Source organism: Nakamurella sp. GG22, from assembly GCF_052976845.2.
The window spans coordinates 170,035-217,507 of record NZ_JBRIIO020000007.1; the positions used below are offsets into that span (position 1 = coordinate 170,035).

At 68.6% G+C, this 47,473-nt stretch carries 44 protein-coding genes, 1 tRNA gene and 1 other RNA gene (1 of these 46 cut by a window edge); 17 read left to right on the forward strand and 29 right to left on the reverse strand.

The annotated features are described in order from the left end of the window. The 7 genes from ACVBEQ_RS10335 to ACVBEQ_RS10365 form a co-directional block, all read right to left on the reverse strand. Positions 1 to 565, reverse strand: partial view of a rhomboid family intramembrane serine protease gene (locus ACVBEQ_RS10335; RefSeq protein WP_447153039.1) — the 5' portion only. The gene continues 188 nt to the left of window position 1, outside the view; only the first 565 of its 753 coding nucleotides appear in the window; its start codon is at positions 563 to 565; the stop codon falls past the left edge of the window. Between the two features lie 76 nt (positions 566 to 641). Beyond that, on the reverse strand, positions 642 to 1,595 hold the full coding sequence (locus ACVBEQ_RS10340; protein WP_447153040.1) for a PLP-dependent cysteine synthase family protein: 954 nt from the start codon (positions 1,593 to 1,595) through the stop codon (positions 642 to 644). Between the two features lie 6 nt (positions 1,596 to 1,601). Next, complete coding sequence (locus tag ACVBEQ_RS10345) at positions 1,602 to 1,895, reverse strand: MoaD/ThiS family protein (RefSeq protein WP_447153041.1); 294 nt, start codon at positions 1,893 to 1,895, stop codon at positions 1,602 to 1,604. 115 nt (positions 1,896 to 2,010) lie between these two features. Beyond that, complete coding sequence (locus ACVBEQ_RS10350) at positions 2,011 to 2,454, reverse strand: M67 family metallopeptidase (protein WP_447153042.1); 444 nt, start codon at positions 2,452 to 2,454, stop codon at positions 2,011 to 2,013. A gap of 71 nt (positions 2,455 to 2,525) precedes the next feature. Beyond that, the gene (locus ACVBEQ_RS10355; protein ID WP_447153043.1) at positions 2,526 to 3,068 is read right to left on the reverse strand and encodes a DUF2017 domain-containing protein; all 543 of its coding nucleotides are present in this window, start codon (positions 3,066 to 3,068) and stop codon (positions 2,526 to 2,528) included. Positions 3,069 to 3,071: 3 nt separating this feature from the next. Continuing rightward, on the reverse strand, positions 3,072 to 3,359 hold the full coding sequence (clpS, locus tag ACVBEQ_RS10360; protein ID WP_447153044.1) for an ATP-dependent Clp protease adapter ClpS: 288 nt from the start codon (positions 3,357 to 3,359) through the stop codon (positions 3,072 to 3,074). Positions 3,360 to 3,502: 143 nt separating this feature from the next. Beyond that, positions 3,503 to 4,894: a CapA family protein gene (locus ACVBEQ_RS10365; RefSeq protein WP_447153045.1), complete on the reverse strand. Its 1,392-nt coding sequence runs from the start codon at positions 4,892 to 4,894 to the stop codon at positions 3,503 to 3,505. 170 nt (positions 4,895 to 5,064) lie between these two features. Here ACVBEQ_RS10365 and ACVBEQ_RS10370 point away from each other — a divergent pair, with 170 nt between their 5' ends. Both ACVBEQ_RS10370 and ACVBEQ_RS10375 read left to right on the forward strand, forming a co-directional pair. Next, the gene (locus ACVBEQ_RS10370; RefSeq protein ID WP_447153046.1) at positions 5,065 to 6,375 is read left to right on the forward strand and encodes a nicotinate phosphoribosyltransferase; all 1,311 of its coding nucleotides are present in this window, start codon (positions 5,065 to 5,067) and stop codon (positions 6,373 to 6,375) included. After that, the gene (locus ACVBEQ_RS10375; protein ID WP_447153047.1) at positions 6,372 to 6,989 is read left to right on the forward strand and encodes an isochorismatase family protein; all 618 of its coding nucleotides are present in this window, start codon (positions 6,372 to 6,374) and stop codon (positions 6,987 to 6,989) included. Before ACVBEQ_RS10370 ends, ACVBEQ_RS10375 begins: the two co-directional genes overlap by 4 nt. On the opposite strand, the gene ACVBEQ_RS10380 is transcribed toward ACVBEQ_RS10375, so the two are convergent. Next, entirely contained in the window at positions 6,943 to 8,007 is a 1,065-nt protein-coding gene (locus tag ACVBEQ_RS10380) for a LacI family DNA-binding transcriptional regulator (RefSeq protein WP_447153048.1), read from the reverse strand. The genes ACVBEQ_RS10375 and ACVBEQ_RS10380 overlap by 47 nt on opposite strands. 126 nt (positions 8,008 to 8,133) lie before the next feature. On the opposite strand from ACVBEQ_RS10380, the gene ACVBEQ_RS10385 reads away from it, so the two are divergent. After that, positions 8,134 to 10,065: an alpha-amylase family protein gene (locus ACVBEQ_RS10385; protein WP_447153049.1), complete on the forward strand. Its 1,932-nt coding sequence runs from the start codon at positions 8,134 to 8,136 to the stop codon at positions 10,063 to 10,065. 5 nt (positions 10,066 to 10,070) lie between these two features. On the opposite strand, the gene ACVBEQ_RS10390 is transcribed toward ACVBEQ_RS10385, so the two are convergent. From ACVBEQ_RS10390 to ACVBEQ_RS10420, 7 genes are all read right to left on the reverse strand, one after another. After that, positions 10,071 to 10,892 carry an aminoacyl-tRNA hydrolase gene (locus ACVBEQ_RS10390; RefSeq protein ID WP_447153050.1) on the reverse strand — a complete coding sequence of 274 codons (822 nt, stop codon included), beginning with the start codon at positions 10,890 to 10,892 and terminating at the stop codon, positions 10,071 to 10,073. Next, positions 10,885 to 12,084 carry a phosphoserine phosphatase SerB gene (gene serB / locus ACVBEQ_RS10395; RefSeq protein WP_447153051.1) on the reverse strand — a complete coding sequence of 400 codons (1,200 nt, stop codon included), beginning with the start codon at positions 12,082 to 12,084 and terminating at the stop codon, positions 10,885 to 10,887. The genes ACVBEQ_RS10390 and serB overlap by 8 nt, the downstream gene beginning before the upstream one ends. 100 nt (positions 12,085 to 12,184) lie before the next feature. Further along, positions 12,185 to 13,954: an aa3-type cytochrome oxidase subunit I gene (gene ctaD / locus ACVBEQ_RS10400; RefSeq protein WP_447153052.1), complete on the reverse strand. Its 1,770-nt coding sequence runs from the start codon at positions 13,952 to 13,954 to the stop codon at positions 12,185 to 12,187. Between the two features lie 260 nt (positions 13,955 to 14,214). Continuing rightward, positions 14,215 to 14,287, reverse strand: a tRNA-Ala gene (locus ACVBEQ_RS10405). A gap of 58 nt (positions 14,288 to 14,345) precedes the next feature. After that, positions 14,346 to 15,233: a DsbA family protein gene (locus tag ACVBEQ_RS10410; protein ID WP_447153053.1), complete on the reverse strand. Its 888-nt coding sequence runs from the start codon at positions 15,231 to 15,233 to the stop codon at positions 14,346 to 14,348. Positions 15,234 to 15,306: 73 nt separating this feature from the next. Next, positions 15,307 to 15,849: a MauE/DoxX family redox-associated membrane protein gene (locus ACVBEQ_RS10415; protein WP_447153054.1), complete on the reverse strand. Its 543-nt coding sequence runs from the start codon at positions 15,847 to 15,849 to the stop codon at positions 15,307 to 15,309. Positions 15,850 to 15,865: 16 nt separating this feature from the next. After that, entirely contained in the window at positions 15,866 to 17,002 is a 1,137-nt protein-coding gene (locus ACVBEQ_RS10420) for an FKBP-type peptidyl-prolyl cis-trans isomerase (protein WP_447153055.1), read from the reverse strand. A 143-nt stretch (positions 17,003 to 17,145) separates the two neighbouring features. Here ACVBEQ_RS10420 and ACVBEQ_RS10425 point away from each other — a divergent pair, with 143 nt between their 5' ends. Both ACVBEQ_RS10425 and ACVBEQ_RS10430 read left to right on the forward strand, forming a co-directional pair. Then, positions 17,146 to 18,468, forward strand: coding sequence for a magnesium transporter MgtE N-terminal domain-containing protein (locus ACVBEQ_RS10425; RefSeq protein WP_447153056.1), 1,323 nt, complete (start codon positions 17,146 to 17,148; stop codon positions 18,466 to 18,468). Then, positions 18,461 to 19,105, forward strand: a complete 645-nt coding sequence (locus ACVBEQ_RS10430) for a DUF1003 domain-containing protein (protein ID WP_447153057.1) — start codon at positions 18,461 to 18,463, stop codon at positions 19,103 to 19,105. Before ACVBEQ_RS10425 ends, ACVBEQ_RS10430 begins: the two co-directional genes overlap by 8 nt. Before the next feature lie 92 nt (positions 19,106 to 19,197). On the opposite strand, the gene ssrA is transcribed toward ACVBEQ_RS10430, so the two are convergent. The 7 genes from ssrA to ACVBEQ_RS10465 all read right to left on the reverse strand — a co-directional run bounded on the left by ssrA (position 19,198) and on the right by ACVBEQ_RS10465 (position 24,736). Further along, positions 19,198 to 19,570: a transfer-messenger RNA gene (ssrA, locus tag ACVBEQ_RS10435) on the reverse strand. A 75-nt stretch (positions 19,571 to 19,645) separates the two neighbouring features. Next, positions 19,646 to 20,515: a hypothetical protein gene (locus tag ACVBEQ_RS10440; protein ID WP_447153058.1), complete on the reverse strand. Its 870-nt coding sequence runs from the start codon at positions 20,513 to 20,515 to the stop codon at positions 19,646 to 19,648. Positions 20,516 to 20,565: 50 nt separating this feature from the next. Further along, entirely contained in the window at positions 20,566 to 21,093 is a 528-nt protein-coding gene (gene smpB, locus ACVBEQ_RS10445) for an SsrA-binding protein SmpB (protein WP_447153059.1), read from the reverse strand. 61 nt (positions 21,094 to 21,154) lie between these two features. Then, a complete protein-coding gene (ftsX, locus tag ACVBEQ_RS10450; protein ID WP_447153060.1) occupies positions 21,155 to 22,057 on the reverse strand; it encodes a permease-like cell division protein FtsX in 903 nt (300 codons plus the stop codon). Positions 22,058 to 22,106: 49 nt separating this feature from the next. Further along, positions 22,107 to 22,796 (reverse strand): cell division ATP-binding protein FtsE, encoded by a 690-nt coding sequence (ftsE, locus tag ACVBEQ_RS10455; protein ID WP_447153061.1) that lies wholly within the window; start codon positions 22,794 to 22,796, stop codon positions 22,107 to 22,109. A gap of 130 nt (positions 22,797 to 22,926) precedes the next feature. After that, positions 22,927 to 23,787, reverse strand: coding sequence for a histidinol-phosphatase (hisN, locus tag ACVBEQ_RS10460; RefSeq protein ID WP_447153062.1), 861 nt, complete (start codon positions 23,785 to 23,787; stop codon positions 22,927 to 22,929). A 49-nt stretch (positions 23,788 to 23,836) separates the two neighbouring features. Then, positions 23,837 to 24,736 (reverse strand): alpha/beta fold hydrolase, encoded by a 900-nt coding sequence (locus ACVBEQ_RS10465; protein WP_447153063.1) that lies wholly within the window; start codon positions 24,734 to 24,736, stop codon positions 23,837 to 23,839. Between the two features lie 428 nt (positions 24,737 to 25,164). On the opposite strand from ACVBEQ_RS10465, the gene ACVBEQ_RS10470 reads away from it, so the two are divergent. The 3 genes from ACVBEQ_RS10470 (at position 25,165) to ACVBEQ_RS10480 (ending at position 28,550) form a co-directional block, all read left to right on the forward strand. Beyond that, entirely contained in the window at positions 25,165 to 26,430 is a 1,266-nt protein-coding gene (locus ACVBEQ_RS10470; protein ID WP_447153064.1) for a CpaF family protein, read from the forward strand. A gap of 364 nt (positions 26,431 to 26,794) precedes the next feature. Further along, positions 26,795 to 27,472, forward strand: a complete 678-nt coding sequence (locus ACVBEQ_RS10475; RefSeq protein WP_447153065.1) for a response regulator transcription factor — start codon at positions 26,795 to 26,797, stop codon at positions 27,470 to 27,472. Beyond that, entirely contained in the window at positions 27,447 to 28,550 is a 1,104-nt protein-coding gene (locus ACVBEQ_RS10480) for a sensor histidine kinase (protein ID WP_447153066.1), read from the forward strand. Before ACVBEQ_RS10475 ends, ACVBEQ_RS10480 begins: the two co-directional genes overlap by 26 nt. A gap of 73 nt (positions 28,551 to 28,623) precedes the next feature. Here ACVBEQ_RS10480 and ACVBEQ_RS10485 read toward each other — a convergent pair whose 3' ends face one another. The 7 genes from ACVBEQ_RS10485 to ddaH all read right to left on the reverse strand — a co-directional run bounded on the left by ACVBEQ_RS10485 (position 28,624) and on the right by ddaH (position 40,363). Next, positions 28,624 to 30,366 (reverse strand): copper resistance CopC/CopD family protein, encoded by a 1,743-nt coding sequence (locus ACVBEQ_RS10485; RefSeq protein ID WP_447153067.1) that lies wholly within the window; start codon positions 30,364 to 30,366, stop codon positions 28,624 to 28,626. 94 nt (positions 30,367 to 30,460) lie between these two features. Beyond that, a complete protein-coding gene (locus ACVBEQ_RS10490) occupies positions 30,461 to 36,100 on the reverse strand; it encodes an Ig-like domain-containing protein (RefSeq protein WP_447153068.1) in 5,640 nt (1,879 codons plus the stop codon). Between the two features lie 392 nt (positions 36,101 to 36,492). Further along, the gene (locus ACVBEQ_RS10495) at positions 36,493 to 37,179 is read right to left on the reverse strand and encodes a hypothetical protein (protein WP_447153069.1); all 687 of its coding nucleotides are present in this window, start codon (positions 37,177 to 37,179) and stop codon (positions 36,493 to 36,495) included. Between the two features lie 93 nt (positions 37,180 to 37,272). Further along, positions 37,273 to 37,686 carry a dihydroxyacetone kinase phosphoryl donor subunit DhaM gene (gene dhaM, locus ACVBEQ_RS10500; protein ID WP_447153070.1) on the reverse strand — a complete coding sequence of 138 codons (414 nt, stop codon included), beginning with the start codon at positions 37,684 to 37,686 and terminating at the stop codon, positions 37,273 to 37,275. Between the two features lie 87 nt (positions 37,687 to 37,773). After that, positions 37,774 to 38,406, reverse strand: a complete 633-nt coding sequence (dhaL, locus tag ACVBEQ_RS10505) for a dihydroxyacetone kinase subunit DhaL (RefSeq protein ID WP_447153071.1) — start codon at positions 38,404 to 38,406, stop codon at positions 37,774 to 37,776. Between the two features lie 3 nt (positions 38,407 to 38,409). Beyond that, positions 38,410 to 39,411 (reverse strand): dihydroxyacetone kinase subunit DhaK, encoded by a 1,002-nt coding sequence (dhaK, locus tag ACVBEQ_RS10510; protein WP_447153072.1) that lies wholly within the window; start codon positions 39,409 to 39,411, stop codon positions 38,410 to 38,412. Positions 39,412 to 39,580: 169 nt separating this feature from the next. Further along, positions 39,581 to 40,363 (reverse strand): dimethylargininase, encoded by a 783-nt coding sequence (gene ddaH, locus ACVBEQ_RS10515; RefSeq protein WP_447153073.1) that lies wholly within the window; start codon positions 40,361 to 40,363, stop codon positions 39,581 to 39,583. Positions 40,364 to 40,500: 137 nt separating this feature from the next. Between ddaH and ACVBEQ_RS10520 the strand changes: the two genes are divergently transcribed. The 9 genes from ACVBEQ_RS10520 to ACVBEQ_RS10560 form a co-directional block, all read left to right on the forward strand. Continuing rightward, entirely contained in the window at positions 40,501 to 41,370 is an 870-nt protein-coding gene (locus ACVBEQ_RS10520; protein ID WP_447153074.1) for a helix-turn-helix domain-containing protein, read from the forward strand. A 62-nt stretch (positions 41,371 to 41,432) separates the two neighbouring features. Then, positions 41,433 to 41,846: a VOC family protein gene (locus tag ACVBEQ_RS10525; protein ID WP_447153075.1), complete on the forward strand. Its 414-nt coding sequence runs from the start codon at positions 41,433 to 41,435 to the stop codon at positions 41,844 to 41,846. 50 nt (positions 41,847 to 41,896) lie between these two features. Then, entirely contained in the window at positions 41,897 to 43,105 is a 1,209-nt protein-coding gene (gene dinB, locus ACVBEQ_RS10530; protein WP_447153076.1) for a DNA polymerase IV, read from the forward strand. A gap of 47 nt (positions 43,106 to 43,152) precedes the next feature. Continuing rightward, entirely contained in the window at positions 43,153 to 43,989 is an 837-nt protein-coding gene (locus ACVBEQ_RS10535; RefSeq protein ID WP_447153077.1) for an LLM class flavin-dependent oxidoreductase, read from the forward strand. A 446-nt stretch (positions 43,990 to 44,435) separates the two neighbouring features. After that, entirely contained in the window at positions 44,436 to 45,290 is an 855-nt protein-coding gene (locus tag ACVBEQ_RS10540) for a type II secretion system F family protein (RefSeq protein WP_447153078.1), read from the forward strand. Then, positions 45,287 to 46,225, forward strand: coding sequence for a type II secretion system F family protein (locus ACVBEQ_RS10545; protein WP_447153079.1), 939 nt, complete (start codon positions 45,287 to 45,289; stop codon positions 46,223 to 46,225). Before ACVBEQ_RS10540 ends, ACVBEQ_RS10545 begins: the two co-directional genes overlap by 4 nt. Before the next feature lie 108 nt (positions 46,226 to 46,333). Next, on the forward strand, positions 46,334 to 46,579 hold the full coding sequence (locus tag ACVBEQ_RS10550; RefSeq protein ID WP_447153080.1) for a hypothetical protein: 246 nt from the start codon (positions 46,334 to 46,336) through the stop codon (positions 46,577 to 46,579). A 35-nt stretch (positions 46,580 to 46,614) separates the two neighbouring features. Then, complete coding sequence (locus ACVBEQ_RS10555; RefSeq protein ID WP_447153089.1) at positions 46,615 to 47,010, forward strand: TadE/TadG family type IV pilus assembly protein; 396 nt, start codon at positions 46,615 to 46,617, stop codon at positions 47,008 to 47,010. After that, positions 47,007 to 47,473 (forward strand): hypothetical protein (locus ACVBEQ_RS10560; protein ID WP_447153081.1); only part of this gene is annotated, 467 nt, incomplete at its 3' end. The genes ACVBEQ_RS10555 and ACVBEQ_RS10560, both read left to right, overlap by 4 nt.

The window sequence follows — 47,473 nt, forward strand, 5'->3', positions numbered from 1 at the left end:
GCAACACCAGTCCCAGCAGGATGTGCTGCCACGTGCGGGTCCAGATGCCGCGGGCGATCAGGAACGCCAACCAGCCGAACACGATGCCGGAGGCGCCCACTGTGATGCTCCCGGCGGGCGCGATCAGCCAGACGCCCAGCCCGGACACCAACCAGACCAGGACGGTCACCGCGACGAACTGCCGGACGCCGCCCAGCATGATCAGCACGCCCATGATCACCAGCGGGACGAGGTTCGACCACAGGTGCGCCCAGGAGCCGTGCAGCAGCGGCGCCGCAAGCACGCCCCACAGTCCGGACCAGTCACGCGGCTCGATGCCGTAGGCGGTGAGCCGGTAGCTCATCGCCCAGTTGACCAGTTGGACGATGATCAGCAGCGCCGCGAACGCGCCGACCGTGATCAGCGCCGGCTTGACTCGTTCGGGCAGCAGCGCGGAGCCGCGTTTGCGCGCCGGAGGGGTCGACGGTGTCGGCGCCGCCCCGAAACCACCGGCCGGCGGCGTGTAGGCCGTGGGTGTGTAAGGGCGCGAAGGGTCGAACGGCTGCGATGACGACGGCGTGGTCATGATTCCCAGGCTACCGACGGAGCCAGTGCCCGGTATCGGGGTGAACCCCCATCCCGAGGGGGTCCAGGCCCCATTCTCAGGCCCAGAGCTGGCCTTCCAGGCCGGACGCCGCGATGGCGTCGTCGCCGGCCTCGTAAACACCGGTCGACAGGTACTTCCAGCCGCCGTCGCACACCACGAAGGCGATGTCCGCCTCCACACCGTCGCGAACCGCCTTCGCGGCGATCCCCAGAGCGGCGTGCAGAATCGCGCCGGTGGAGATACCGGCGAAGATGCCCTCCACCTCGAGGAGCTCCCGGGTGCGGCGAACCGCGTCATCCGGCCCGACCGAGAACCGCGACGTGAGCACGGAGGCGTCGTACAGCTCGGGGACGAAACCCTCGTCGAGATTCCGCAGCCCGTAGACCAGCTCGCCGTAGCGAGGTTCGGCCGCGACGACGGCGATGTCCGGCACCTTCTCGCGCAGGTACCGACCGGCGCCCATCAGCGTGCCGGTCGTACCCAGTCCGGCCACGAAATGGGTGATGGTCGGCAGGTCGGCCAGCAACTCGGGACCCGTTGTCGCGTAATGCGACTGGGCATTCTCCGGGTTGCCGTACTGGTAGAGCATGACCCAGTCGGGATGGTCGGCGGCCAGCTCCTTGGCCATCGCGACGGCGGCGTTGGAGCCGCCCGCCGCGGGCGAGGAGATGATCTGCGCGCCGTAGGCCCGCAGCAGCAGCCGGCGCTCCTCCGAGGTGTTCTCCGGCATGACGCAGATCAGCCGGTACCCCTTGACCCGGCACACCATCGCCAGCGAAATGCCGGTGTTGCCGCTCGTCGGCTCGATCACCGTGCAGCCGGGGCGGAGCAGTCCGTCGGCTTCGGCCCTGGCCACCATCGCCAACGCCGGCCGATCCTTGATCGACCCGGTCGGATTGCGATCCTCGAGCTTCGCCCACAACCGCACCTTGGGGGACGGCGAGAGCCGCGGCAGGCCCACCAGGGGCGTGCCGCCGACCGCGTCGATCAGACTGCTGTACCGGGCCACGAAGAATCAGACTCCGGCGACCGGTGCCGCACCGCCGGCGACTGCCGGCAGGATCGTCACGTTGTCGCCCTCGGCGACCGTCGTCTCCAGGCCGCCGGTGAAGCGCACATCCTCGTCGTTGACGTAGATGTTCACGAAGCGGTGCAGTGCACCGTTCTTGATCAGCCGGTCACCCAGCCCGCTGTAGCGGCTGTCCAGGTCGGTGATCACCTCGGCGAGGGTGCCGCCCTCGGCGGACACGGTCTTCTCCCCCTTCGTGACCGGTCGCAGGATGGTCGGCACGGACACCGAAACGCTCATCAGGTTCTCCTCGTGATTCTGCTGGGCGCTCACCGCACACCGGTGGCGCACTGTCACTCGTCTGCTTCATTGTCGCTGACCACGAACACCGTGCCGGGCCTCGGCCGGGCACCACTCAGTCAGCGCTTCCCGCTGGTGCAACGTCGGGAGCGGCCGAGAAGATTTCCACGTCCTCCTCCGTCACATTCCCGTCGACGATCCGGTAGGACCGGAACTCGTGGCTGTCCGGTTCCCTGGTGGACACCAGCACGTAGTGCGCCTGCGGCTCGCCCGCATAGGAGATGTCGGTGCGGCTGGGGTAGGCCTCGGTGGCCGTGTGCGAGTGGTAGACCACGACGACCTCCTCGTCGGCGGTGTCCAGCTCCCGGTACAGCCGCAATTGCTCCCCGGAGTCGAACCGGTAGAACGTCGGCGACCGCTCGGCGTTCGTCATCGGGATCAGTCGGGTCGGGGTGTCCGAGCCCTCCGGTCCGGCGATGATCCCGCAGGCCTCGTCGGGGTGGTCGGCTCTGGCGTGCGCGACGATGGCGTCGACCATCTCGGCCGGGATGCGTAACACCCGGCGAGCTTATCCGCAGCGGACCGGCCGACCGGACACCCGATCAGACACCAGGTCGGTCCGGGGGCCGATCAGTCCAGCAGTGCCGTGACCAGCGAATCCTGGACCGCGGAGAGCCAGCGGTAGGTGGCGAACATCGCAGCCTCCGCGCTCTCCGGGTCGTCGACGCCCGGCGGCAGGGCGTCGTCGTCGGTGATCTCCAGGCGGACGCCCAGCGCCAACCGGACGTCGTTGAGCGCGGCGATCCAGCTCCCCGCCGTGTCCTCGTCGAGCCGTACCTGCCCGCCGCCCCGTGGCAGCGAGTCGAGCAGCGCGACGGCGGCGGCATCCTTGGCGGCGATCAGGTCGGGTTCGTGCAGGACCCGCAGGCCGGCGGACAGTTCGGCGTCATCCGCATGAAAATCGGGCAGCAGCCTGGCCACCGCCGGATCCAGCGGGGGCGTGGTCGGCCCGACGGTCATCCCGGTGAGCTCGGCGAGCGGGTCGGCCGGTGTCTCGGTGCGGCGGGCGGCGAGCAACTGCCGAACCTGGTCGACCAGGTCGGCGATCAGCGAGGCCTCGGCCGGTTCGAGCCATCCGACGTACCGGCCGAACCTGCGGTGGAACGGACGCACGTGTCAGCTGTCCTTGGCCATCGTCGCCCACAGGCCGGCGCCCTGGAGCTTGGCGACGTCGGCCTCCATCTTCTCGCGCGGACCGGCGGAGACTGTGGCCCTGCCCTTGTGGTGGACGTCCAGCATCAACGCCTCCGCCTTCGGCCGCGGATGCCCGAGCAACTTCTGGAAGACGAGGGTGACGTAGGACATCAGATTGACCGGGTCGTTCCAGACGATCGTCACCCACGGGGTGTCGGCGGCGGCGGCCGGATCGACGAGCTCGGTCTTCTCCGGCGCCGGGGCCGTCATCACGACCGGGATCACTGCGACGCGGTTCACTACGACGCGGTTCACTACGACGGGGGTCGCGCCGATGGCAGTCGCCGCCGAATGCCTGATGCCCACCACAGCACCATTTTCGCACCTGAGCGCCCGCACGGGAAACCGGCGCGTCACATCCGGCGGGCGCCGTCGGCGTCTGCACCCCACATGGTGACGGCCGACGTCGTCCGCTCGAGGCTGGCCGCGTCCTCCTCCGGCGAGGCGCACCCCGATCCCGCGGTCAGCGGGCACCAGCGGTACGGCGATTCGACGTCCTGCAGGGACGGCAGCCACGCGACGTCGCTGGTGGTCCAGCGACCGTCGGCGCTCTTGCTGAACTGCACCCGGACGAGGAGGCCGTCCCGGGTACCGACGTTCCTGCTGCCCTGGGCGGCGATGGTGTTACCGAGCCCGTAGACGGCCCACTTGCCGTTGATCTTCTCCATGGGCTGCACGACATGGGCGTGGTGCCCGTAGACCAGGTCGATGTTCGGGTCCGCCAGCAGCGCCTTCGCGGCGTTCTTCTGCTGCAGGTTCGGCATCGTCTCGTACTCCTCGCCGGCATGCATGGCGACCACCACCAGGTCCGCGCCGGCGGCCCTGGCCTTCTTCGCCCGGGCGATGATGTCCGCGGTGTCGATCAGGTTGGCCTGCCACGGCTCGTCCAGGGTCAGGCCGTTCCAGTCGTAGGCCACCGAGATCAGGCCCACCCGTCCGTTGGCGGTGTTGATCACGACCGGCGTCTGCGAGTCGCGTTCCGTCCGGTAGGACCCGTCATGCGGGATCCCGGCCGCATCCAACTGGTCCAGCGTGCGGTCCAGTCCGTCGGTGCCCCGGTCGAAGGTGTGGTTGCTGGCGGTGCTGCAGGCGTCGTAGCCGGTGCGCTTGACCGCATCGAGCACCTGCGGCGGGACCGAGAACGACGGGTAGCCGGAGAACGGGCCGTCGGGAGGCGCCAACGGGGTTTCCAGGTGGCAAATACCGATGTCGGCGCCCTGGATGTAGGGCTGCTGGGCGGCCAGCAGGGGGAAGAAGTCCAGCTCTCCGTTGCCGTCCTGCCGGGCCTGCTCGACGAGCTCCGGGTGCAGCAGGATGTCGCCCGTCACGGCGATCGACACGCAGGCGACACCGGGGCACGACGGTGAACCGGCGGTCGGCCCGCCCGCCGGCGGCACCAGCTGGCCGGCCGCGGGGGTCGGGGTGGGTGCGGGTCTCGGCGCAGGTTTAGGCGTGGGCTTCGGGCGGGGCGTCGGGCTGGGCCTCGCCTCGGGTCTCGGCGTTGGCTTCGGGCTCGACTCGGGGCTGGGCGTGGTTGTCGCGGTGGTGGTCCGGGTCGTCCGCGCCGAGCTGGGCGGGATGTACTGCGGCGCAACGACTCTGGACGATGACGTGCTCGCCGGCACACCCGCTTCGGCACCCGTCGTACCCTGCACTGCGGTGCCGCTCAGCGCTCCCCCGGCACAGCCGCTCAGCACGGCGACCCAGACCAGCGCCGCAATCGACAGCCGGACCGATCGGCTCATCCCGGTGATGTTGCGCTGCCGCCGCATGAGTGCCCCCGTCCCCGCAAACAGTGCCGCATCGCTACCGTTCGCGACCAACGGTAACCGGGTCGGCCCGGCGGACCGGGTCATTGGTCCGGCGCGTCACCCTGAGACCCGGTGCGCAGGCGGATCCGCCTACGCTCTCGCAGATGACGACCGCGTCGACCGCGCTGTTCACCGACCACTACGAGCTGACGATGCTGGAGGCGGCGATCGCCAGCGGAACAGCCGATCGCGACTGCGTTTTCGAAGTTTTCGCCCGGCGGCTGCCGGCCGGCCGCCGGTACGGCGTCGTCGCCGGTACTGGCCGGCTGGCCGAGGCCATCACCCGTTTCACCTTCGGCGACGCGGAGCTCGGTGCCCTGCGCGGGGTCCTCGATGCGCCGACCCTCGAGTACCTGGCCGGCTACCACTTCGACGGCGACGTCGACGGGTACCCCGAGGGGGAGCTGTACTTCCCGAATTCGCCGGTACTCACGGTGCGCGGGTCGTTCGCCGCGGCCGTCATCCTGGAGACGCTGACCCTGTCGATCCTGAACCACGACTGCGCGATCGCATCCGCCGCCGCGCGGATGGCATCCGCGGCCGGTGACCGGCAGTTGATCGAGATGGGGACCCGGCGCACCCACGAGGAATCCGCCGTCGCGGCCGCAAGGGCGGCGTACCTCGCCGGGTTCACCGCAACGTCCAACCTGGAGGCGGGCCGCCGCTACGGCATCCCGACCGCCGGAACCGCGGCGCACGCGTTCACCCTGCTGCACGACAGCGAGGAGGCGGCCTTCGCAGCGCAGGTCGCCGCGCTCGGCGTCGGCACCACGTTGCTGGTCGACACCTACGACATCACCGCGGGTATCGAGACCGCGGTGAAGGTCGCCGGCCCGCAACTGGGCGCGATCCGCATCGACTCCGGCGACCTGGGGGTACTGACCCGCGCCGCGCGCCGGCAACTCGATGCGCTCGGCGCCGTCGACACCAGGATCGTGCTGTCCGGCGACCTCGACGAGTACGCCATCGCGGCGCTCCGCGCCGACCCGGTGGATGTGTACGGCGTCGGCACCTCCCTGGTCACCGGGTCCGGGTCACCGACCGCCGGGATGGTCTACAAACTCGTCGCGGTCGACGGCCGGCCGGTCGAGAAACGCAGTGCCGACAAACAATCCCGCGGCGGACGGAAGTCGGCGTTGCGGCGGCACAAGGCCAGTGGAACTGCCACCGAGGAAATCGTGTTCCCGGCGACGGACGCCCCCATCCAACCGGCACCCACCGACCGGCTGCTCCCCGTACCGATCATGCGGGCCGGGCGCACCGTCGATCTGCCCTCGCTGAGCGAATCCCGCGAGCACCTGCGCCGGTCGATGGTCGGCCTGCCCTGGGAGGGGCTCACCGTGTCGGCCGGCGAGCCGGCGATCCCCACCACCGTCATGGCGTCCGCGCCAGTGCCCTCCGGAGACTCGAGATGACCGACAGCAGCAGCACTTTCGCGGTGCCCACGGGGCGGGACCACGCCCTGATCGTGGTCGACATGCAGCACGACTTCGGCCATCCCGACGGGTCGCTGTACGTGCGCGGGGCCGAGGACATCGTCGAGCCCATCACCGCGGCCATCGAGGCGACGAAGGCTGCCGGTGGGCTGGTCGTCTACACCCAGGACTGGCACCCCGAGCAGACGCCGCACTTCGCCGAACACGGCGGCCTGTGGCCGGCGCACTGCGTGATCGACTCACCCGGTGCCGACATGTTGCCGGGGGTGCCGGTGCACGGCCCCGTCGTGCGCAAGGGTTCCGGACCCGAGGACGGGTACAGCGGTTTCTCGGTGCTGCACCTGCCGACCGGGGAGAACCGGGAGACCGAATTGTCGGCCATCCTCGACGAGAACGGCATCATGGCGATCACAGTGGTGGGGCTGGCGGGCGACTGGTGCGTCCGGTCGACCGCGATCGACGGTGTTCGGCTCGGCTACCGGGTGACGGTCCCGCTCGCCCTGACCCGGTTCGTGGAACTGGAAGCGGGGCATACGGAGTCGGCGATCAGCGAGATGCGTGCAGCCGGGGTGACGCTTCTCGAAGCGAGCTGAACGGCCCCGGAACCTCCCCCGATCCGCGGGCCACCAGGCGCACCGGCACCACCACGTCCTTGCTCGGCATGGCGCCACCGAGCCAGCTGAAGACCTCGCCCGCGGCGATCCGGCCGATCGCCTCCGGATCGTGGTCGATGACGGTCAACGGCGGGTCGAGCACGGTGGCCAGATCGAGGTCGTCGAAGCCGACCACGGCGACCCGCTTCAGCCGCTTGCGCCGGCGCAGCGCCATCAGCACACCAACGGCGACCAGGTTGTTCCCGGCGAAGACCGCCGTCGGCGGGTCGGGCAGCGCGAGCATCCGGGACATGGCCTCGTCGGCCTGCTCGATGTCCGCCGGTCCACGCCACTGGATGTCGGAGTCGGGCGTCAACCCGGCGGCCCGCATCGCGCGCAGGTACCCGCGCTGCCGTTCATCGGCGGTATAGAGGCCGGGCCGGTCGCCGAGGAACGCGATACGCCGGTGCCCGTGGGCGATCAGGTGCTCGGTGGCGTCCGCCGCTCCCCTGCTGTTGGCGACCCGCACCGTCGGGCACGCCAGATGACGCGGGGGCCGGTCCACGAAGACGATGGGCACCCCCCGGTCCAGTTCGGGCTGCAGGTAGGAATGATCGCGCCCGCAGGACATCACCAGCAGGGCATCGACCGCCCTGGCCAGCAACCGGTCGATCAGGTGCTGCTCGCGCTCCGGATCGGCGTTGGTGCTGACCGCCAGGACGAGGCTGCCCTGGGCGCCGGCCACCCGCTCGACCGACCGGTTCAGCATGGCGGCGAAGGGATTGCCGATGTCCTCCAGGACCAGCCCGATGGAGGCGGAACGCCCGTCCGCGCGGCGCAGCGCGTGAGCCGCGTCGTTGCGCCGGTACCCGAGGTCGGCCGCGGCGGCGAGGACTTTGCGGCGCGTCTCGGGTGACGCGCCGATCTCGTCGTTGACCACCCGGGACACCGATTTGAGGCTCACCCCCGCTGCGCTCGCCACGTCATTCATGGTCGGACGACGCAACCTGTCGGTCATCGCGATTCCTTCCCCCGGAACACTCCCAGGGTGAGCTTCCCACCCCTGGCAAGGCGTGACCTCCGGGGCGCGAATCCTGAGCCGACCGGGTGTCGCGGGTCACACCGGTTGAGGCACAATCGCGCCATGCAATCGGCGCCGGCCCACATTCACACAGCGGCCGACGAGGAGTTGCTCGACGAACCCGACCATCAACGCCAGCTCTTCGGACTCCGGCTCGACCGCTGGTGGAGCGACCTGCACGACGGGCTCGCCGCCGTGTACCGACCGGATCAGGCCGCCCACCTCGAGCGCCGGTTGGTCCGCGCGGCAGCGGCGGCGTTCCGTGACCGGGACCCGGACCTGGCCCGGCTGGACATGCGGCGCACCCTTGACCCGTCGTGGTTCCAGGACGAATCCATGCTCGGGTACGCCGCGTACGCCGAGCGGTTCGCCGGCGAGCTCGGTGGGATCGCCGACCGCATCGGGTACCTCGAGGAACTGGGAGTCACCTACCTGCACCTGATGCCGTTGCTGCAGCCGCGCGAGGGCGACAGCGACGGCGGGTACGCGGTTGCCGACTACCGCAGGGTCCGCCGTGACCTCGGCTCGATGGAGGACCTCCGGAAGCTGGCCGCGGACCTGCGCCGCAGCGGGATCAGCCTGGTGATGGACCTGGTCCTCAACCACGTCGCCGCCGAACACGCCTGGGCGCAGGCGGCGCAGGCGGGCGACCAGCACTACCGCGACTACTTCTACGTGTTCCCGGACCGCACCGAACCGGACCGGTACGAGGCGACGCTGCCGGAGGTGTTCCCCGACTTCGCACCCGGCAGTTTCAGCTATTCCGAGGAGCTCGGCGGCTGGGTCTGGACGACGTTCAACACCTGGCAGTGGGACGTCAACTGGGCCAATCCCGACGTGTTCGCCGAATACGCGGACATCATCCTGTTCCTGGCCAATGCGGGTGTCGAAGTGCTCCGGCTCGATGCCATCGCCTTCGTCTGGAAGCGGGTCGGCACCAATTGCCAGAACCAGCCGGAGGTGCACGCGATCACTCAGGCGCTGCGCGCCGTCGCCCGGATCGCCTGTCCCGCAGTTCTTTTCAAGGCGGAGGCAATCGTTGCGCCGCAGGACCTGGTGCACTATCTCGGTCAGGGCTCGCACCACGGCAAGGTCAGCGACATCGCCTACCACAACAGCCTGATGGTGCAGATCTGGTCGATGCTGGCGTCCCGGGACGCGACGCTGGCCGCGCACGCACTCAGGGCCATCCCTCCGGTGCCCTCGACGACCACCTGGGTGACCTATTTGCGATGCCATGACGACATCGGCTGGGCGATCGACTCCGCCGACGCCGCAGCTGTCGGCCTGAACGGGTACTGGCACCAGTCGTTCCTGTCGGACTACTACTCGGGCAGCTATCCCGGTTCGCCGGCCCGCGGCCTGGTGTTCCAGGCGAATCCCGAAACGGGCGACCGCCGGATCAGCGGATCCGCCGCCAGCCTGGTCGGTCTGGAGACGGCGCTGGAGAACGAGGACGCCGCGGCACTCGACGCCGTGGTCGGCCGGCTCTACCTCGCGCACGCCATCGTCCTTGGCTGGGGCGGCATCCCGGTGATCTGGATGGGCGACGAGATCGCCATGGTGAACGATCCGGACTGGGCTCTGGAGCCGGGCCACGAGTCCGACAACCGGTGGGCCCACCGGCCGCGGATGGACTGGTCCCGCGCGGAGCGCCGCCATGAGTTGCACACGGTGGAGGGTCGGGTCTATCTCGGCATCAGGCACCTGGCGCAGACGCGGGCCGCTCTGCCGCACCTGGAGTCCTCGGTCGCCGCGGAGGTGCCCCTGCTGTCCGACCCCGGGGTCTTCCCGGTGCTCCGGCGTCACCCGCTGGGGCCGTTGCTGGAGCTGTACAACGTGACCGACGACTGGCGGCCGTTCCCGGGTTGGCGGCTGGCCGAACTCGGGCTGAGCGGCGCACGGGATGCGTTGAGCGGCAACATCATCGACGCCGGCCCGGACGGCAACGTCTGGCTGCACCCTTACGCGGTGCTGTGGTTGGTCAGTACCTGACCCGGTCAGCTCCCGGTCGGTGCCCTGCCGATGACCGTGACGGTTCCGGGAGCGACCTCCGTGAAGCCTGCGTCACGGACCGCCAGCAGCCGCCCCGATCGCCAGGCCGTCGCTTCATCGGCCAGGGACGAACTCAACTCCGACCAGTTCCCGGAGTCGGCCCGGAGGGCAACAGCGGAGAAGCCGGCATCCCGCCATGTCTGCAGGGCCGGTTGGTCATCCCCTGCGAGCAGGGCTCCCGCGATCATCCCGGCGTGCCCGGCCTGGGCCATCGCTTTCCCGAGCGTCATCGAGGTGCCGGCGGACAGCCACACCGTCAAAGCGTGGGGCGGCACGGGCCCGGTCGGTGGATCGTCGACCTGCACATCGGTGCCGCCGACCTGCAGCCGGCTGATCCGTGGGTCCAACTCGGTCACCCTGCCCGGGACGAGTGCCCGCAGCTGGGTGCCGTCGACGTCGATGGTGATCCCCGGCAGCTCCTGCGCCGCGGCCCAGTGCGCACCGCGGGCCCGCCGGGTCACCTTGCGGATGTGGCCGAGACAGTAGTCGCGGATCGCATCGTGCCACTCCCCACCGGGTTCGCTGCGCTCGTCCAGGCAGAGTGCAGCGGCGGCGGTTGCCGCGCCGGCCAGTGCGCGATGCCACGACGGCGGATCGGCTCGTTCCATCCGCAGGACCAGTTGCATCGCGCGGATGTCCTGCGCGGCCTCGTCCCGGTCGGCGAGTACCTGCTCTGGGTCCAACCGGAGCCAGTGCAGGTAGCGATTTCGCAGCGGGGCCAACGCCGTGCCGAGCGGCGTCGGACCGCTGTCGGCAGGCTCAGTCAAGGGGAACCCTGCGCAGCGTTCCGTCCTCGGCGTCCGCCGCTTCGATCTCCTCGCGCGAAATGCCCAGGATGAACAGCACTGGGTCGAGGAATGGTTGGTTCAAGGTGGTGTCGGCGAACCCGGCGACCACCGGTTTGGCATTGAAGGCGATGCCCAACCCTGCCGCGGACAGCATGTCGATGTCGTTCGCGCCGTCGCCGACGGCGACCGTCTGGTTGAGTGCAACGCCGGATTCCATCGCGAACCTGGCCAGCGCACGGGCCTTGCCCGGCCGGTCGACGATGTCGCCGACCACCTTGCCGGTCAGCCGGCCGTCCACCACCTCGAGGGTGTTGGCGGCGGCAAAGTCCAGGTCCAGCTCCTCCACGAGATGACGAGTCACCTGGGTGAAGCCGCCCGACACGATCCCGCACCGGTACCCGAGCCGCTTCAGCGTGCGCACCGTTGTCCGGGCACCGGGGGTCAGGACGAGGGAGGCACCGACCTGATCGAGCACGGCGGCGTCCAGGCCCTCCAGCATCGCGACCCTGGCGCGGAGCGAATCGGCGAAGTCGAGCTGGCCGTGCATGGCGGCAGCGGTGATCTTCTCGACCTGCTCGCGGGTGCCGGTGTGGTCGGCGAGCATCTCGATCACCTCGCCGGTGATCAACGTCGAGTCCACGTCGAACACGATCAGCCGTTTGGCGCGGCGGGAGATGCCCACGCGCTCGACAGCGATGTCGACGCCCGCATCCGCACCCACTTCGACCACGGCGGACCGCAGCAGTTCGTCGTCGGGCGCCCGGACGGTCAGTTCCAGGCCGGTGACGGGATAGTCGGCGATCCGTTTGATCGCCTCGATGTTGACCCCGAGCTGGCCGAACCGCAGCGCCAGTTGCCCGATCGCCCTGGCCTGCAACGGCCTCCCGAGCACGACCACAGCGTGCGTCGGCGAGAGCCGCCGGTCGTCACCGGGCTGGTTGATCGCGACCCGGACGCCCATGCCGAGCGCGCTCATCGCCTGCTCGACATCCTCCTGCAGCGCCTCGGGGTCCTCGGCCGTGCCGACCAGCACACCGAGCGTCAGCTGCTTGCGGATCACCGCCTGGTCGATGTCCAGCACCTCGACACGGTGTGCGGCGAGAGCAGTGAACAGCACACCGGTGACACCCGGGCGGTCCGGTCCCGTGACGGTGATCAGGACCGTGGACATGCCGGCCCCAAGCGCTCTGTGCTGCATCGGTCGGTGCTGTAACGGTCAGCGCTATGACGGTCAGCGCTGCGACGTTCAGTGCGGGAGGTGACTCCGGCGGTCATCCCCCGAAGGGTGCCGCCGAGTCGCCGGACCCACCGGTCGGGATCTTCAGATGCGAACTGGCCTCGGCATCGGCCAGCGGCTGCCAGCCGCGCTGCGGGTGCGCCTCGGACTTCATCCGCTCGATCATGTACGGGTGGTGCAGCTCGAACGCAGGGCGCTCGGACCGGATCCGCGGCAGCGAGGTGAAGTTGTGCCGCGGCGGCGGTGAACTGGTCGCCCACTCCAGCGAGTTGCCGTAACCCCACGGGTCGTCGGCGGTGGTGATCTCGCCGTACCGCCACGACCGGATGACGTTCCACAGGAACGGCAGCGTGGAGGCGCCGAGCACGAACGCACCGATGGTCGAGATCGTGTTGAAGCTGGTGAACCCGTCCGTCGGCAGGTAGTCCGGGTAACGCCGCGGCATGCCGATCGCACCCAGCCAGTGCTGGATGAGGAAGGTCAGGTGGAACCCGATGAACGTGGCCCAGAAGTGCAGCCTGCCGAGCCGTTCGTCGAGGAACCGGCCCGTCATCTTCGGGAACCAGAAGTAGATGCCCGCATATGTCGCGAAGGCGATGGTGCCGAAGAGCACGTAGTGGAAGTGCGCGACCACGAAGTAGGAGTCGGAGACGTGGAAGTCGAGCGCCGGGGCCGCCAGGATGACGCCCGTCAGGCCACCGAAGAGGAAGGTCACCAGGAAGCCGGCCGCGAACAGCATCGGGGTCTCGAAGCTGACCTGGCCCTTCCACATGGTGCCGATCCAGTTGAAGAACTTCAGGCCGGTCGGGATGGCGATCAGGAACGTCATGAAGCTGAAGAACGGCAACAGCACGGCACCGGTCGCGAACATGTGGTGTGCCCACACCGCCACGGACAGGGCCGCGATACCCAGCAGGGCGTACACCATGCCCCGGTAGCCGAACAGCGGCTTCCGGGAGAACACCGGGATCACTTCCGAGATGATCCCGAAGAAGGGCAAGGCGATGATGTACACCTCCGGATGCCCGAAGAACCAGAACAAGTGCTGATAGAGGATGGCTCCGCCGTTGGTGGGGTCGAAGACATGGGAGCCGAAACTTCGGTCGGACAGCAGGCCGAACAGCGCCGCCGTCAGGATCGGGAAGGCGATCAGGATCAGCACAGAGGTGACCAGGATCGCCCAGGTGAAGATCGGCAGCCGCCACATCGTCATGCCAGGGGCCCGCATGCAGATCACGGTGGTGATCATGTTGACGCCGCCGAGGATGGTGCCGAGACCGGAGACGGCCAACCCGGCAATCCACAGGTTGCCGCCGACGCCCGGTGAGTGCTCGACGCCGGAGAGCGGCGGGTAGGCGGTCCAGCCGAAGGCGGCCGCGCCGTTCGGGGTGAAGAACCCGGACGTCGAGATGATCGCGCCGAAGAAGTAGAGCCAGTAGGACAGTGCGTTCAACCGCGGGAAGGCCACGTCCGGTGCGCCGATCTGCAGCGGCAGCACGAAGTTGGCGAAACCGAACACGACGGCCGTCGCATAGAACAGCAGCATGATCGTGCCGTGCATGGTGAACAGCTGGTTGTACTGCTCAGGGGACAGGAACTGCATCCCCGGCCGGGCCAGCTCGGCACGCATGAACAGCGCCATCAGGCCGCCGATCATGAACCAGGCGAACGACGTCGCGATGTACATGACCCCGAGGACCTTCGGGTCCGTGGTGTGCAGATACTGCAGGAACTTCGCCCCGCGCGGAGCGCGCTGAACCGGGTACGGCCGGGTCACCACAGGGCGAGGAGCGACGGCGGTCAAGTTGGCCTCCAGCAGGTTGGCGCGCGCACATGTCCGGGGCAGACCCGAACGTTCTGAAGCTTAGTCCGACACTGCGTAGAACACCGGCCCCGGGTCCCAGTTTTCTCCGCACCGTTACCGTCGGTGCCTCGCGGCACTGCGGCATTGTTCAGCGCTGGACGGCTGATGGCGCGCGCCGAAGCCGGCGTCCGACAAACCTGATGGGTACGGCGATCACGGCCGAATGGGCGACGAGCTGCCCGAGATGTGCGTTACCTGGGTGGAGCTGAGGGGACTCGAACCCCTGACCCCCACACTGCCAGTGTGGTGCGCTACCAGCTGCGCCACAGCCCCAAGCTGCCCGGACAGGTTATCAAGCCGCCCGGTGCTGACCTAATCAGGTGCAGATCCGTCAGGACTGGCCGAGCAGTGTGCTCAACCAGTCCACCGTCAGCTGCACCGGAGTTCCGTTGTGCACCACCGTCGGGGTGGCCACCTGACCCCCGGTCGCCTGCCTCAGCGTCTCGGTCGATGCGGTCGCCGCAGCTTCCGCCGCCGCGACGTTCTGGCCGGAGGTGATGCACTCCGCGGCCCCGGCGGGCGCACCCGACGACGTCGCGAGTTCGGCGAGCTGCTCGTTGGTCAGGTCGGCTGTCCCCCGCTCCTCGGGCTGGGTGCCGCTGTCGAGCAACGTCGAGTGGTACTTCATGTAGACGCCGGGCGTGCTGCCGCCCTGCTGAGCGACGCAGAGCAACGCGGCGGACGCCCTGGTCGAGTAGTCCTGGGAGAACGACTGGGTGTTCAGGAAGTTCAGCATGTGGAAGTTGACGGCGAGCGTTCCCTCGTCGAGCGCCTTGTTGATCTGCTGGCCGAACTGTCGCTCGAACTCCGCGCAGACCGGGCACAGGGCGTCCTCGTAGACGTCGATCGTGACGCCCGGGGTGCTGCCGGGCTTGGTCACCGTGACGATCCCGTTGGCCTCGGTGGCGACCGACTGCGTCGAGGCGCCGTAGCCCTCGCTCTGGATCGCGCTTTCCTTCTTGTTCATCACCAGGCCGATCACGATGATCGCGATGATCACCACGATGGCGATGCCGCCGATGATCAGCTGGGTCCGATTGGAACTGGTGGACTGCCGGGCCGCGGCGACGGACTGCCGTCCGGCGGCCGGCTTGCGGGCGGCTCCCGACGGCTTCGAGGAGGCCTGCCGGTTCGCGGCGCCACCCGACTTTCCCTGCGCGTTCTGCTTGTTCCCGTTGGGCTTGTTGCTGCCCTGGGGCTTGTTGCTTCCCTGCGCCACCGGTGCGTCCTCTCGTCCACCCGCAGCCGCGGGCTGGTCAACGGTCCGACAGTCCGGCCGGCCGCAGGTCCCACTATGCCGTTTGTCCCGATCGCAGCCGCACCCAGCGATCCACCGAGGCCGGGGTTTCGGGGCGGTAGATGAGGTATCCGGCGAGCACGAGGAAACCCAGATCCCGCAGGATTTCCGCTGTGTAGGCGGTCTCGCCGGCCTCGACGGGACCCCCGCCGCCGAAACAGCCGCAGTCGATGGAGAGCCCCCGAACTGCGGCGGAGATCACCCCGGCGATGAACAGCACGAGCATCACCGCACCGAGGACGGCGGCCAGCCGGGTAGCGAGCCCGAGCACCAGCAGCACGCCCAACGCGATTTCCAGGTAGGGCAGGGTCGCCGCGATGAAGGTGACAAGCGACTCCGGGAACAGGTCGTAGGCGCGCACCGAGACGACGGTCTGCCGTGGGTCGGCGGCCTTCAGGCCGCCGGAGACCAGGAAGATCGCCGCGAGCCCGAAACGGGCCAGCAGTCCCAGCACGTCACGAACGAGATCGCCGCGGGAAGTGCGTTCCGCGGTGTTCACCGTCTCGTCCTCGCCATCACCCTGCACGTCGACCCCCACTGCACACTCCCCGGGCTCAGCCGGTCGGCTGAGTACTGCCGGACTCCGGTGAGCTCGGGGCGGAGGACGCCGGCGGCGCGCTGGCGTCCGGGCTGGCGGCCGGGCTGCTCGGCGCCGCACTGGCCGCCGGATCGGGCGGCGTCACGGTGGTCTGCAGCAGGACGTCGACCACCGCGGCGATGGCCGGCTGGGTCTGTCCGGACTGCTGATCCGCTTGAGCAGGCACCTGCACGAGCACCCGGCTGCCGATCGGCACACCGACCAGACCGGCGAACGGGCCGCCGGTGGCGACCGGCAGTTCCTGCGGTCCCTGGCCACTCGTCGTCGGATCCGCTCCCGGCCAGGTCGAGCCGGCGGACTCGCCGGTCCAGGTCACGGCGGTGTACTGAACGAGCACCTGGCCCAACTGGACCGGGTCGCCGGTGCCGGTGGCGATGACCGTCACGGTCGGCGCCGTCGGTTCGGCCGCGCCGGACGGAATCGTCACCTTGGGTGCGACGCCGAGATCGCCCGCCACCTGTGGCCCGGTGGCCGGCAGCGGCGCGGCCGGCTTGGCATCCTTCTGACCACCCGCGTCGGCGGCAACCGCGTCGACGATGTCGACGACGAACACGATGGTGTCGGTGCCCTTGATGCCGGCGCTCTCGTTCCCGGTGGCCCCGTACCCGTCAGCGGGCGGCAGGCTGAGCAGCACCCGGCTGCCGACCGGCACCCCGGCCAGTGCGGTGTCCCAGCCGGGTACCACCTTGCCGACACCGATCTGGAAGACCGACGTCTCGCCGCGGTCGTAGGAGTTGTCGAAGACCTCGCCGCCCCAGACCTGCCCGAGGTAGTTGGTCACCAGCCAGTCACCGGATTTCGTCACCGGCCCGGTCCCCTCGGACAGGATGACCCGCTGCAGGCTGGGCACCGGGTCGGTGGCCGGGAAGGTGAGGGTCGGCTTCTCGCCGAAGGCACCGCTCGCGGTGGGCAGCTGAGCGGCCGGGACGGCTGCCGCCACCGCCGTGGCAGGCGGGACGGCCGGCCCGAGCGTGGCGGCCGCCGAGCCGGATGCGGAGGTGTCCGATCCGGTGGTCGAATCGGTGTCCCCACCCGACGAGCAGGCGGCGAGAACGACCAGCGGGACAGCGAGAAGCAGAGCGCGGACGCGCATGTGAAACCTCTGATTTCGACTTCGGATCTCGAACAACCCGCCACCCTACGCATGGCTGCTGTTCACTTGCTGTGTGCCGCGCGGCGCCGGGCTGTCACCGACCCTGCATCAACTTGGGCCCGCGGCGCCCTAACCTGATCATCGTGCCGCCAAACACCCGCGTCTTCGTCGCCCAACTCGCCGGACTCCCGGTTTTCGGGCCGAGTGGTGAGTCGATCGGCAAGGTCCGGGACATCGTGGTGGCACTCCGGCTGGATCGCAAGCCGCCGCGCGTCCTCGGACTCGTGGTGGATCTGCCGACCAGGAGACCGATTTTCGTCCCCATGTTGCGGGTGGGCAGCCTGGAATCCGCGGCCATCGCGCTGACCACGGGATCGGTCAGCCTGCGCCGGTTCGAGCAGCGCACTCTCGAGCTGCGTCTGATCGGCCAGCTGATCGGTGTCCAGGTCCAGCTCGCCACGACCGCCAGCTCGGCGATCGTCGTCGATGTTGCGATCGAGAAGACCCGCAGCCGCGACTGGGTGGTGTCCCGGCTCGCGGTGCGGGAGCGCACTCGCCGGATCGTCCGGCGGGCACCTGTGCAGGTCGTCGGCTGGACGGACGTACGCGGGATGGACCCGGCGGAATTGACCGGCCACTCGGTCCGCGGTGCACCCCAGGTGCTGGCGTCGTTCGATGGGCTGCGGGCGGCCGACGCCGCGGGCATCCTGCGCGACCTGGACCCTGCGCTGCGGTACGAGGTCGCCGATGCGATGGATGACGACCGGCTGGCCGACGTCATCCAGGAACTGTCCGAGGACGACCAGCAGGAACTGCTCGCTCACCTGGACGAGGCACGTGCCGCCGACATCCTCGAGGCGATGGACCCGGATGACGCGGCCGATCTGCTGGCCGAGCTCCCGGAGGGCATCCAGGAACGGCTGCTGGGCCTGATGGAGCCGGAGGAATCGGCGCCGGTTCGCCGGCTGCTGCAGTACTCCTCGGAGTCGGCCGGTGGCCTGATGACGCCCGAGCCGGTCGTCCTGACCCCGGACGCCACGATCGCCGAGGCGCTCGCCCGGATCCGCTCGCCTGACCTGACGCCCGCTCTCGCCTCGATGGTGTTCGTCTGCCGCCCGCCGCAGGCAACACCGACGGGCCGCTACCTGGGCTGCGTGCACACCCAGCGGCTGCTCCGCGAGCCACCGTTCGAGCTGGTGGCCGGCGCCCTGGACACGGAGATGGCCCGGCTCTCCCCCGACGCCGCGCTCACCGACGTCACCCGGTTCTTCGCCTCCTACAACCTGGTCTGCGCACCCGTGGTGGACGACGAGGACCACCTGCTCGGAGCAGTGACCGTCGACGACGTGCTGGATCACCTGCTGCCCGACAACTGGCGGGACCAGGGCCTGGACGACGGCCAGGCCGACGCGGACAGCGTGCAGCTGCCGAGCGGCTCCGGGAACCGCGGGGGGCCACGTGGCTGACACCCGCGCCCGGCGGCGGCTCGATCAGCCGCGCAGTGGTCGGCGCTTCTCATGGGACATCGACCCCGAGGCGTTCGGCAGGTTCTCCGAAGGCCTTGCCCGCTTCATGGGCACCGGGACGTTCCTGTTCTGGCAGACGATGCTGGTGATCTCCTGGATCACGCTGAACATCGTCGCCGTCAACTACCGGTGGGACCCCTACCCGTTCATCCTGCTCAACCTGGCCTTCTCGACCCAGGCCGCCTACGCCGCACCGCTGATCCTGCTGGCCCAGAACCGGCAGGACGACAGGGACCGGGTGACCCTCGAGGAGGACCGGAACAGATCCGCGCAGACGAAGGCGGACACCGAGTTCCTGGCACGCGAACTGGCGGCTTTGCGGGTGGCGATCGGCGAGGTGGCCACCCGCGACTACCTGCGCGGGGAGCTGGACAGGCTGCGGGTCGACCTGGAGGAGATGGCCAATCCGGGGTCGACCGACAAGCCGGCCAAGCGGCAACCGGACAAGCGGTCCAAGTCGCGGCCGAAAGTTCAACAAAGGCCCCCGAACCAAAAGGCGCCAGACCGGTCACTGCCCGACGCCGAACCGGTGCCGGAGGACGTTCGGCCCGCTGAACCGAGGTCTGGCGGCGACTGACGCGGGCGCCTTCTCCCCTGCTGAACGACCCTCTTCCTGAACGAGAAACGGCCCCACCTCGCGGTGGGGCCGTTCGTCGTGCATCCACGAGCTCGTGGAGGTGGCGGGAATTGAACCCGCGTCCAACGTTGCTTCGTGAGGGCTTCTCCGGGCGCAGTCCGCTCTGTCCCTACTCGGCCCCACCAGTCATGCTGACGTGCTGGTGCGACAGGCCCAGTCGCTGTTTGTTGTCCCGAGAGAGTCCGCGACCGGCTCTCTCGGTAATCCTCCTAGCTGGCGCCAGGATCCGGGGCGGAGGAGCCCCCGGTCTGACGGAGTCCTTACTCGCTCAGGCGGCGAGGGCGAACTCAGTGCGACTGTTGTCGGCACTTGATTTTTTTGCAACGGATGGTTAACGAGATCATCGTTGCCTTCCTCGGCCCGCTTCACCTCACTCGACGAACGCTGTCGAGACCGATCACCCCCGAGGGGAGGAACAGCTTCACCATCATACGTGTTCCCGCGGCGTGGCGTCGTTCCTTTCCCGACCGGCGGCCCGGCTCAGGACGGGCAGCCCTGCTGACCGGGCACGAGGGGACCGAGGGCGAGGACCAGCGTGCTGTCCCCGTCGGTCCAGCTCGAGGAGGCGGAACGCGCCCCGAGTGTGTCCAGCACAGCGCCGGCATCGGCGCCGGCCAGGATTGCGCACTGCGGGTCGTCGTTGCCGAGGGTTCGCTCGATACCCCGGTCCAGCGGCCAGTCGAGTGCGCCCGTCGGGTCGGCCGGCGCCCCGTAGCTGGTGAGCCGCAGCCGGTCAGGGGTCCACGGGCCGGTGTCCGTCATGGCGCTCTCGAGGTGCTCGATGACCGCGGTCAACCGCTGCCGCGCGGCCTTCTGCGGCGCGGAAACGTTGTCGTCGCCGATGCCCAACGCGTACGCCGCCACCACGACGTCACCGGCGGGCTGATGCAGCGTGACGGTCGTCGTGCCCTGGTCGGTGACCAGCGGGTCGCCGACATCCGCGGTGGCCAGCGCGACGATCTCCGCACTGTCAGCTGCCAGAGCGCACGGTTCGATCCGGCCGATGGTGAGGGTGGCCGGCGGGTCCCCGGAGGTGCCCAGGTCCTCGCTGCGGATGGCCGTGCCATCCGGGTAGACCGCCACCGCAAACGGCTGCGTCCGCTCGCTCGCGATCCAGGCGTTCGTGCCCTGGGTGATCGTGATCATCGGTGCGCCGGTCGGGGTCGGGACACCTCCTCCCCGTGTCAGCGGGTCCAGGGTGGTCTCACAGGTGCTCACGTACGGCGGGTCGGTATCGATCGGGCCGGCGCCGTCGACGGGCCCTGGGGTTCCCGCGATGGTCGTTCCCGCGCACCCGGCGAGCAGCGCACCGAGCAGCAGGATGCCGGCCGCGCGCCGCAGTGTGGTCATGCCATCAGGACGGCAGTGATCGCATCGCGGGTTGCAGGCGGCTGCCCATCTCAGTCCGACATGCCCTTGGAACGGCGGCCGGCGTACCGCTCCAGCTCGCGCGCCGCGTCCCGCTTGGCCATCGTCTGGCGCTTGTCGTAGTCCTTCTTGCCCCGGGCCAGCCCTAGTTCGACCTTCACCTTGCCGTCGATGAAATAGAGCGACAACGGGATCAAAGCGAGGCCGCCCTCGCGGAGCCGGGCGGCGAGTTTGGTGATCTCCAGGCGGTGCATCAGCAGCTTGCGTGGCCGGCGGGGCGCATGGTTCGTCCAGGTGCCCTCGGCGTACTCCGCGATGTGCACGTTGCGCAGCCACAACTCGTCGTCGCTGACGGTTGCGAACCCGTCGACCAGGGACGCCCGCCCGGCCCGCAACGACTTGACCTCGGTACCGGTCAGCGCGATGCCGGCCTCGAAGGTGTCCATGATCGTGTAGTCATGGCGTGCCTTGCGGTTGGTCGCGATGACCTGCCGGCCCGCAGGGCGATTGCTGCTGCGGGTCGGTCGCGTCGGTCTGGTGGAGGTCGTGTTCGTTGCCATGGCTTGTCCAGGGTAAGCGCTGGCGCCAGCCGTTTCGGCCCTTGCACCACCAACTGGTGCGCTACAGCCGGACGTACAACCGGAGCGTCACGTACGCCGAGACGGCAGCCAGTCCGGCGCCGATCGCCAGCAGGATGGGCGACACCCACACCAGGGTCGCGCCGTCGATCTCGGGCAGGATCCCCGATCTGATCACCGGCCCGAGGGCCTGATCGACGAAGAGGAACTTGGCAGCGACCAGCCCGCCGATGGCCAGCGCCGCGCCGGCCACGCCGGCGATCACCGCCTCGAGCATGAACGGGAGTTGGGTGCGCCATCGGGAGGCACCGACGAGTCGCATGATCGCCGTCTCGGTCCGTCTGGTGTACGCGGCCACCTGCACCATGTTCGAGATGAGCAGCAGCGCGGCCAGCGCCTGGATCAGCGCGACGATGATCGTTGCGTTCCGGACGCCGTTGAGCAGGCTGAAAAGCCGGTCCAGGAAAGCACTCTGGTCGGCAACGGATTGAACACCGGGTTTTCCGTCGAATTGTTCGGCGATGACGCGGTAATTCTGTGGGTCGATAAGCTTGACATGGAAGGACGCGGACAGGGCCTCGGCAGTGCCGATCTCGAGCAGCTCCGGCTGGCCGGCGAACTGCTGCTTGTAGCGCTCGAACGCGGCTGCCTGGCTCTCGTAGTCGACGGTTTCGACGTCGGTGTTGGCCTGCAACTGCTGATTGATGTCCTGGCACGGCGACTCGCGGCAGTCCGGGTCCTGCGCCGACTGGTCGGGCGTCAGGTAGATCGTGACCTCGACCTTGTCGCCGTAGATGTCCCGCATCTGGTCGGTCATCCTGGCGATGATCAGGCCGCCGCCGAGCAGGCCGAGCGAGATCGCGGTGGTGAGCACCATGGCGATGGTCATGGTGATGTTGCGGCGAAATCCGTTCAGGACCTCGGTGACGACAAATCCGGCGCGCATGTGTTCCTCTCGTGTGCCGCCCTGGCTGATGGATGGATCGGTGTTGCGGTTACCGGCCCACCCCGTACACGCCGCGCGCTTCGTCCCTGACGACCTTGCCGAGCTGCAGTTCGATGACCCGCCGCCGCATGGAGTCGACGATGGTGTTGTCGTGTGTCGCCATCAGCACAGTGGTTCCCGTGCGGTTGATCCGTTCCAGCAGCAGCATGATGTCCGCGCTGGTGTCCGGGTCGAGGTTGCCGGTCGGCTCGTCGGCGAGCAGCAGAATCGGGCGGTTGGCGAAGGCCCGGGCGATGGCGACGCGCTGCTGCTCGCCGCCGGAGAGTTCGTGCGGCAGCCGGTTGGCCTTGCCGTCGAGCCCGACCATCTCGAGCACCTCGGGAACCGTCTGCTTGATCGACGCCCGCGAGCGGCCGATCACCTCGAGGGCGAAGCCGACGTTCTGCTCGACGGTCTTGTTGGTCAGCAACCTGAAGTCCTGGAAGACGCAACCGAGCCGGCGCCGATGGGCGGCGACCTTCGACCTGCGGAGGTGGACGAGGTCCTGGCCGTCCACCTCGACCGAACCAGAGGTGGGCACGTCCTCCCGGATCAACAGGCGCAGGAACGTCGATTTTCCAGACCCGGACGGCCCGATGACGAAGGCGAATTCGCCCTTGTCGACGTCGATCGTGACGTCGTCGAGAGCCGGCCTTGTCGAGGCCTTGTAGAACTTGGAGACGTGCGACAAATGAATCACGAAGTAGGAGTGTAAGGGCTGGGCCGTTATGCCTACGTGACCTGCGGGTCCTACGGAGTGGTCGACGTGCTCGGTGCGCCTTCGCTGCGAAGCCTTTGCCACTGTCGTCCGCCGTCCTGCGGGCGAACCGTCACCTGCCCAGCAGAGCCAGCACCGACCCATGCAGGTGGCCGTTCGTTGCCAGGGCACTGCGCGCGTTGCCGCCGGATGGCTGACCGTCGATCGACGTCAGCGAACCACCGGCCGCTGTGACGATGGGCACCAGCGCGGCGACATCCCACAGGCTCAGTTCGGGCTCCGCCGCAATGTCGACTGCCCCTTCGGCGACCAGCATGTACGAATAGAAATCGCCGTAAGCCCTTGTCCGCCAACACTTCTCGAGCAGCTCGCCGAATCCGATGTGCCGGCCGGTGAGCCGCCACTCCGCAGGGTCGGAGTAGGACAGCGACGCGTCCGCGAGGTCGCTGACACCGGACACCCGGCACTGCCTGGGCTCGTGGTCGGCGAATCGGGTCCAGGCCGGCGATCCCGCGGCGGCCCACCACCGGCGGGCCAGCGCGGGCGCGGACACCACGCCGACCACGAACTCGTCGCCGTCCAGCAGCGCGATGAGGGTTGCCCACACAGGTACGCCCCTGACGAAGTTCTTCGTCCCGTCGATCGGGTCGAGCACCCACCGCCGCCCGGCGCCCTGCGTCGCGGTCTCGCCGAACTCCTCACCGACGATGTCGTCGCCCGGACGCTCCCGCGCCAGCACCGCACGGACGGCCGTCTCCACCGCGAGGTCGGCATCCGAGACCGGGGTCAGGTCGGGCTTGGCATCCACCCGTAGGTCGGCGGCACCGAACCGCGGGAGGCTGATCGCGTCGGCCTCGTCGGCGATCCGGAGCGCCAGTGCGAGGTCGTCCGCGTACTGCTTGTCCTTGTTCTCTGACGGCTGGTCGCGGTTCTCTGACGGCTGGTCGTGGTTCTCGGTCGGCTGGTCGGGCATCGGGTCACTGTAGGAGCAGGGCGTTGTCTGCGCGGCGCTGGTCCGCCGGTCAGCGGCGCGCCTGCTCCCCCAATGCCGTGACCCCGGCGATCGCCTCGACAAACCGCGGCCAGAGCAGTTCCGGCATGTCGTGACCCATCCCGGGAAAGGTGATCAGCTCGGCGCCGGGAATGGCCTTGGCGGTGGCGATGCCGCCGGAGACGGTGATCAGGGGATCCGCCTCGCCATGCAACACGAGTGTCGGGACCGACACCGTCGCGAGGGCGGCGGTGCGGTCGGGCGAGCCGAGGATGGCGGCGAACTGCCGGGAGACGCCTGCCGGGTCGTACCGGCGGTCATAGGCCTCGCCCGCCAACCGCTCGACCCGAGCCAGATGGAACGGGTACCCGGGCGATCCGATGCGTCGCCACGTTGCGACGCTCAACGCGATTGCCTCCGACCTGCTGCTGGCGGCGCGGCGGGTGATCATGGTCCGCGCGATGTCCAGGCGCGGTCGGCCGACTCTGCGTGAACCCGTGCTCGACGAGATGGAGGTGAGGCTGCGCACCAGCGATGGGTGTCGCAGGGTCAGTGACTGGCTGATGCAGCCACCCATCGACACCCCCACGATGTGCGCTCCGCCCGGTGCCAGTTCGGTGAGCAGGGCAGCAGCGTCGTCGGCCATGTCGGGCACCAGGTAGGACGGCCGGCGGCCGAGGAAGGCTCCGACCGGCTTCCCGGGCGGTAGGTCGTCGAGATGCGTCGACAGGCCGATGTCCCGGTTGTCGAATCGGATGACGTAGTGGCCCCGGTCGGCGAGCAGTTCACAGAACTCGTCGTGCCAGGCGATCATCTGCGTCCCGAGCCCCATGACCAGCAGCACAGGCACCGCGTCACCGTCCCCGAACGTCTCGTACGCGAGGGTGATGCCATTGGCGGGCGCGGTTCTGACGCCGCTCGGGCCGGTCATGCCGCTGCGTCTGTTGTCGGTTCGTTGGAGGCGGCGGTGCGGGTGATCATGAGGAGAGTTTGACAAATACCCCGGGCGCTACGCCGATTGGGCAGTGGCTGATGTGGTCGGTCGCCGTTCAAGGCAGGACCATCGAGTTGGTGAAAACGGTCGTTGCTCAAACGAAATCAGGTCGGAAATCGCCACCTCGATGTGTGTCACCGGTGAACAGGTTGCGGGGTGAGGGCGCGTCGAACACGTCACTCCACCGTGGGCGAAGCTCTTCGCAGCGCCGGTCCGCCGTGGCATGTTCCTCGCTTCGAGTGGGGCGACAACCGTTTGCTGGCGAGGCGAATGCCGTTTGTGGACAAATCGCCCGCCCCGTCGCCTCCGGGCTATGGTGTGGCCCATTCCCGCGGGTCCGGTTTCGTCAGAGCAGGGAGTCCGCGATGGCAGCGCCGACCGCCACCGAACACATCCACGACGAGGTCCGCGAACTCATCCGGCGCCGCGGCATCGATCCCGTCGTCGATCACCGGTCGACCCGCTCGCTGATCGACGAGGTGATCGCGCATTACGAGGAACGCGTGCCGATGTCGGCACTGCCGCCCCTGCTGGACCGTCCCGGCGCGATTCGGCACGTCTTCGATTCACTCGCGGGATTCGGTCCGCTGCAACGGTTCCTGGAAGACCCGGCGGTCGAGGAGATCTGGATCAACCAACCCGGCCGGGTGTTCATCGCCCGCAACGGGCGCTCGGAACTGACCACGGTGGTGCTGTCGTCCGACGACGTGCGGGATCTGGTCGAGCGGATGCTCAAGCCCTCCGGTCGTCGGCTCGACCTCTCGTCGCCGTTCGTCGACGCACTGCTGCCGGACGGCAGTCGGCTGCATGCGGTGATCCCGGACATCACCCGCGACCACCTCAGCCTGAACATCCGCAAGTTCGTCGTGGCCGCCAACGGGCTGGACGACCTCGTCGCGCTGGGGACGATCACCGCGCACGCCGCCCGATTCCTCGAGGGCGCGGTCACGGCGGGATTGAACATCATCGTCGCCGGCGGCACCCAGGCCGGGAAGACGACGCTGCTGAACACGCTGATCAATTCCATCCCCGCCCGCGAGCGGGTGATCACCTGTGAGGAGGTCTTCGAACTCCGGCCGAACCTGCCGGACGTGGTGGCGATGCAGACCCGGCAGCCGAACCTCGAGGGGCACGGTGAGATTCGCCTACGCCGACTCGTGAAGGAGGCGTTGCGGATGCGGCCGAGCCGGATGATCGTGGGCGAGGTTCGTCAGGAGGAATCCCTCGACCTGCTGATCGCGCTGAATTCAGGTTTGCCCGGAATGTGTTCGGTGCATGCGAACTCGGCTCGGGAAGCCGTCGTCAAGCTGTGCACGCTCCCGCTGCTGGCCGGCGAGAACGTCACCGACTCGTTCGTGGTGCCCACCGTGGCCGCGTGCATCGACCTGGTGGTGCAGATCGGCGTCCAGCCGGACGGATCGCGCCGGGTCCGGGAGATCGTGGCGCTGCCCGGCCGGGTTGAGGGCGGCGTCGTCGAGACCGAGGACGTCTTCAGCTCGGTCGACGGCAAACTCGTTCGCGCGCAGGGCTTTCCGCCGCACCCCGACCGCTTCGAGCAGCACGGCATCGACCTGGCGGGTCTGCTGGCGGTCCACCGAGCGACCGAACCCTCAGTTGCCGAAAGTCAATGACCCACGACCGCTGCCGTTCGAAGGATCGATGACAGCGGACAGCCGACCCGGTCCGGATCCAGCCCGTGACTGGTCGCCCGGCCATGCCCCGCGGATGCTGTCAACTGATGCGTCACGGGTCACCGCTTTCGCTGGTGTCGCCAAGTAGCGCCCACGATTCGGGCTCATCTGGATCTGTCAGCCGGCGACAGGATCTCGTTCGAGCTAACCTGCTCCCCTTTCAGGTCACTGCTCGCGACGGCGAGTCGGCGATCGTGTTATACCTCACTGACAGTTGCCCGAACGGAGCAGTTATCTTCGAGCTTCATCACTCGTAGTAGCAATACCGGCACCACTAAATACAAGGGAAGGCACGGACGCCGACGTGGATCGCATCGTGGTCGTGGAGGACGAGCCCGTGCTGGCGCAACTTCTCGGCCGCATCCTCGGCGGGGCGGGCTACGCGGTCACGGTGGCGGGTACGGCGGCGGACGCCCTGGCAGCAATCCGCCAGGTCGATCCCGACTTGATAGTTCTCGACCTGGTGCTGCCGGACAGGCGCGGCGAGGACGTCCTCGCCGAACTGATGACATTTCGCCCCTGCAGTCGCGTCTTGGTGCTGTCTTCGATGACGCAGGTGGCAACGAGGGTCGGTGTCCTGGTCGGTGGCGCCGTTGATTTTCTGGCCAAGCCGTTCGCCAACGCAGAACTACTCGCGCGGGTCAACACCCGCATCCGGTCGCCCGCGCCATCTCAGGCATCGGCCGCGACGGTCAACCGCTACCTCCGCAGCTCAGGCGTCGAGATCGATGTCCAGCAGCGGGAAGTCGTGGCGGGCGGGCGTCGGATCCCGTTGACCCAGAGGGAATTCGTGCTGCTGTCCTACCTTCTCCAGCGAGCGCCCCAGCCTTGTACCCGTGCGGAGCTGCTGGAGCGGGTCTGGGGGACGAAGTTCGACACCGGCACGAACGTCGTCGACGTCTGCGTGCGCCGGCTGCGATGGAAACTGTCGAACGACAAAATCGAAACGGTGCGCAATGTCGGGTATCGGATCACGGCTTAAAGCAGTCCTCCTCGCCGTCTGGGCGGTATTCGCGGGAGTGAACTGCTATCTCACCTTCGCGTTGCCGGGCCAGGAAACAATTCCGTATCACCTCGTCTGGGCCAGTTTCGCGCTGCTCTACGGACTGTGCCCATGGCCCCGGCGTTCCACGCTGGTCGTCTGCGCCGTCATTACTGCAGTGACCGGCGTCGCCCTCGTCCGTCATGCCGCGTCGGGGATCATCGGCTGGGAGGAATGCAGCGAGATCGTGCTGATGAGCGGCATCATCTCGTTGCTGATCTGGCACGTGAACCGGCAGTGGGCCGCGCAGGCCCGGCTACGGGCACTGCAGGAGGCAGACCGTCAGCGCAGCGAGCAGCGCGAGATCACGGCCCGGTTCGGTTCACACGAGGTCCGGACCAGGCTGACGATAGCCAGGGGCTATGCGCAACTCATCGCCGATCAGTCGGCCGAGCCGACAGTGCGCGAGGACGCCGAACTGGTGGTGAATGAACTGGTCAAGGCGTCCACATTGGCAACCAACCTGCTCACCCTGTTTCGTGTCGTGGAGCCGTCGACTCCGGAGCCGGTCGACGTCGACAGGATGCTGACCGACATCCTGCGCCGGTGGTCGGTCACCGCCGACCGGAGCTGGAGTGCGCGGAGCGCCGTCGGCACCGTGCAGGGGGACAACGAGCGTCTCGAGGCCATGCTCGACTGCCTCCTCGAGAATGCGGTCAAGTTCACCGTTCCGGGAGACTCCATCGCCATGACGGCGGACATCCGGGGCGGCGAGCTGGTACTGACGGTCAGGGACTCCGGCGCGGGCATTCCTGCCGCCGATCTGCAGACCGTGTTCGAGATCTTCCGGACCTCGTCCACCGCCGGCGATCAGGCCGGCAGCGGGCTGGGCCTGGCCATCGTCAAGGCCATCACGCAAGCCCGTGGCGGCACAGTCTCGGTGGCCAGCACGCTCGGTCAAGGGACCACTTTCACACTCCGCTTCCCCGTACGGCTGGCGCCCGCTCCGCTCGCCGGCACCCCCTCGGCTGCGGCCGACAAGGATCCGCGCAGCGACCTGGTGGACTCCCACATCTAACGATGCGTTGTCCTGCAACAAGTCTCAGATGCGCAGCCGTCGCCGCAGCACGCTCAGCCGGGACCCGCCCGGCTCAGCCCGCGACGATCACATCGGTCACGGCCGCGGGCTGCTCAACCTCGTTGACCCGCACAGCGGCGGTGATCTTCCATTGACCCGCAACGGGTATGGCGACAACCGCGCGGTAGCTGCCCGGCTTGTCTCCTGGTTCGACCTCGGCGGCCAGAGGTCCGAGACTCAGGTTGGGCTCGGCCACACTGACCTGCGGCATCCCGAGCGGCACGATGGCAGTGCCGCCGGCATCGGTGACGTCGAAGGTGATGACGTTGACCCCCGCGGCGCCTGGGCTGAACCGGCCGGTCAGGTGGCCGGTGCCGAGGTCGGCGAGCACCGGTGTGCCGACCGGAGCCGGCACCTCGGTCACAGCCGGAGCCGGGTCAGCGACAGTGTCTGTGGCCCGCGGGTTTTGCAGGGTCAGTGCCGACGTGAGCCCGAGGACCAGCACCAGCCCGATCGCTTCGAAGCGGATGGCCAGGGCGAGCCGGGACCAGGTCCGCCCGGAGATGCCATCGCGTGCCAGGCGAGGGACGAGCCAGAACCGATTCCACGCCGCCAGGCCCCCGATCACCGCGACGAAGCTCAGCTTGACGAGCAGCAACCGGCCGTAGGTGCTGCCGACGAGGGCCGGCACCGACCCGACGACCACCACGGCGAGGACGGTCCCGGTGACGCCCAACAGCACGACGAGGCCACCGGCGAGGGTGGAGAACCGGCCCAGCACCACAGCGGCTTCGGCCGGGTCGCCCTGCCTGCGCCGGGCGCGGACCAGGTACAGCACGAGGGCGAGAAGACCACCGATCCAGACCGCTGCCGTCGCGGCGTGGACCAGATCGGCGCCCATCATCAACCATCGCGGTTCGAAGGTCCGGGTGTGACCCACTGGTAGCACCGAAAGCAGGGCGACACCGGCCCCCACCGTCCCGGTCCAGAAACCGGCCCGGCCCGGCAGGCGTGTCCGGAGCAGCATCATCGCAATCCCGGAGGCGGCGAGCACAAGAGTCAGCGCGGCTGAGTCCGACCAGCCCGGGGTGGCGACCGCCGGGTCCACCAGCGCGCCGAGAGCAAGGCCCTGCTCCCGCATCGCGGTGAGGGGCACCAGCAGGACGTAGGCGCTGACAGCGGTGATGGCGGCCACCCGGGGCAATCGTCGGCCCGCTGGCGTGGTGCGGGCGACGAAGAGGTCGAAAACCGTGAGTCCCACCAGGCCGAACAGGGCCAGGTAGCCCAGTGCGGTGAGCGCCCCGAACAGGACGACCACCGCTTCGGTGTCGGTCTCGGTGACGGTCGGGGCGGTCGCGGCAGCCCGGCCCACGGCGAAGGACAGCACCCCGGACTCGGGGTGGGAGTCGTCCGACACCACGCGCCAGGCCAGCACGTAGCTCCCCGTCGCGAGGTCGGGCGGAAGCGCGGCACGGACGGTCGCGTCGACCGCCTCGACGGGCACGATGCGCTGGCCACCGCTGCCGTCGTAGAGCTTGAAGCCGTCAGGGACGAGGACGACCGGCTCGTCGAAGGTGAATGCGATCGAACTCGGCGAGGCAGCCAGCACCGCACCCTCGCTGGGGTCGGTGGACAGCAGCTCGGCGTGCGCCGAAGCCGGTGACGCAGGCAGCGCCAGCCCGAGGGCCAGCACTGCCAGCAACAGCCCGACGAGCCGGCGGATCGGGAAACCGCAGGCCGGCAAGCCCCCGGCCCGCACGCGACCGGTCCGCACACCTGGTGCGGACCGTTGCTCGCCGGTGATCAGTCTTGGCACGATCGTTTCCCCCTGCTGCAACATCAACCGCCGACGACCGGGGCACCACCGCCGCCCGCCCCGACCCCGGGCGGCGGTGGTGCTTGAGGTGGTGCTAGTTGGCGCCGGTCGTGAACGTCCAGCTGACGGTAGTCAAGGGGTTGCCGGCTATGTCCCTGATGCCGCTGCTGAGGGTGACCGTGTACTGGGTGCTGGCCAGCAAGGTGCCGCTCGGGTTGAGCGTCGCCACACGCGAGGTGCTGTTGTAGCTGGCCACCGAGGGGAACGCCACGTTGGTCGACGTCCGCTTGATGGTGAAGTTCCCACTCGCCGCCGCCGTGGCCGGCAGACCGGTCACCGCCTCACTGAAGGTTGCGGTGATGTTCGCCGTCCGGCTGACCCGGGTGGCGTTGGGCACCGGTGTCCGGGCCGTCACTGTCGGGGCGGGACCCGTGGTGAAGCTCCACGTCGTCCTGCCGGTGACCGGGTTGCCGGCCAGGTCCGTGATCGCGCCTGACACAGACAGCGTGTAGGTGCGGTCAGCGACCAACGGTGCGTCCGGGGTCAGTGTGGCGACTCTGTTGTTGTAGACCACCTTCGAGGCGACGGTCGCCCCTCCCAGCTTCAAGGTGAAGTTGGGAGTGCTGGTCGCGGCCGTGGGCAGGCCGTTCACGGGCTCGCTGAACGTCGCCGTCAGCGGGGTCCGCGTGGTCGTGGTCCCCAGGGCAACTCCAGTGGCGCCGTTCGCCGGGCTGGTGGAGGTGACCGTCGGGCTGGGACCGGTGATGAAGCTCCAGCTCGTCGCCACCAGCGACCCACCCGAGACACTCTTGATCGCCGGGGTCAGCGAGAGCGTGTAGGGCTTGTCCGCGGTGAGCGGCGCGGCCGGTGTCAGGGTGGCCGTCCGCGTGAGCGTGTTATAGGCCACCGAAGCAGAAACCGATGTGGCGCCCTGCTTCAACATGAACGAGGTGGTGCCGACACCGGTGACGGCCTCATTGAACGTGACCGTCATTCGCGTCCGGTTCGTTGTCGTCCCGAGCGCCACCCCCGTCGCCCCAGGTGCGGGGCTCCGGTTGGTCACCGTCGGCGTGGTGGCGCCCGTCAGCACCGCAGCGGAAACGGAATCCCCCGCAGCGTTGAAGGCGATCACCCGGTAGGCCCAGGCCGTCGCCCCGCCAGTGGTGTCGGTGTAGCTGGTCACGTTCGCCAGCGCCGTGCCGATCTTGGCGTACGTGCCGACACCGGCGGCGGTGAGGGGTGCCCGTTCGATCCGGTAACCGATCTCATTCCTGGGGTTGCCCCAGTTGGTCGGATCGATCATCGACACCGGGGTGCCGTCGGTCCAACTGAGTGCTATCCCGTTGGTCGGCGTGGTGAAGGTGACCACCGGCTTGTCCGCCGGCGTTCGAGGCACCGCGAGGGTGATCGGACGCATCATGTCCATCTCCTCGTGGCTGAGGATGTGGCAGTGCCAGACGTACTCCCACCCGAAGTTCGTCATCGTGTTGACGATCGGGTCGATGGGATTACCGCCGGTGTCGGTGTTGTTGAAGCCGGCCTCTGACCCATTGGCACCTGTCGTCGTGCCCTTGGCGCCCAGCGGCATCATCGGGTTGAGCGGTCGGTTGCTATCCGGGATGGCGAACGGGAGCTTGGGCACGATCGGCCGCACCGCGACGATGGTGTCCTCGAGCGGACTCACCCGGACCGTGTCCTTCCAGCCCAGCTCGGTCGGGTCGGGCGGGATGATGATGTTGTCCCAGGTGACCCTGTTGAGCACCTGGACGTCGTTCAGGTGGAAGTGCAGCGGGTGGGTGTCCACGCCGTTGTGGGTGATCTTCCAGATCTGTGTCCCGTCGGGGGCCGCGGCCGAGACCGGGGTGACCTTCAGGGGGTCGGTGGACTTGGTGCCGTCGAGGATCTCGGTCGCCGGGTTCACGTACGGGTACAGGATGATGTTCTGCAGCAGTGGTGTGGCCCCCGGTGCCTCCAACCCGATGTTGCCGCTCATCCGTCCCCACTCGTCGAAGTTCGCCGAGTTCATCTCGTCGTGGACGGCCTTGCCTTCCAGCTTCACGCCCATCTGGGCGCCGGCCAGGGTGTCGAACTTGAATGTGTCCCCGCCCTGCTCGGCGATCCGGGCGAACCCATCGCACTTGGCGGTGGGGTTGGTGGGCGCGTTGCAGTACCCGCTACCGGCAAAGGTCTTCCCGTAGGCCTGGTTGTAGGCGGCCTGGCCGACGACGATCGGGTTCTGGCTGGACTCGAAGACCCCGGCGGGCTTGCCGGCGGCATCGAGGTGGTGGTCGAACGCCGCCATCAGTTTGCCCATCTGGTCGACCGTGGTGTTCGGCCGGTCGAAGGCAGCCGCGGGTGCGGCTGTGGAGACCTTGACCTGCATGACCGTCCGGGTGTCGGGTCCGTACCCGGGAAGGGTCGTCGGCGCGCCACCGGGGCTCAGATCTGGCCCGCCGGCGCGGTAGTCGTAGCCCGGGATCCGGCCTGGGAACGCCGCCGGGGCGTCGTTGTACAGAATCAGGGTCTTGCCGCGGTACGCTGAGAAGTCGACGATCACGTCGGCCCGTTCAGCCGGGGCGAGCAGCAACGAGTGCTGGTCCACGTTGCCGACATCGAACCGGGTCGGGTCGGTGATCCACGTCGTCTCGTGCGCGGGAACCACCGCCGGGGTCGGCAGGAAGCCGCCCTCGTTGCCGATCTGGATCCAGTCCGGTCCCTTCGGGCTCCTGGTGGTGTCCGGGGTCGGGCTGATCGAGGTATCGGTCAGCGCTGCCGTCACCTCGCTCGGCTTCAGAGCAACTTCGGTGCCGGTGGCGGGGTCGGCGACGTACCAGGACAGGTTCCAGAACCTGTCGTCGGAACCGTTGAGGATCCGGAAGCGGTAGGTCTTCGGATCCATGGTCGTGGTCGGGTAGGCGGTGCCGTTGACCAGCGGCGTGTCGTGGAACGCCTCCATGCCGACCGAGTTGTTGGGCGTGGAAGGGACCAGCGCCGGCTCGCAGAATGTTTCCACGTCCGGGTCGCAGGCGGGGTTGAAGTACGGGTTGGCCATCGGCGGGTACTTGGCGTCCTTGGCCGGCGGCCAGAACCACGGGCCGTAGAACCATCGGCCGAAGGAGCTCATCCCGCTGGGGTCGCCTGGGTTCTGCGCCGGCATGTAGACGTGCGGCTGCCAGAGGTTGCCCTCGCCGCCCCACTTCTTGGCGTCCCAGGTCGGATCGAGCTGGGCCATCCGGGTCGCGCTGGGCACGAATGTCTTGTCCTGGATGACGAGCGGGGTCCCGGAGCCGAGACCGGCGAGGGCGCCACCATCGGCCATCAAAGCCTTCTCGGCGTCATCGGTGATCATGTAGCCGGCGACCTCACCGGCGTACACGTTGAGCCTGGTGATCCCCCATGAGTGGTCGTGGTAGAACATCATCCGCGCGCTCTGCTGATTGGTGTAGAAGAAGGTCTCCGCACCGGGGCCGGGGTCCGGCATGTCGGGCACGTTGCTGACGCTGACACCCTTGGGGTAGGCGGTGTTCTCGCCGACCGGGGTGGTCCACTGGTGCGGTGTGCCGTCGCTGATCCACGGCGTGATACCGCCGTGCAGATGCAGCGTCGCGCGGTTCTCCGAATAGCACGTGGTCGGCTTCGGCGTCTCCCCGCACATCGGGTTGCGGACGCCGTCCAACGGGCTCTGCTGGTCGGCCGCCATGTCCATGGGCACGCCGTTCGGGTCCAGGGTCATCATCTTCGGGCCGGCGCCCGCGCCCATCACCGAGGTGTCGACCGGGAGGAACAGGTCTCCGCCGACGCCGGTGGGCAGCAGGTTGCGGAACAGCACGCGGACGGGCCTGTTCTTCGTGGCGACGATTGTCGGCCCGAGGTAGTGCGGCTTGTCCACACCGGTGAAGTTGGCGATGGGAGTGTCCGGCAGGGCCGGGTTGAGGTTCGCATTGCCAAGGGGGACGCTATGGCCCGGCACGACGCCGGTCGAGAGCTGGACGTACCCGCGGAGCAACGTGGGCGCTAGATCGCGGTGGAACTTCATCCGGTACTGGACGACCGCGATCTCGTAGTAGTCGGTACCGGGGTAGGTGGTGGTGTCGGGCACCGCGACCGGGATGTACTGACCGAGGTCGTTGGCCTGGCCCTCTCCGGACCCGGGCAGGGTGTCGACGAACTTCTTGATCCCCGGGGTGAGGTAGCCCGCACCGGGAGCGGTCACGGTGATGCCGGTGACCGACCCCTTGACGGCGACCCGAGCGGTCGCACTGGCTCCCTTGTCCGCCGTGCCGGTCGTGTCCTCGATGGCGACGGTGGGCGCGGCGTCATAGCCCTGACCGCCGTCGGTGACGTCGATCCGCGTCACGCCGATGGTCGCGTCGACCGCGGCGGAGGTGGTGGGCAGGTTCTTGCTGGCGTCGGTGATGGTCACCGTCGGCGCCTTGGTGTAGCCGCTGCCCGGGTCGGCGATCGTGACGCTGTTGACAATGTGGTTGGCGTCCATGGTCGCGCTGGCGGTGGCCTGTGTTCCGTCAGGCAGGTCGGGCTTGGACAGGGTGACCAGCGGTTGATCCTGGTACCCGGCGCCGCCGCTCTTGATCGTCAGGTTGTCGACCATGCCACTGGCCACGGCCTGCGCCTCGAAGCCAGGCGTCGGGTTTCCGCCGGTCAACTTGACGGTGGGAGTGCTGAAGCCGAAACCTGTCTCATTGACGTCGACGCCGGTGATCACGCCGGTCGCGATGGTCGCGGTGGCGTGCGCGACCGCGGTCGGGGTGACTCCGGCCGTGGTGATCTCCACCGTCGGCGGAACCGCATAACCGGCACCCGGGCTGGTCACGGTCACACCGGAGATGCCGCCGGTCTTCGGGTCGACGGACGCGGTCGCTTCCGCGCCCGTGCCGGGGTCGGCGACGTTCGGGGTGACGTCGGCCGAGAAGGAGTACGTGCGATCGTGGGAGAAGTCCGGGTAGCCCGGAGCGCCGAGGGTCAGGGTGCTGCCCTGGGCCGGCGGCACTGCGGTGGCCACGGTCGGATCGCCGCTGGCCGGCGTGCTCAGGGTGTCCCCGTTCGCCACCACCTCCGTGTCGAGCGGAACGCCCTGGCCATAGAAGCCGAGTACGTCACCCTTCTGAACGGCCACCGGTGAGACCGGGTAGGTCTCGACCTCACCGGTGGACACCGTCGGAGTCGGCACGGTGAGGAGGGCACTGGTGTAGACGACCGTGTACGCCCCCGCGCCGATCGGCCGCAGAACCAGGGCGTGGAACGTACCGCCGGCAGAGGTGCGCGGACTGGACCCGGCAGTGCCCTGGTTCCAGCTCTGGAAGTCGTTCAGCGTGCCCGCCGGCAGCGGCGCGTGGTCGAGCACGACCAGGACGGGCGCCACAGTGCCTTTGAGATCGGCGAAATCTGTGGCGTAGCGACGCTCGATCAACGGATTGCCGTAGGCGACCGGCGTCGGTGTTCCGACGCTGATCGTCACCATGGCGTCCGCAAGTGTCTGCGGGCTGTTCGCCCAGTTGGGGTACGGACCGAAGTAGTGCGGCACCTTGGTCTCATCGGTGGCGCTGGCGGGGACTGCGGCCTCGGCGGCATCGGGGCGAAAGATGTTGCGCATGCCCCACTTCGGGCTGATCCCGCTCACCAGCAGGGCGAGGACCACGACCAGGACGAGAGCGGCCGGCCGCGCCGAGCGACGCACCGTGGCCCGGTTGACGAGTGGGCGGGCAAAGGATCGCATGGTTCCCCCTGACGACTGGAGCGCGGGCTGCAGACTCCAACGCAGAGGCTCCCCGACCGTTGTCCGTTACGGGGGGTTTATGACAGGACTGTCATCTTGCCGCGCCGGGGCCGGGGACATCGAGGCCGGTGACATGGACGGTTGGGCGGCGGCACACTTGCTGGCGCACAGGGTTTTCGGCACGCCCTGACCGCTGGGGGCGACGCGGCCTCACCGTGGCGGAGTTGCCAGCGGTTCGACAGGAGAACCCAGCGGTTCGGCAGCGGAACACGGCGGCGACCGCACCTTGCGCCATTGCCACATGAGCAGGGGTACCCCCCGCCACAGCGCGAATGTCCCTGCAGTTGTGGCTGATGGATCCCAGCGGGACCGGGCCGGCGCCCGGCGACTGGCTACAAACCGGTCGGTGAGGTGCCCGGCAGGGTGTGGCTCCGGACGTCGGCGGCGTACTCCCGCGCCTCGGCGATGCTGTCCTCACTCGCCTGCAGGTCCTCGGTGCCCCGACGCATCTCGTTGTTCTCGAGAGCCGGACCATCCAGCTCGACCTTGTCCGACGGCTTGCGTTCACTGCCCGAGGCATTCAGATCGTCCTGCGCCTCGGCGGGATTGAGCCCTTCGACAGCGCCTGCGGCCGTTGAGGTGTCGTCCTCGTCGGGACCGGCCGCATCGGGTGCCGCCGGTGCCGCGGCGGCCGAGGCGTCGGGTGAGCCCGAGTCGCCCGGTGCATCTGCCTCAGCAACTGCGGCGGCGCGCTCGGGATGTGCTTCGGTCGCGGTGCCGGTCTGGGGCGAACCTGCCGTTTCCGAGCCGGATGTGCGAGAGGAACTTCCGACCCGGCCGGACTCGGTCGTGTCGGTGTCGGCAGCACCGGGTCCCTCGGGGACCACGTCGGCGTCCGGTGATGGCGAGGTGTCCGGGGCGACCGAGACACCCGGTGACGCGGATGACTGTTCGTCACCCGCCGCGGTCCGAGCGGTGTCCGGTTCGGTTCCGGTGTCGGGCAGAGCGTCCTCGTCGAGGGCGGAACTGGGGCCGGTGCCTGTCGAGGTGCCGTCACCCGAGGGCAGGCTGGAGGTCATCGTCGGTTCCCTTCGTTGCGGGGCCGCAGCGGCCTGTCACAACGCATTACCCACCGGCAGCGCCTCTCACACACCGCTGCGGAAGCAGACCGATCAGTCGAGTGACCGCACTCCCCCGGGTCCGTTGGCGCCCCGTGCGTCGAGCGCCCCGGCGATGACAGCCTTGAGATCACCGCCGACATGGGCGGCGATCGCGGCCGACACGGCGCCCAGCACGAACGGCGCGTCGACGATGACGACCCGCTCGGCCTGCTCCGGCTCCAGAAATTCCACCGCGGTTTCCGCGGTGAGGAAACCGCTACCGAGGTCGTAGAGCAGCACCGCTCCGTCCCCCGAATCCGCTTCGGCGATCGCGGCGGAGATCAGCTCGAACGACGTTCCGATCGAGCCGTCCTCCTGCCCACCGGCGGGCACGACCTTCACCGATGACGCCATCTGACCCGCGACGTCGGCCAGGCCCTGGGCCAATTGTTTGCTGTGCGAGACCAGGACCAGGCCAACCGTCACGTGTCACTGCCCTTCTGTTGCGGTTTCGTGCGAACTGACCGTCCGGCATGCGCTACACGCATGCATGGAGCGCCGATGCAATCGGAATCAGGCCTGCGCCGCGCCGGCGAGGGCCTGCAGCAGATAGCCGGTGCTGGTCGCGCCAGGATCCTGGTGACCCATCGACCGCTCCCCCAGGTAGCTGGCGCGCCCCTTGCGTGCCTGCAGGGGAATGGTCGCAGCCGCACCTGCTGTCGCGGCATCGGCGGCCGCCGTCAGCACCTCGCTGACGGATCCACCGCCTTCGGCCGCTGCCTTCGCCGCGTTGACGGCCGGTGTCAGCGCGTCGACCATCGTCTTGTCGCCGGATTCGGCCTTACCTCTGGCGACGACCCCGTCCCTGGCCGCCGTCAACGCGGTCGCCACGGCGGTGCCGTCCAGCTCCGAAACATCACCGAGCGATGTCGCAGCCCGCAGGAAGCCGGTGCCGAACAGCGGCCCGGCAGCCCCGCCGACGGTCGAGATCAGTGTTGTGGCAACAAGTTTGAGCACCGCCGCCGGGTTGGCCGGCTCAGCTGACTCGAGCTTGGTGAGGACCGCGGTGAAACCGCGGGCCATGTTTTCCCCGTGGTCACCGTCACCGATGTCCCGGTCCAGGTGGGTGAGTTCCACCCGGTGTTCGGCGACCGTGGCGGCGACGGCCCGAATCGCCGCCACCGTCCCCGCGGCATCACAACTCATCGATCACACGCCCCATCGCAGCGCGGCGGTGTGTACCGGCGCGTCCCAGAGTTCGGTCATCTCGTCGTCCAGCTTCAGCAGGGTGATGGACATGCCCTGCATCTCCAGCGACGTGATGTAGTTGCCGACCAGTGACCTGGTCACTTCGATCCCCCGCTCGGCGAGGAACTTCCGCGCCGAATGGTAGGCGAGGTACAGCTCGATTTGCGGGGTCCCCCCCATGCCGTTGACGAACAACAGCGTCTTGGCGCCCGATTCGAAGGGCAGGTCCTCGACGATGGAGCTGAGCATGATCGAAACGATCTCGTCAGCGGGCACGAGCTTCATCCGCTCGCGGCCGGGCTCGCCGTGGATGCCGACGCCCATCTCGATCTCGTCGTCGGCGAGCGTGAACGAGGGCTCGCCGGAGTGCGGGACGGTACAGGGGGTGAGAGCCATGCCCATCGAGCGCACCTGCGAGCTGACCCGCTCGGCGATGGCCGTGACGGCGGCGAGGTCGTCACCGCGCGCGGCCGCTCCGCCGGCGATCTTCTCCACCAGCACGGTGCCGCCGACGCCGCGGCGGCCCGCGGTCCATGTCGAGTCCTTCACAGCCACGTCGTCGGCGATGACGACCGACTTCACCTCGATGCCTTCGGCCTCCGCCAGCTCGGCGGCGGTCTCGAAGTTGAGGACGTCACCGGTGTAGTTCTTCACGATGAGCAGGACACCCGCGCCGCCGCTGACCGCCTGGGTCGCCGCGATGACCTGATCGGGCGTCGGCGAGGTGAACACGGGTCCCGGTACGGCGGCGGCCAGCATGCCTTCGCCGACGAACCCGCCGTGAAGTGGTTCGTGGCCGCTTCCGCCGCCGGACACGATCGCCACCTTGCCGGCCACCGGCGCGTCGGCCCGCGCGATGAACGCCGGCTCGAGCTGCACGGTGATGAGGTCGGCATGCGCCTCGGCCATGCCCTGCAGGGCCTCCGACGTCACGGTGGTGGGATCGTTGATGATCTTCTTCACGACTGTCCTCTCGACGCTGATGGGAACGGGTTCAGGAGTTGACCAGCCGACGTCCGGCCGGGTCGGCACGCTGCCCCTGTCGATCTTGCACCCCACTGTCCGACTCGGCACGGCCAACAAATGTCCGAGTTGGCAGGCTCTTCGATTCGACGATTTCCGGCCGTCGCCGTCAGCGGGACGCGGGCTCCTGACGCAACCGCACGGACAGGCAGGTCACGCATCCCTCCAGTTTCTCGAACTCGGAAATGTCCACGACGACCGGCGTGAAGCCGAGGTCGGCGATCAATTCCGCGGACCTCGGTGCGGACGCCGCCATCAGCAATCTGCCACCTCCCAGATCGACCACGTGGGACCCGCCCTCTTCCGGCATCGGACGGAAGTGTGGCCAGAACCCCGGGTCGTCGACCAGTGGCGGGTAGCCGACGATCGTGCCGTCGGGCAGCGCGGTGACGGCGGATTTCAGGTGGAGCACCTTGTTCACCGGCACGGCGACGACCGTGAAACCCAGAGGCGCACAGATCGCCCGCATCGACGCGATGCCGCCGGCGCTGGTCCGCAGGGTTCGTCCGACATACACCGTCGTGCCCACCTTCAGCACGTCCCCGCCGTCCATCGTGCCGCCGGTGATCCGCTCGACGCGGTAGCCCAAAGACCCCAGAGTCGTTGCGGTGCCGTCAATCTCAGGCTTGCGCTGATCTGCGCCGGGATTGGTCAGCACCGCCGTATCGCCGACCATGACGACCGTGTCCTCGACGAAGACACCGTCCGGACACTCCTCGACCGCGGGTACCTCGACGGCTTCCCAGCCAGCCCCGGTCATTGCGTCGACGTAGCCGTGCCACTGCTCCTCGGCGAGCACGGGTTCGACCGCGACGCGCTCGAGATGGGTGATCAAACCTTGCGCGAGCCGGGATGACGGTCGGCGGACGAGGGCGCGAAGAGCGGTTGACACGGGCAGCTCCGGCTGGCGAACGAATGTGAGTGACTGTTCGGGCGAAACCTACCTGGCGCCGCCGACAGGCGGGTTCCGCGGACCTCCCGGGCCGGGAAGTACTCGTCCGCGGGGCGTGACGCGCCTAGCGTGGACGGATGGCCCCGACCGACACCGGACGAATTGCGGCGCTGAGTCCGCCGCCGATGGCATCCCGGGCGGTCCCGTCGATGGTGGGTTACTGCGCGCCACCGGTGCCCGGTGTGCACCGCGGCCTGCCGAGTCCCTATCTGACGGTGGTGTTCCCGCTGTCCGGCGAGCTCCGGATCGATGTACCGGACGCCGGTGGCCACCGCACCGGACGGTTCGCCATCCCGGTCGGTGGTCTGCACACCGAGCCGGTGCTGCTGCCACAGCCGGACCTCGGCGACCGGGACCGCGACGTCCAGCGCGGCGTCCAGCTGGCGGTGCACCCGTTCGCCGCGCGGGCACTTCTCGGGCTGCCCGCGGCGGAACTCGGCACAGATGTCGTCGAGCTGGCTGACGTACTCGATGCCGACGAGGCCCGCGTCGCGGACCTGACCGGCGAAACCTCGGGCGCTATAGCCGTGCAGGGCATCAACGACTGGATCGACCGTCGCCTGACATTGGCCCCCCGGCACCGGATCGCACCGGAACTGCTCCGGGCGTGGCACCTCATCGTCGAGTCGGGCGGTCGCCGCCGCGTCGCCGACGTCGCGCGCGACGTCGGCTGGTCCCGCCGCCATCTGACCGTCCAACTGCGTACCGAGATCGGCATCGGCGCCAAGGATCTGGCCCGGCTGGCCCGGTTTCACAGGGCGAGATCGCTGCTGCTGCAGTCCCACCCGCCGCTGGCCGACCTCGCGACGATCTGCGGGTACGCCGACCAGGCGCACCTCACCGCCGAGTGGCGGCGGTTCGCCGGCTGCACCCCAGGCCAGTGGATCGCCGAGGAACTCCCGGGTCTGGCGGAACATGCGTCGTCCCGCCGGACCTTCGCCGAATGATCACGGTCAACCAGGTCCGATTTTTCCAAGACGGCGACCGCTGATTCCAGCATCCTGGGCACATGACGACAACGATCAGAACCCACCCCGGCGTCTGGCCCACTCTTTCCTACCGCGACGGCGAAGCCGCCCTCCGCTTCCTCGTCGACATCATCGGCTTCACCGAGGTCGTCGTGATGCGCGGGGATCACCGTCCGATCGAGCATGCGGAGTTGGCGTGGCCGGACGGCGGCGGCGTGATGTTCGGCAGCGAGCCGACCGACGAGCGCTGGTCCGGTCGCGCCGGCGGCCCCGGCACAGCCACGGTGTACCTCTCCACGGACGACATCGACGCCTTCGCCGGCCGTGTTGGCGGCGCGGGCTGGGAGGTGCTGCGGCCGCTCGCCGACACCAGTTACGGAAGCAGGGAGTTCGCCTTCCTCGACCCGGAGGGCAACGCCTGGAGCGTGGGAACGTACCGCGGCGCCGCCGGCTGAGCGAACATACGGACCGAAGGGTCGCATCTCACTGCCAATGATGCGAACATGTGTTCGTGGGCGCCGTCGTTGCGGGGACAGAAGCGACGATTCTGCATGCCGACCTGGACGCCTTCTTCGCCTCGGTCGAGCAGCGGGACAACCCCCGACTTCGCGGCAAGCCCGTCATCGTGGGCGGCGGGGTCGTGCTCGCGGCCAGTTACGAGGCGAAGGCGCGCGGGGTGAAGGGAGCGATGGGCGGAAGGCGTGCGCTGGGCCTCTGCCCGGACGCGATCGTTGTCCCGCCCAGGATGGCTGCCTACTCCCGGGCCAGTAAGGACGTCTTCGAGGTGTTCCGGCGGACCACCCCGCTGGTCGAGGGGCTGTCCATCGATGAGGCGTTCCTGGATGTCGGTGGGCTGGCGCGGGTGTCCGGCTCCCCCGCTGACATTGCCGCGAAACTTCGTCGCGACGTGCTCGAATCGGTGGGCCTGCCGATCACCGTCGGCGTCGCCCGAACCAAGTTCCTGGCGAAGGTCGCGAGCGGGGTCGCGAAACCGGACGGCCTGCTGGTCGTCCAGCCGTCGGAGGAACTGGCCTTCCTGCACCCGTTGCCCGTCCAACGGCTGTGGGGCGTCGGCCCGAAGAGCACCGCCAAGCTGCACGAGCTGGGCATCTTCACCGTCGGTCAGGTCGCCGGCCTGGGCGAGGCCGGATTGGTGTCCATCCTCGGGCAGGCGTCCGGTCGGCACCTGAATGCGTTGGCCCACAACCGGGACCCGCGCCGGGTGCGCGTCGGGCGTCGTCGCGGATCGATCGGATCGCAGCACGCGATGGGTCGTGCGCGGCACCTGCCCGGCGATATCGACGCGGTAGTGGTGGGTCTGGTCGACCGGGTGACCAGGCGGATGCGCAGCGCCGACCGCGTCGGAAGGACGGTCGTCCTGCGGCTGCGGTTCGACGACTTCAGCAGGGTGAGTCGGTCCCGCACCCTGGCGCGGGCGACCGCCGAGACGGCCGTCGTCCTGAACGCCGTCCGTGGACTGTTGGCCGCCGCGATGCCACTGATCCGGGAACGGGGCCTGACGTTGGTCGGGATCGCCGTCGGCAATCTCGATGACGAATCGCTCCAGATGGAGCTGCCATTCGACGACGATCCGGGTGCAGCCCTCGACGCGGCGCTGGACGGGGTCCGCGAGCGCTTCGGGTCCTCGGCGGTCACCCGGGCGGTGCTGCTGCACCGCAACACCGGCTTCTCGATGCCGACGCTGCCCGACTGATTGTGCGCTCGGGTGTCATTGTCGGTGGCTCGTGCCATGGTGCCTGTATGACGAGTCTGCGAACCGGCGTTGTCATCAGTGCGGCCACTCCCAAGGAGTTCGTCGACCTTGCGGTGGCGGCCGAGAATGCAGGGTGGGACGCGATCTTCGCCTGGGAGGCCCTCTGGTCGACCGACGCCTGGGTGATCCTGACCGCCGCGGCGATGCGCACCGAACGGATCCGGCTGGGCACGCTGCTCACCCCGCTCCCGCGGATCAAGGCGTACGAGTTGGCGGCCCGGGCAGCGACACTGGACGACCTGTCCGGCGGTCGGGTTCAACTCGCCGTCGGACTGGGGGCGCCGCACGACGGCTGGCTGGCCTTCGAACCGGCGGAGGAGCGCAAAATCCGCGCGGAGAAGCTGGATGAGGGTCTCGCGGTGTACGACGGGCTGATGCGCGGTCAGCCGTTCTCGCTCGACGGCAAGCACTATCAGGTCAGGCCGACGGACTTCCCTCCCCCGCCCGCGCCGGTGCAGCAACCCCGGGTGCCGGTCTGGGTCGTCGGCGCGCATCCCTCCGTCAAGTCACTCGGGCGCGCCGCGCGCTGGGACGGGCTGCTTCCGACCAAGGTCGGTCGCGGGGTGGAGACACCGTTCACCCCGGAGGACCTGGCGGACGTGGTGGCCGGGATCCGGCCGCTCCGGGAGGCCGCCGGTCTGGACTGGGACAGCTTCGACGTGGTCGCGGAGAGCGTGAGCGAGCCGGGCAGCGCGGGCGACGCGAAGGCCCGCGAGTGGGTGGACGCCGGCGCCACCTGGTGGGTCGAGTCGGACTGGTCGATGGGCGAGGACGCAGCGCAGGTGCACCGCCGGCGGATCGACGCGGGGCCACCGTCGCCGTGATCGGCGGTTCGCCCGTCCCCGGCGAGATCGCGGGACGATCGCGTCCGCGTGGAGGAAAGCTGGTGGGACTCTCAAACGACGCGCAAATGGAAACGCCTGACCCTGTCGTGGCTTTCTTGGGGAGCCCGATCTTCAAGGTGCGAATATCGTCCTTCGCAACGAGGTATTGATTGATCAAGCCGATTCTGATCACCCTGTTGCCGGTATACAACCAGGTGCGATGACGACTGTCGCGGCCCAAGGCCTGCTCCGCCAGCCGACCTTTCAGGACAACGGTTTTCAATGGTGCGACGCTTGTGCACTGCGACGGCTGTCACATGACAGATGGTGACATGGCTGGCCGATGAGGGTTATCCACATTACTGACGGTAAGGAACGCCCCGAATCCGCTCGATGAGCTACCGTCTGCCGAATCGCAGGACAGCCATGCAAAAAGGGGACGGACCATGGGAGCGTTTCTTGGTCTGCTCGCCGGACTCGGGCTATTACTCATCTGGAACGGCGCCACCGCCCGACCAACGGCACCGCGGCCCCGACCGCGCGCGGAACGAACCCGGGAGCACCTCATCCAGGCTGGCCTGCCCGGCGTGACGCCTGCCCAACTGATCGCCCTGCAAGTGCTTGCGGCCCTGTTCGTCGCGGTTGTCGGGGTGGTCGTGACCCAATCGATCAGCGTGACGGCGATCTTCGCGGTGTTCGCCGCGTCCGTCCCGCGACTGATCGTCGCTCGGCTCAGACACAAGCGGCAGGCGGACCTCCGTGAACTGTGGCCCGAGGTGGTGGACAACCTCACCTCCGGGGTGCGTGCCGGACTGTCGCTGCCCGAGGCGCTGTCATCGATCGGTGTTCGTGGCCCTGAGCAGCTTCGAGACCCGTTCAAGCAATTCGGTTCCGACTACCGCACCACCGGGCGGTTCAACGAATCACTGGATCGGCTCAAAGACGCCCTCGCCGACCCGGTGGGAGACCGCGTCTGCGAGTCGCTGCGCGTCGCACGGGAGGTCGGCGGCACTGATCTCGGGCGCTTGCTGTCCACGTTGTCCGGGTTCCTCCGCGATGACGCCCGCACCCGCGCCGAACTCCTTGCGCGCCAGTCCTGGTCGGTGAACGCCGCCAGGATGGCGGTCGCCGCCCCGTGGCTGGTGCTGGTGCTGCTGGCCACCCAGCGCGAAACCCTCGAGGCCTACGACACTCCGACCGGCGCGCTCATCTTGGCCGTCGGTGCTGCACTGTCGTTCATCGCGTATCGGTTGATGATCAGAATCGGCCGACTGCCCGAGGATCGACGGGTTTTGCGATGAACGGCACCGCTGTGGGTGCACTACTCGGCGGCCTGGCCGGCGCGGGCCTCCTGATGGTCATCCTCGCCTCACCGCCGCTGCGCCGGACGACCATGTCCGATCGCATCGCTCCCTACCTCACGGATACGGCCCGCCCTTCACGACTGCTGACCGCCGGTACCAGCGGCGGTACTGCGACAGCGCTGGGCCGGTTGACCGCACCCCTGGTTCGCGACGCAGTCAAGGTCATCGACAGAATTCTCGGCGGACGCGCATCGGTGGAACGTCGGCTCACCGGGCTCGGGTCACCCTTGACCGTCGACCAATTCCGCATCGAGCAGGTGCTGTGGGGAGGTATCGGAGCCGCCGCGGGCGCCGGGTTGGGGCTGCTGGCGGTCGTCCTCGGGCAGTCGAACCCGGTGATCCTTGTTCTGCTCATCGTCGCCTGCGCCGTTGGCGGGGTTCTCGGACGCGACTGGTGGCTGAGCGAGGCCGTCAGCAAGCGCGACGCCGAGATCATCGCCGAGTTCCCGGTGGTCGCGGAGATGCTGGCTCTCGCTGTCACCGCGGGCGAGGGACCGATGAGCGCCATCGACCGCATCACCAAGTTGGCTCAGGGCCCCCTCGTCCAGCAACTGGCCGGGGTTCTTGCCGAGACGCGTTCCGGAACGCCGTTTCTCACCGCGATCACCCACCTCCGCGACCAGACGCGACTGGAGCCGCTGTCCCGGTTCCTCGACGGCATGGCAGTTGCGATCGAGCGAGGCACGCCGCTGGCCGATGTCCTGCGTGCGCAGGCAGCCGACGTCCGAGCGCTCGGCAAGCGAGAACTGCTCGAGTCGGGCGGCCGCAAGGAGATCGCGATGATGGTTCCCGTTGTGTTCATCGTTCTGCCGATCACCATCCTGTTCGCCCTCTACCCCGGACTTCTCGCGATCAGTTCGGTCGCGCAGTGATCCGCGCGAGGGGCGAACCCCGCGGGCTGATACCGACCGAATTGCCATTCCCCACAACAACAATCACCACCGCGCTGCCGTTGCAGGCGGTCGACCCAGGAGGCCCCGATGAGGACCAGAACCAACGCAGCACAGGCATGGGTGGTGGCCGCGACCCTGCATCTCGTTGCCCGGCTACAGAGCCCAGGCAGCAGAGACGGGAACCCAGAGGAGCACGACCGCGGCGACGTCCCGGGCTGGGTGATGATCACGGTCATGACAGCCATCGTCGTGATCGCGCTGCTGGCAGTCTTCCGCGAGCAGGTCGTCACCGCGGTACAGAACGCCTTCCAATCGGTGTCCGGCGCAGGCTGAGTGCTGCTGACGGGGGGCAGCTCGCGGCGGCGAGTCTGCATCGGCGCGACGACCCCGGCTCGGACCGAGGCTCGGCGGTCGCGGAGTTTGCGCTCGTCCTTGTCCTGCTGCTCATGCTGTTCCTGGCACTGATCTCGGTTGGCCTGTGGGCATACACCCGAACCTTGCTGACGTCCGCGGCAGCCGATGCGGCGCGGCAGGCTGCCAACTATGACGGCTCCGGCGTTGTTGCGACAGCGCAGGTCTCGGCGCTGATGGACTCGGGAGTGACTGGGTCGACACGATCAACGCTCAGTTGCACCTCCGGCGCGCAGGGACTGCTGGTCCGGGTGGACTGCACGATGCAGGCTCCCGGGATCATCGCGCTGCTGGACGGAATCATGCCGACCATCGAGGTCACCGGGCATTCGGCCAGAGAGTCGATCGGATGAGCTCCTTGCGAACCCGGCCGCTACTGGAGTCGCCCCCGCTGTTCGTCCTGGCAGGAGAGCCGAACCCGGTCAAGAAAGCATCGGGATCGGCCGATCCCGAGTCGGGCCGCGCGCTCATCGAGGTGGTCTTTCTTGCCGTCCTGCTTCTGGTCCCGACGGTCTACATCCTGGCTTCGGTCATCAGGATCCAGGCAGCGACCTTCGCTGTCGCTCAGGGGGCGCGCGATGCGGGACGGGTGATGGATTCAGCGCCGACCGTTCCGGTCGCTGTCGCTCGAGCGGAGGAGATCGCCCGGCTCGCGCTGGTCGATCAACGAGTGCCCGACGACGGCATGGACGTTCGTTTCGTCGCAACGGGAAGTGACTGCGTTTCGGGCGCCGAACTCGCGCCGACCCTTCGACCAGGGGATGTGTACGACGTCTGCGTGGTCGCTCTGGTCACTTTTCCGGGTGTCCCGTCCGT

What these genes read in the sequence shown, in the direction of transcription:
- ACVBEQ_RS10345 (WP_447153041.1), bottom strand. Translation starts at nt 1,895, where the DNA reads ATGAGCGTTTCGGTGTCCGTGCCGACCATCCTGCGACCGGTCACGAAG.
- clpS (WP_447153044.1), bottom strand. Translation starts at nt 3,359, where the DNA reads ATGACGGCCCCGGCGCCGGAGAAGACCGAGCTCGTCGATCCGGCCGCC.
- ACVBEQ_RS10365 (WP_447153045.1), bottom strand. Translation starts at nt 4,894, where the DNA reads ATGAGCCGATCGGTCCGGCTGTCGATTGCGGCGCTGGTCTGGGTCGCC.
- ACVBEQ_RS10370 (WP_447153046.1), top strand. Translation starts at nt 5,065, where the DNA reads ATGACGACCGCGTCGACCGCGCTGTTCACCGACCACTACGAGCTGACG.
- ACVBEQ_RS10375 (WP_447153047.1), top strand. Translation starts at nt 6,372, where the DNA reads ATGACCGACAGCAGCAGCACTTTCGCGGTGCCCACGGGGCGGGACCAC.
- ACVBEQ_RS10380 (WP_447153048.1), bottom strand. Translation starts at nt 8,007, where the DNA reads ATGACCGACAGGTTGCGTCGTCCGACCATGAATGACGTGGCGAGCGCA.
- ACVBEQ_RS10385 (WP_447153049.1), top strand. Translation starts at nt 8,134, where the DNA reads ATGCAATCGGCGCCGGCCCACATTCACACAGCGGCCGACGAGGAGTTG.
- serB (WP_447153051.1), bottom strand. Translation starts at nt 12,084, where the DNA reads ATGTCCACGGTCCTGATCACCGTCACGGGACCGGACCGCCCGGGTGTC.
- ACVBEQ_RS10420 (WP_447153055.1), bottom strand. Translation starts at nt 17,002, where the DNA reads ATGCGCGTCCGCGCTCTGCTTCTCGCTGTCCCGCTGGTCGTTCTCGCC.
- ACVBEQ_RS10440 (WP_447153058.1), bottom strand. Translation starts at nt 20,515, where the DNA reads ATGACCACACTGCGGCGCGCGGCCGGCATCCTGCTGCTCGGTGCGCTG.
- smpB (WP_447153059.1), bottom strand. Translation starts at nt 21,093, where the DNA reads ATGGCAACGAACACGACCTCCACCAGACCGACGCGACCGACCCGCAGC.
- ftsX (WP_447153060.1), bottom strand. Translation starts at nt 22,057, where the DNA reads ATGCGCGCCGGATTTGTCGTCACCGAGGTCCTGAACGGATTTCGCCGC.
- hisN (WP_447153062.1), bottom strand. Translation starts at nt 23,787, where the DNA reads ATGCCCGACCAGCCGACCGAGAACCACGACCAGCCGTCAGAGAACCGC.
- ACVBEQ_RS10465 (WP_447153063.1), bottom strand. Translation starts at nt 24,736, where the DNA reads ATGACCGGCCCGAGCGGCGTCAGAACCGCGCCCGCCAATGGCATCACC.
- ACVBEQ_RS10470 (WP_447153064.1), top strand. Translation starts at nt 25,165, where the DNA reads ATGGCAGCGCCGACCGCCACCGAACACATCCACGACGAGGTCCGCGAA.
- ACVBEQ_RS10480 (WP_447153066.1), top strand. Translation starts at nt 27,447, where the DNA reads ATGTCGGGTATCGGATCACGGCTTAAAGCAGTCCTCCTCGCCGTCTGG.
- ACVBEQ_RS10490 (WP_447153068.1), bottom strand. Translation starts at nt 36,100, where the DNA reads ATGCGATCCTTTGCCCGCCCACTCGTCAACCGGGCCACGGTGCGTCGC.
- ACVBEQ_RS10495 (WP_447153069.1), bottom strand. Translation starts at nt 37,179, where the DNA reads ATGACCTCCAGCCTGCCCTCGGGTGACGGCACCTCGACAGGCACCGGC.
- dhaL (WP_447153071.1), bottom strand. Translation starts at nt 38,406, where the DNA reads ATGAGTTGTGATGCCGCGGGGACGGTGGCGGCGATTCGGGCCGTCGCC.
- ACVBEQ_RS10520 (WP_447153074.1), top strand. Translation starts at nt 40,501, where the DNA reads ATGGCCCCGACCGACACCGGACGAATTGCGGCGCTGAGTCCGCCGCCG.
- ACVBEQ_RS10525 (WP_447153075.1), top strand. Translation starts at nt 41,433, where the DNA reads ATGACGACAACGATCAGAACCCACCCCGGCGTCTGGCCCACTCTTTCC.
- ACVBEQ_RS10535 (WP_447153077.1), top strand. Translation starts at nt 43,153, where the DNA reads ATGACGAGTCTGCGAACCGGCGTTGTCATCAGTGCGGCCACTCCCAAG.
- ACVBEQ_RS10540 (WP_447153078.1), top strand. Translation starts at nt 44,436, where the DNA reads ATGGGAGCGTTTCTTGGTCTGCTCGCCGGACTCGGGCTATTACTCATC.
- ACVBEQ_RS10545 (WP_447153079.1), top strand. Translation starts at nt 45,287, where the DNA reads ATGAACGGCACCGCTGTGGGTGCACTACTCGGCGGCCTGGCCGGCGCG.
- ACVBEQ_RS10550 (WP_447153080.1), top strand. Translation starts at nt 46,334, where the DNA reads ATGAGGACCAGAACCAACGCAGCACAGGCATGGGTGGTGGCCGCGACC.